Here is a 46,080-nt window from a genome sequence, read left to right on the forward strand (position 1 = left end):
CGGAGGCCGCGCCGAAGAGCGTGACGTTGCCGGGGTCGCCGCCGAACGCGGTGATGTTCTCCTGGATCCAGCGCAGCGCCGCGAGCTGGTCGCGCAGGCCGAGGTTGGTCGCACCGCCGTCGACCGGCAGGAACCCGTCGATGCCGAGCCGGTACTGCACCGTCACCAGCACCGCGCCGGCCCGGGCGAACGCGGTCCCGTCGTAGACCGCCGCCGAGCCGGTGCCGCCGAGGAACGCGCCGCCGTGCACGAACACCAGCACCGGCAGGCCGGCCGCGCCCAGCTGCGGGGTCCAGACGTCGACCGTCAGGTACTCCGGGCCCGGCCGCCAGCCGGCGCCGCTGATCGGCGAGAGGTCGATCCCGGGCACGTCGTGGCGGCGCTGCGGCGCGGTCGGCCCGGGTCTCTGCGTGTCGCGGACGTCTTCCCACGGCGGAGCCGGGACAGGTTCGGAGAAGCGGAGATCGCCGTCGGGTGCGGCGGCGTAGGGGATGCCGCGGAACCGCGCGACACCGGCGGGGGTGACCTGACCGCGGACCGCGCCGGACGTGGTGGGGACGACGGGGTCGGTCATGCGGGGGTCCCTTCGAGGATCAACAGCGGGCGGCTCGGCGCCGCGCCCGACAGCCTAGGACCGGGACCCGTCCGGCGTCATCGGCGAAGGTCGTCATCGTTGTCGCGGATGGGTAACGGCGCCGGGCACGATCCGCCAAGTGGCCGATCGCGGGAAAACCCGGAGCCCGGCACAGCCGAAGGGCGGGGCGCTCGCCGGCGCCCCGCCCTTCGGCCGGCATTTCTGCCGCTCTTGCCGGTCCGGTCAGTCTGCGAGCAGATCCTCGATGGTGATCGGGATGTGCCGGACCCGGGTGCCGGTGGCGTTGTACACCGCGTTGGCGACGGCCGCCGCCATGCCGACCGTGCCGATCTCGCCCAGGCCCCGCGCGCCGACCGCGTTGTGCAGCGTGTCCGGGTACTCGACGAAGTGGACGTCGACCTCCGGGATGTCGGCGTTCACCGGGAGCAGGTAGCTCGCGAAGTCGCCGTTGGCGAGCCGGCCGTTGGCCTCGATCTCCAGGCCCTCGTGCAAAGCGGCCGACACGCCCCAGATCATGCCGCCCATGATCTGGCTGCGGGCCGCCTTGTCGTTGATGATCCGGCCCGCGTCGAACACCCCGAGCATCCGTGACACCCGCGCCTCACGCGTCAACCGGTGCACGCGCACCTCGCAGAACTGCGCGCCCCACGAGCTGAACGAGTGCTTGGTGACCTCTTCGCCGGGGGCCGACGAACCGGTCACCTCGAGCGTCTCGCGGCCCACGGCGCGCAGCAGCTCGCCGAACGTCATGGACCGGCCGTCGGCGAAAACCCGGCCGTCGGCGTAGGTGACCTCGGCGCCCTCGAACGGCGCGCCGGGGTCGGCGGCGAGCGCCACCAGCTCGTCGATCGCCTTGGTGGCGGCGATCATGATGGCCGTGCCCGCGCTCGCCGTCGCCGTCGAGCCGCCGGACAGGCCGCCCGGCGGCAGCGCCGAGTCACCGAGCCGAGGCGTGATCCGCTCCGCCGGGATGTCCAGCGATTCGGCGCCCACCAGGGACAGCACGGTGAGCAGGCCGGTGCCCGGGTCCGCGCCGCTCGTCGCGACGTCGGCGGTGTCGTCCGCCCGCAGCGTGATGCCGACCGTGGCCGGGAACCGGAGGGCGGGGAACATCGCCGTGGCCACACCCGTGCCGACGAGCCAGTCGCCGTCGGTGCACGAGCCGGCCGGGCGGTGCGCCCAGCCGAACCGCTGCGCGCCGACGCGGAAGCACTCGTCGAGGTGCTTGCTCGACCACTGCAGGTCGTTGCCCGGCGGGGCGATCGAGCTGTTGCGGATGCGCAGCTCGATCGGGTCCATGTTCAGCGCGACGGCGAGTTCGTCGACCGCGCTCTCCAGCGCGAACGAGCCGGGCGCTTCACCCGGGGCCCGCATGAACGTCGTCGGCGGGATGTTCAGCGGCACCACCTTCTGGCTGATGGCCAGGTTCTTGGTGGCGTACCACTCGCGCGAGGTGCCGTGCGACGTCGGCTCGACGAACGAGCGGGCGGTGTCCGTGCTGCACCACGAGTCGTGGCTGACGGCGACCAGGCCGCCGTCCCGCTCCGCGCCGAGCTTGATGGTCTGGACCGTCGCGGCGCGGCCCGCGGTCGCGGTGAAGACCTGTTCGCGGGTGAGCGCGGCCTTCACCGGCCGGTTGAGCGCCCGGGCCGCCGCGGCGGCCAGGAACGCCGGCGCGGACGTGCGGCCCTTGCCGCCGAACGCGCCGCCGACGAACGGGTTCACCGCGTGCACGGCCGCCAGGTCCAGCTCCAGTGCGCTGGCCAGCTCCATCGCCTGCAGGTTCGACGCCTGGTTGCCGCTGTAGATCGTCAGCACGCCGTCGTCCCACACCGCGACGGCGGAGTGCGGCTCCATCGCGGCGTGGTTCTGGGTCGCGGTGGTGTAGGTCGCCTCGACGACCACCGGGCTCGCGGCGAACGCGTCCGCGATGGACTCGACGCCGTCTTCGAGGACCTCCAGGGTCGGCGGCGCGCCGTCCCGGGCCGGCGGCGCGTCTTCGGCCGTCGCGAGGCCCTCGGCCAGCGACGTCTTCGCCGGCAGCGCACGGTAGGCGACGTTCACGAGCGCCGCCGCGTCGCGGGCCTGCTCGAACGTCTCCGCGACGACGAAGCCGATCGGCTGGCCGTAGTAGGTGACTTCCTTGTCCTGCAACGGAACCCACGTGTCGCCGAACAGCGGCGAGGTGGCCGTGCGCATCTCCAGCGGGTCGAACGGCGAGTAGACGCCGAGCACGCCGGGGGCCTCCCGCGTCGCGGAGAAGTCCATGGCTTCGATCTCGCCGTGGGCGATCGTGCTGAGCACGACGTAGCCGTAGGCCATGCCGGAGAAGGAGTGGTCGGCGCCGTACTTGGCCCCGCCGGTGACCTTCAGCGGCGCGTCCAGCCGGGTGATCATCGGGTGCTCCCCTCGGTCAGTTCGAGCAGGGCGCGGACGATGGTGCGCTTGAGCAGCGGCACCTTGAACGCGTTCTCCGACAGCGGCCGGGCGCCGTCGGCCGCCACCGAGACGGCCTCCTCGAAGGCGGCCTCGGTCGCCGGGCGGCCCTTGAGGGCCTCTTCGACGGCGGGCAGGTGCCACGGCACCGTGCCGACCCCGCCGGCCGCGACCCGGGCGTCGGCGACCACGCCGTCCCGGACGTCCAGCGCGACGGCGGCGGAGCACAGCGCGAACTCGTAGGACTGCCGGTCGCGCACCTTGACGTAGGTGGAGTTCGCCGCCCAGTCCAGCCGCGGGACGATCACCTCGGTGATCAGCTCGCCGGGCCGCAGGTCGTTCTCCAGCGCCGGGGTGTCACCGGGCACCTGGTAGAAGTCGCGCAGGGCGACTTCGCGGGTTCCCTCGGCGTCGGCCAGCTTCACGCGGGCGTCGAGCGCGACCAGGGCGACGGCGACGTCACTGGCGTGCGTCGCGACGCAAGAGTCGCTGGTGCCGAGGATGGCGTGCATCCGGTTGGCGCCCTCGATCGCGGAGCAGCCGCTGCCGGGCTCACGCTTGTTGCACGGCGAGGCGACGTCCCGGAAGTACGAGCAGCGCGTGCGCTGCAGCAGGTTCCCGCCGATGCTGGCCATGTTCCGGATCTGCTGCGACGCGCTCAGCAGCAGGGCGCGCGAGATCGCCGGGTAGACGTCCGGGTGGGCGGCGATGGCGCTCATCCGCTCCAGCGCGCCGAACCGCAGCCCGTCACCGGAGCTGATGCCGCGCAACGGCACCTCGTTGATGTCGAGGACGTGCTGCGGCGTGAGGACGTCGAGCTTCATGAGGTCGACGAGCGTCGTCCCGCCGGCGAGGAACGTGCCGGGGGTGGCGAGCGCCGCTTCGACGGTGGTGGGGGCGGTCAGCTCAAAGGGACGCATCGGCCCGCCTTGCCTGCTCGACGGCCTTGACGATGTTCGGGTAGGCGGCGCACCGGCAGATGTTGCCGGACATGAACTCCCGCACGTCCGTGACCTCCTGCTCGACGGCGGCGACCGCCGACATGATCTGGCCGGAGGTGCAGAAGCCGCACTGCAGCGCGTCCTGGTCGACGAAGGCCTGCTGCACCGGGTGCAGGCTGTCCTCAGTGGACAGTCCTTCGACGGTGGTCACCGGCTGCTTGACGGTGGCGGCCAGGGTGAGGCACGAGAGCACGGGCCGGCCGCCGACGTGCACGGTGCAGGCGCCGCACTGGCCGCGGTCGCAGCCCTTCTTCGGGCCGGTGACGTCGAGGCGCTCGCGCAACGCGTCCAGGAGGGTGACGCCGGGATCGACGTCCAGGTGTTCGGTGGTGCCGTTGACTTCGAGTGAGATGTCCACTGGTCTCTTTCCGCAGCTCGTCCGGGTGGTGGACCTGACGGTGGTGGTGGCGGCGAACGGGTACCGGATATTCATCCGCTTGATGACCCGTTCGCGAGGCTAGCGGATTACAATCCGGTTCGCAACGAAGGGTGCCTGCTGGAGTTGGTCCAGCTCCGGCGGGTTCCTGCACTACATTCAGCGGGACGACGAGACTTCCGGGAGGGACGATGACGACGGGTTCGGTCAGCCCCCGGCGTGCGGACACCCGGCGCAACCACGAGCGCATCCTGGTCGCCGCGGCGGCGTCGCTGGCCAAGACGGGTGAGGTCTCGTTCAACGCGATCGCGAAGCAGGCCGAAGTCGGCGTCGGCACGGTGTACCGGCACTTCCCGACGCCGGAGTCGCTGATCCTGGCGGTGTACCAGCGCGAAGTCCGGCACATCGTGGACATCGTGCCGGTGCTGCTGGACAAGCACGCCCCGGACGAGGCGTTCCGGGTGTGGGTGACCGACCACCTGGCGCACTACATGATGACGAAGAAGGGCCTCGCCGACGCCCTGCGCACGGCGACGGCGTCGCGCGGCGAGCTCCCCGCGAGCGCCTACGACGCGATGGTCGGCGCGGTGTCGACGTTGCTGGAAGCCAATGTCGCGGCCGGAACCGTGCGGCCGGGCCTCAAGCCGGTCCAGGTGCTGCGCGGCCTGGCCGGTCTGCTGCTCCTGGACCCGAACGGGGAGTGGCAGCGCGAGGCGGAGGGGCTCGCCGACCTGCTCTGGCACGGGATGGCCCGCTAGACGCCGTTGTCGAGCCGGACGGTCACGGTGACCCGGCCTTTCTCGTCCCGCCGGGCTACCGCGTGCCCGCTGCGGTTCACTTCGTCGACCTCGAGCGAGAGCGGCGCGCCGTCGCCGGTGAAGTTGCGCCACCACGACTTCGCGTCGGGCATCCGGACGCCGATGGTGACGACGTCCCCGGCCCGCCGGTAGCCGACGGGCGTGCTGAAGGTGCGCCCCGACCGCCGTCCGGTGTAGGTGACCTGCGTGAGGTGGCGGCGCACCATCCGCCCCCAGCGCGGTGACGTCCGGAGCGTGCCGACGCAGGTGTTCACGCGGTCGACGGCCTTCTTCGGGAGCGGGCCTCGGTATCCCATTGGCGACCTCCTGGGTTCGTCCTGCCGCCACCGTACCGGAAAACCGGAGGTAGGTGTTCCGGTTAGGTGGAGGGGCGGGTGCGGAAGGTCGCGCCGGGCTGTCGGGCGATCCGCTCGGCCGCGTTCGCGTGGTCGCCTTGAGCAGGCCGAACCTGCCCGGCGTCGGCGGCGGTCAGCCGGGCGATCCCCGGTGGTGAGGGGTCGGCGTTCCGGTTCGCCGGGAACAGGGAGGAGTCCAGTGGCTGAGCGAGGGGTCGAAGCACCGGAAGCCGTCGGCCGGCAACGGCATCAGCTTGCGCCTGAGGTTGGCGTTGACGAGGTGGCCGTGGGCGAAGACGAGTACGGGCAGGACGCCGGAGGGCAGGTGCGCCTCGCCGGGGTCGCCGAGCCGGGTGCCGATGCCCGAGCCGGCAATGGTGCCAGGAACCGGTGCGCCGCAACACGGGCTAGGTGTACCGACCGCGGAGGTTGGGTACGGGCCGACACGTGCTCGGATGATCTTGGCGCGGGGAGGGCCTCCGGGTTCGGTGTGGATTGCGGCATCTGCACCGGCGACCTGGAGCCTCGTGGCCCACGCTAACTCACTCCGGACCCCGACCGGCAGGCTGCGCCTGGCCCGCTGCGTCGTCGAAGACCGGTGGCCGTTGCGGCGAGCCGCGGAACGGTTCCAGGTCTCGGTCACCACCGCCGCCCGATGGGCCGGCCGCTGCCGCGACCCCGGCGAAGCCGCGTCCCCAACCTCACGGGTCAATACAGCTAGGTCAGCGGGCCCGAGTCGAAGGAGGCGTCGCGGCGCACGGACTCCTGACCGGTAGTGGCTCAGGTCGAGGTGGGGAACGTGAAGGCGGCCTCCGTGTGTGGCCAGCGGGTGGTGACGACCTTCGCCCGGGTGTAGAAGCGGACGCCTTCCGGGCCGTGGATCGGGCTGTCGCCGATGAGGGAGTCCTTCCAGCCGCCGAAGGAGTAGTACGACATCGGGACCGGGACCGGGACGTTGACGCCGATCATGCCGACCTTCACCTCGCGCTGGAACTTGCGGGCGGCCTCGCCGCTCGCCGTGAAGATCGCGGTGCCGTTGCCGTACGGGTTGGCGTTGATGATCGCGATCGCGTCGTCGACCGTCTCGGCACGCACGATCACCAGCACCGGGCCGAAGATCTCCTCGCGGTAGGCGTCCATCTCCGGCGTCACGTTGTCCACAAGGGACGGCCCGATGAAGAAGCCCTCTTCGTGGCCCTCGACTTGCAGGCCCCGGCCGTCGACGACCACGGTGGCGCCCTGCGTGCCGCTGCCGGCGACGGCGGCGGCCACGCGCTCGCGGGCGGCCGGGCTGATGACCGGCCCCATGTCGCTCGCCGGGTCGCTGCCCGGGCCGACCTTCACCTCGCGGGCCTTGCGTTCGAGGATCTCGACCAGCTTGTCCCCAGCGGAGCCGACGGCCACGCCGACCGAGATCGCCATGCAGCGTTGCCCGGCCGAGCCGAACGCGGCCGCGGTGAGGTGGTCGGCGGCGTACTCCAGGTCGGCGTCCGGCAACACGACGGCGTGGTTCTTCGCTCCGCCCAGGGCCTGGACACGTTTGCCGGCCGCGGTGCCGCGCTGGTGCACGTACTTGGCGATCGGGGTCGAGCCGACGAAGGAGACCGCGGCGATGTCGGGGTGGTCGAGGATCGCGTCGACCGCGGTCTTGTCGCCGTGCACGACGTTGAACACACCCTCGGGCAGTCCGGCTTCGGCGTACAGCTCGGCGACCAGGTTCGACGCGGACGGATCACGCTCGCTCGGCTTGAGCAGGAAGGTGTTGCCGGTGGCGATCGCGATCGGGTGCATCCACAACGGCACCATGATCGGGAAGTTGAACGGCGTGATCCCGGCGACCACACCGAGGGGCTGGCGGAAGTTGTGCACGTCGACGTCGCGGGAGACCTGGTCGGAGAAGCTGCCCTTGAGGGCGTCGGCGATGCCGCAGGCGTATTCGACGACTTCGCGGCCACGCACCACTTCGCCGCGGGCGTCGTCCACGACCTTGCCGTGTTCGCCAGAGATGAGCCGGGCCAGTTCGTCCTCGTGCTGCACCAGCAGCTCGCGGAACGCGAACATCACCTTGGTCCGTTGGGACAGTGAGGAGTTGCCCCACGATTCGAAGGCCTTGCCCGCGGCGGCGACCGCGGTGTCCACATCGGACGCTTCGGCGAGCAGGACCTCCGCCCGCTGCCGCCCGGTGGCCGGGTTGTAGACCGGTGCGGTGCGGGTCGAGCCCGCCGGTGTCGCGACGCCGTTGATCCAGTGTTCGATGGTGTTCACGGTGCTCCCACGGGTAGTGCGCTGAATCCGGTCGTTCACAACAGCCCCACAGCGGTGTCGACAGCCTTGGCGACGTCACCGTCGTGGGGGTAGAGCAACGACCGCCCGACGACCAGGCCCTGCACGGTCGGTTGGGTGAGCGCGCGCTGCCACGCCGCGAAGGCCGCGTCCGGGTCGGTGACCTCGCCGCCGAGCAGGACGGCCGGCAGGGTCGAGGAGGCGAGCACCCGTTCCATGTCGTCCACCACCGGCAGCTTGAGCCAGGTGTAGGCCGACGAGCGGCCCAGTCCGGCGGCGATGGTGATCGACTTGATCACGGCGTCGGGGGAGAGGTCGTTCTTGAGGCGCCCGCCGGTCCACTGCGACAGGAACGGCTCGACCAGTGCAAGGAGCTTGCGGTCGGCCAGTTCGTCGACCGCCCTCGCGGTGTTCTGCAGGACGCTCGGTGTGGCGGGGTCGTCGAGGCAGATGCGGGTGAGGGTCTTGCCGCCGTCGAACCGCATCCGGTCGATCGCTTCGGCGTCGTAGCAAGCGAAGCGATCGTCGACCTCGAAGCTCGACCCGGCCAGCCCGGTCCGGTTCATCGACCCGATGACCGTCTTGCCGTCGAGCACGCCGAGCAGCAGCAGGTCGTCGAGGATGTCCGCGGTCGCCAGCACACCGGTGACCCCGGGCCGCTCCAAGGCGAGGCACAGCCGCTCCAGGAGTTCGCCCCGGTTCGCCATCGCCGTGGGGTCGCCGCCGACGGCGTTGGCGCCACGGGCCGGGTGGTCCGCGGCGATGATCATCGTGCGGCCCTTGCTGTTGAAGGGTGTCTTGGCTCGCACGCGGCTCGCGGCCGCCTCGGCGATCGTGCCCGGGTCGTGCACCCGCTTGGCGACGATGCGCCGCACCATGTCCGTCACGCGTTCGACGATGCCAGCGGCTCGGAGACTTTGTCAAGACATATGGACATGCAGTCATCCGGCCGGGTGACGGTAGGCTCCGGTGGTGAGCACCCCTCCGTCGTCGTCCGGTCCGGACGTCACGCACCCGGCCTGGGACCCCGGCCGGGAGATCGAGCTGGATCCCGGCAGTCCCGAGCCGCTGTACTTCCAGGTCTCCCGGCAGCTGCACGCCGCGATCGAGGACGGCAGGCTGCCGGCGGGCGCCCGGCTGGGCAACGAGATCGACCTGGCCGCGAACCTGCGGCTGTCCCGGCCGACCGTCCGCCAGGCCATCCAGACGCTGGTCAACCAGGGCCTGCTCGTGCGGCGGCGCGGGGTCGGCACCCAGGTCGTCCGGACCAAGGTCGCGCGGCCGCTGCGGCTGAGCAGCCTGTTCGACGACCTCGCCGGGCTGGGCGGCAAACCGGAGTCCGTGGTGCTGGCCAACCGCGTGGAGGACGCCGACGCCGAGGTGGCCGAGCTGCTGGAGGCGCCGGACCTGACGCGAGTGCGGCGGCTGGCGCGGATCCGGTCGACCGACGGCGAGCCGCTCGCGCTGATGAACAACTACCTGCCCGACGGCGTCATCAACCCGGCCGACGACGAGCTGCGCGACAAGGGCCTCTACCAGCTGCTGCGCTCGGCAGGAGTGCGCCTGCACGCGGCCGAGCAGCACATCGGCGCCCGGCTGGCGACCGAAGAAGACGCGGAGCTGCTCGACGAGGAGCCGGGCGCGGCGCTGCTCACCGTGCAGCGCACGACGTACGACGACACCGGCCGCGTCGTGGAGTACGGCTGGCACGTCTACCGGGCGTCCCGCTACACGTTCAACCTTTCGCTGACCAACGGCCCTCAGTAGCGGCAGCGGCGGAGGTAGTAGGCCCAGGTGACCGCGGCGAGCAGCGGCGCCCACAGCAGCAGCGGCAGGTAACAGGCGACGACCAGGACGTGCCGGGCCGGTTCGGCGAACCGCAGCCCCTCGATGTCGGGGAAGGCGCGGAAGGCGTAGGCCCAGATCAGCGCGAGGGCGACGGACCCGAGCGCGGCGGGCACGATGGCGGCGAACGGTGTGACCCGGCGGCCGCCCAGCAGAGGGAGCCACCGCGGGACACGCTCGCCCCAGGGCCGCACCAGGCCGAGCGTCAGCAGGGCGAGGCCTTCGCAGAGGACGCTGAGCGCGACGAAGCTGATCGCGTCGGCGACCGTGACCACGGGAACGGGCCGGATGCCGACGTCGACCCCGGCGGCGAGGGCCAGCCGCCAGAGCCCGGACGGCAAGGTGAGCAGCGGAACGGTGTGTGCGGCGGCGACGGCCCAGCGCGGCGGGCGCCGGCCGTCGTGGACGGAGAGCGGAACCATGCCCCGAGGCTGCCCGGGCTGCGGGGCCGGGAACTCCCTCCCAGGTATCGCTCGTCCCGCCGCGGGAGTGAACCGCCGCGGGACGAGCGACCGGGCTACCCGAGCGAGGCGACGAACTTCCGGATGTCGTCCACGTAGAGCTTCGGCTGCTCCAGGGCAGCGAAGTGGCCGCCCTGCTCGTATTCGCTCCAGCGGGTGATGGTGGGGTAGTCCCGCTCGGCGAACGCGCGGATCGGCAGCGCGGGGTCCTGGCCGAACACGGCGACCCCGATGGGCACGGTGACCTCGTCGGGTGCGACGCCGGGGGTGAAGATCGCGCCGAGGTGCGCGCCCGACTCGTAGTAGAACTGCGCCGACGACGTCGCGGTCCCGGTCAGCCAGTAGAGGCTGGCGTTGGTGAGCAGGCGGTCGCGGCCGACCTGCTCGTCGGCGGTCTTGACGCCGTTGTTCCAGTCGTGGAACTTCTCCACGATCCAGGCCAGCTGCCCCACCGGGGAGTCGGTCAGGCCGTAGCCGATGGTCAGCGGCCGGGTGGACTGGACCTTCATGTAGCCGGACAGCTCGGCGTCGAACCGGCCCAGGCCCGCCAGCCGGGCGCCGTCGGCCTCGGTGAGGTTCTCGAACTCGGCCGGGTCGCCGGAGGGCACGGTCAGCAGCATCGACACGTGCGCGGCCTTGACCTGGTCCGGGGCGTGGTGGGCCAGGGCGAGCGAGATGAGCGAACCCCAGTCGCCGCCGGCGGTGACGTAGTCGGTGTAGCCGAGCTGCTGCATCAGTGTCGCCCACGCGGCGGCGACGCGGTTGACGTCCCAGCCGGGCTCGGTGACCGGCCCGGAGAACCCGTGCCCCGGGATCGACGGGATGACCAGGTGGAACGCCTGCGCCGGGTCGAGGCCGTGGGCCGCCGGGTCCGACAGCGGGCCGATGACGTCGAGGAACTCGACGATCGAGCCGGGCCAGCCGTGGGTCAGCAGCAGCGGCTTCGCACCCGGTTCGGGGCTGGTGACGTGCAGGAAGTGCACCTCGACGCCGTCGAGCGCGGTGATGAACTGCGGGTACTGGTTGAGTTCCGCTTCGGCGGCGCGCCAGTCGTAGGTGCTTTGCCAGTACGTGGCGAGTTCGCGGAGGTAGTCGGCGGGCACGCCGCGTTCCCAGCCGGGTACCGACACCGCGGCCGGCCAGCGGGTCGAGGCGATCCGCGTCCGCAGGTCCTCGAGTTCGGAATCGGGGATGTCGATCCGATAGGGACGCATCGAGGTCACCTTTCGCCGGATGTGGGGTCCGACTAAGGGTGCTCACCGCGGGAGCGTGCGGCGTCTTCCTCGTTGCTCGACCGGCGAGCCGCTCAGTGACGCGCGTTCAGGGTGCCGAGCACCTGCTTCCACCCTTCCCGGGTGGCGGGGTGCCTGCTCGAGTTTTCGGCGAACTTCCCGCGCAGCTGCGCGTTCCGGGTCAACGTCAGTTCGGCTTCACGCCGGTCGCTGACGGTCAACGTCATTTCGCAGTAGCCCCATTTCCGGTTCTGGAACTTCCACAGGTATCCCGGCGTGAGAATCTCGTCGCCGAGGGTGCCGCCCATCCCGTGGTCCACCGGATCCAGGTCTTCGACCACGAGGTAGGACCCGCCGGGCATCGTGCGCACCATCCCGCCCTCCTGGGCGAAACCGACCGGCTGGACCTTCCGGCGGAGCTTCTTCAGGTCGCGCTCGAGGGCCTCCTTGGCCGTGGCGAGGATGGCTCGGACCTCTTTGCGCAGCGCCGGATCGTCGCTCATGGTCCGGCCAGTGTGGCACGCTCGGCGGTTGCGGCCCAGGGCGTCAGCGAATCGGGTGCAGCAGCGGCCGCGGGCCGGCGAGGGCCGTGGTCACCTGGTCGTCGTCCGGGGTCCGCGGGGCCAAGCCCGGCCCGGGGGTGATCAGGGTGTCGGCAACCGGCACGTTTTCGCCGCAGCGGAGGCAAACACCGGACGGCGTCACCTCGCCGGTGCAGGACGCGTGCACGAACACGCGCCGCCGGCCGGCCGGTGCGTAGTACTCGTCGCCCCAGGCCGCCAGGCTGCGGACGACCGGCCAGAGCGCCAGCCCCTTCGGGGTCAGCTCGTACTCGCTGCGCTTGCCCGGACCGGGGACGCGGGTCAGCACCTCTTCGCCGACCAGGAACTCGAGCCGTTCGGTCAGCACCGCGCGCGGGATGCCCAGGTGCTCGAGGAAGTCGCTGAACCGGCGGACGCCGAACACCGCGTCCCGGACGATCAGCAGGGTCCAGCGCTCACCGACGACCTCCAGCGCGCGGACCATCGAACAGGCCTGGTTGGTGTACTCGCGCGGCAGTGCCATGCATCCCAGTGTGCCACAGAAGAGTTCGCTCACCGAACCAAACGTGCTAGCCTCCGGAAAAGAGTTCGGTCACCGAATCAACTGGAGCATGCATGGAGCGTCGTCCCGGAGCCGTTCTCGTCGCCTCCGGCGGCGGGACCCTGCTGGCTCTGTTCGTCTTCACCGCGCCGCTGTCGATCGTCCCGGCGGTGACCGGCGGCCTCGGCGCCGGCGCGGTCGCGACGACGTGGATCCTCAGCTCGATGAGCCTCGGGCTGGCGGTCGCGCTGCTGCCGGTCGGCGCGATCGGCGACGACTTCGGCCGGCGACGCGTCTTCGTCGCCGGCGCGGCCGTGCTGGCCGCCGGGTCGCTGATCTGCGCGGTCGCCCCCGAGCCGGTCACGTTCATCGCCGGCCGGATCGTGGAAGGGCTCGGCGCCGCCGCGATGATCGCGTGCGGGCTCGCGGTGCTCGGGCCGGCCTTCCCGGACCCCGCCGGGCGCGGCCGGGCGACCGGCGTGTGGGGCGCGTGCCTCGGCGCCGGGATCGCCCTCGGTCCGCTGGCCGGCGCCGGGTTCGGCAGCTGGCGCACGCTCTACGTCGTCGCCACGGTGCTGGCCCTCGGCGTCGCCGTGCTGGGGCGGGTGCTGCTCGAAGAGTCGGTGTCCGGGCGGAAGCGGGCGATCGACGTCACCGGGTCGCTGCTGCTGGCGGGCGGGCTCGCGGCGCTGCTGGCCGCGCTCACCGAAGGGCGGCAGAGCTGGACAAGCCCGCTCGAGCTGGCGCTGATCGTGGCCGAGGTGGTGCTGCTCGGCGCGTTCGTCGCGCACCAGGCCCGGGCCGAGGGCGGGATGCTCGACCTGACGCTGTTCCGCCGCCCGGCACTGCTGTCCGCGACGATCGGCGCGTTCGTGGCGGGTGCCGGTGTCACGGCGCTGATGGTGTTCGTGTGCACGGTGCTCGAGAAGGGCCTGGCGCTGAGCCCGCTGGTGGCGGCGCTGACGGTCTTGGTCTGGTCGGCGACCAGCGTGGTCTCGGCGCTGCTGACCCGCCGGCTGCCCGCGACGTTGTCGGGCGGTGCGCGGATGAGCGCCGGGCTGCTGGTCGTCAGCGCCGGGCTGGTGCCGCTGGCGTTCCTCACGCCGGATTCGGGTCTGGGCGGGTTGTTCGCCGGCTTGACGGTGGCCGGGCTCGGCACCGGCGTGGTCAATGCTTCCCTGGGGCGCGAAGCGGTGGCGAGTGTGCCGCCGCACCGGGCCGGCATGGGCAGCGGGATCAACAACACGAGCCGCTACGTCGGCGCGGCGCTCGGCGTCACGGTGGTGACCCTGGTGGCCGTTCATCCGCCGTCAACACCGGCGAACCTGGTTGCGGGCTGGAACGTCGCCGTTGTCGTGTGCACCGCGGTGTCCCTGGTGGGTGCGGCCGCGATCGCGGCGCTGACCGTGGCGGGCAGGCGGACCGCGGTCGCCGTCGCGGGATAACGTTCGGCCATGGACTTGAATCTCCGTGGCAGGCGCGCACTGGTGACCGGCGCCTCGAAGGGCATCGGCGCGGCGATCGCGGAGGCACTCGCCGCCGAGGGCTGTGACCTGCACCTGGCGGCGCGCAGTGAAGACGCACTGGAGAGCCTGGCGCGGAAGCTGCGCGAGACCCACGGCGTCGAGGTGACGGTGCACGTCGCGGACCTGCGCGAGCCGGCCGCCCTCGAGCAGCTCGCGACGGCCGAAGTGGACATCCTCGTGAACAACGCGGGTGACATCCCGGCCGGCACGCTCGACCAGGTGAGCCGCGACCGCTGGCGGCACGCGTGGGACCTCAAGGTGTACGGCTACGTCGACCTCACCCGGGAGTTCTACCCGCGCTTCTGCGAACGCGGCCACGGTGTGATCGTCAACGTCATCGGCACCGGCGGCGAGCGTCCCACGGCGAGCTACATCGCGGGCGGCGCGGGCAATGCCGCGCTGATGGCCTTCACCCGCGCGCTCGGCGGCGAAGGCCCGCGGCACGGCGTCCGCGTGGTGGGCGTCAACCCGGGTCCGGTCGCCACCGAACGCATCACGGCCATGCGTGCGGCCAATTCCGATGTGGACGCGAGCTTCGCCGCGCTGCCGTCGGGCCGGACGGCCGAACCCGGGGAGGTCGCGGACCTGGTGACGTTCCTGGCCTCGAGTCGCGCGGCCTACATCAGTGGAACGATCGTGACGATCGACGGCGGGTTGACCGCGGCGCAGTAGGTCGCCGGCTCAGGACGGGGAGCTCGCCAGGTCCGCCGCGCCGAAGGACACGTTGAACCGGTCGCACCAGATGCTCACGCTGGTGTACGCGGCCAGGTCGAGGTCTGCGGGGAGCGCGTAGTTCTGGTTTCCCTTGTTGCCCTTGAGCTTGCCGGCGTCGTGGTGCCGGCCGTCGTCGAACACGTCCCAGCCGTCCTTGCCCGGCTTGACCGGGGCGTCGGTGAGCCACACGTGGACGTCGGGGCCGCTGCTCGTGTCGAGGTTCTCCAGGCGCAGCACGAGCGAGCCGTCGGCCGTCCGTAGGATCCGGACGGTCCCGCTCGTGCGGTGCTCGTGGCTGATCAGCGTCCCGGCCGCCAGTTCCCGTGGTTCGGCGGCCGGTGCGGGCTGCGGTGCCGAGGGTTGTGCTGTCGAGGGTGGTGACGTTGCCGGCACGGCTTCCTGGACCGTTTCGTTCGTCCAGAGCTGCCACGGCTGGAACCAATACAGGCCGACGGCCAGGACCACGCCCAGGGCACCCGAAAGCCATAGCCACAGCCTGCGGTTCATCTTGTTCTCCTCGTCCTCGTTGCTGCCTCATTCAACGGGACAAATCGCCCAGCCGGTCCGGATTGGCGGTTACCGATCCCTTACGGACGCGAGTGCGTAAGGAATCCATAAGCACGGCATCGATTCCGGCGCCGTGGTGACGCGGCTACGTTGGCCCGATGCCGCACAGCCGATGGCCGCAGGTCCTCTTCGCCGCCGCTCCCGGCGTTCTGCTGGCAGGATTCGGATCGGCGCATCCGGGGCAGCTCGACGTGACGACCGCCGGCTGGTGGACCCACCTGCACGTCTTCCTCCTGCCGGTCTTCCCGCTGCTCGCCGCGGCCGTGTGGTTCCAGCTGTCCCCGGCACCGCCGTGGTTGCGCTGGCCGGGCCGGCTGGCGGCGTTCGGCTTCGCGGCGTTCTACGGCGGTCTCGACGCGGTTGCCGGCATCGCGGCGGGCACGGTCGTCACGGCCCAGGGTGGCGTGACTCCGGTTGTCGGTGCCGTGTTCGAGATCGGTGACCTGCTGGGTTACCTCGGCGCCGGGTGTTTCCTCGTGGCGGCCGTGATCCTGGCCGTCGACGTCGTGCTGCGGGCGCGTCTGCGGGCGGCGCCGGGAGCCGTGGTGCTGATCGTTTCCGCAGTGTCCTTCCTGGACAGTCACATCTTCTGGCCGCGCGGGGTGTTCACGATGCTGGGTGTCGCCGTGGGGATGGCTCTGCTGGCGGCAGTGGACACCGAGTAGGGCTACCGGCTGACGCTCGTCGAGAACTTGAGCGAGCGGCCGGCTTCGGCGCGGAAGGTCGAGGCGTTGTCGTTGCTGTACGCCTCGCCGCCGCCGGGGTAGGGGCTGGAGTCGTTGTACGCCAAGCCGTAGCAGCCCGTGGTGGTCGCCGAGCGGACCAGCAGGCCGTACCGTTGCCCGGCCACGACGGAGATGTCCGGCGCCACCGTGACGTTGCGCGGTGACCAGCCGATCTGTGCGGCCGGCACCACCGTCGAACTCAGCGCGTCACCGGTCGGCTGGAACTCCTCGTTCGCCCGGTAGACGCTGATTTCGAGGCCCGCGCCGGGGTTGCCGGCCTGGAAGCTCGTGTACGAGACGGCGGACAGCCGGCCGGTCCGGCCGGGCACGAAGGTCTGGAACCGGGCCACGCCGGAGCCGACGTCGCAATAGGAACGGAATCCGCTCACACCGTCCGCCTGGTCGACGTCCCGCGGCGGGATCTGGTGCCCGGCGGCGCCGGTCGACAGGGTGAGGGAGAACGAGCTCCGACAGCTGATCGGCTCGATCGCCCCGGTGGTGGTGAAGGTCAGCGGGGCCCAGAAGTAGTTCGCCAGGGCTTCGTTGCGCTGCGCGTTGTTCCAGAGGTCGCTGGCGTAGAGGTACGTCGTGCCCGACGTCGTCGGGATCGCCGAGACGAACGCCGGTTGCCCGCCGCACGAGTCCGGGCTGATCTTCACCGGCGCCGACCACGGGCCCAGCGGGTTCGCGGCCGTCCGGTACGACGTCCCGGTGCCCGCGCAGTAACCGCAGTTCGGGTCGGAGTAGGTCAGATAATAAACGTTGCCACGCTTGAACAGCGCCGGTGCTTCGGTCTGCTGCTGACCGAGCCGGGTGTACTGGCCCGTCCCGGTGCGGTAGTCGCCGGAAAGCCGCTCCACGACGAGGTCGCCGTTGCTGCGCCAGTCGGTGTACGCGAGGTACGCGGTGCCGTCGGTGTCGACGAAGACGTCGTGGTCACCGTTGTTCACCCCGCCCGCCGGGGCGTTGTTGTTCACCGCGAGCGTCGGCACCGGTGCTTCGGTGAACGGCCCGGCCGGCGACGCACTGGTGAGCACCCGGAAGCCGACCTGGTTGTCGTAGACGTTCACCCAGAGCACGTACCGACGGGTCCGCGCGTTGTAGCCGACATGCGGCCGGAAGCAACCGTAGGTGGCCCCGTTGCAGCGCGTCTGCCAGACGCCGGTGGGTTCGAAGAGCCGGCCCCGGTCGGTCCAATGGACCAGGTCGGGGGAGGTGTAGACCTTGAACCCGCAGAACGGTGAACTGGTGGCCTGCCAGGCGAATCCGCAGTCGTAGCTGGTGCCGTAGAGGTAGTACGTCCCGGTGAAGAAGGCGATCTCGCCGTCGTGGGCGTCCACCGAATCGCCGTTCGTGTCGAACCGGACGACCTGGTGGCCCTGCGTGTCGAAGTTGGTCACGGTTGTGGTGAACGGGGCCGCGCTCGCGGGGAGCGCCAGGGCCAGCATCGTGACGAATGCGAGGAGGAGCGGGCGAAGAATCCTCATGGTGGTCTCCTGCCTCGCTCATCTTCAGTGCATGAAACGATTCAACGACGGAACCTACGTGACGGGGGTCACGGTCGTCAAGGTTCGTGGCAGACTTCGCGCATGGACGAGCGTGCCGCGACGGAGCTGATCGCCCGGGCCCGTGCCGAGACCGCGCGGCTGGCCGGCGCGCTCGCCCGGCAGCGGGACGGGATCGTGGCGGCGTCGGAGTTCACCAGCAACGACGACGAGCACGATCCGGAAGGCGCCACGATCGCGTTCGAACGGGCGCAGGTCCAAGCCCTGCTGCGGCAGGCGCAGGACGACCTCGCGGACCTCGACCGCGCCACCGAGCGGGTGCGCGCCGGCGTCTACGAAACCTGCGAACGCTGCGGGGGACCGATCGCGGAAGGCCGGCTTGCCGCCCTCCCGGCGACGCGGATCTGCATCACCTGCGCGAACAAGGTGCGCTGAGCTGATCGAGTGTCTTCTTCGGCTTCTTCCGGACAGGATCAACGCCGTTCCTTGTTTCCCCGCGACGGAGGTTGTAAGAAGTCTTTCGGCTGATTGAAACGTTTTATGGCGTCAGGAGACGTTCATGCGCCGGTCGGGAACCTCGATGAAGAGGCGAACCGTTGTTGTCGCGCTCGCGCTCGCCGCGGCGTTCACACCCTCGACCGCGACGGCGGAGCCCGCGCACGGCGGCCCGCTGCCGCCGACGTCGCTGCGGGCCGACGGCCAGGTGTCGAACGTCCTGGCCGCCGGTCCACAACCGACGTTCGCGTGGACGGTGAACGACTCCGGACGCGCGGAAACCCAGACGGCGTACGAAATCCGTGTCGACGGGCCGCGGTCCCACTGGGACTCCGGGCGCGTGCCGTCGGGGAACTCGGTCGACGTCGCCTACACCGGGCCGGCGCTGGACAGCGACCGCACCTACCAGTGGTCGGTGCGGACCTGGAACAGCCAGGGCCGGCCGTCACCGTGGTCGGCGCCCGCGAAGTTCGACACCGGCCTGCTCCGGCCCGCCGACTGGTCCGCCTGGTGGCTGCAGGTCGACGACGGCGCGCTGGTCCGGGGCAGCTTCGACGTCACCAAGCCGGTCGCCCGCGCCCGGCTGTACCTCGGCGCGCAGGGTGTTGCCGAGCCGCACCTCAACGGCGCCCGCGTCCAGCCCGACCGGGTGCTCGACTCCGCGGTGACCGACTACGCCGCCCGCGTGCTCTACCGCGACCTCGACGTCACGAGCCTGGTCAAGCCCGGCCGCAACGCGCTCGCGTTCATGGCCGGGAAGGGCCAGTACACCGGCCGCCCGGCGCTCGTCGCCCAGCTGAACGTCACCTACACCGACGGCTCGACCGCGCGCTTCGGCACCGGCCCGGACTGGAAGGCCCACGCGGGCCCGGTGACCGTCGACGACTTCTACTACGGCGAAACCTACGACGCCCGCAAGGAGATCGCGGGCTGGGACACCGCCGGGTTCGACGCCGGCGCCTGGCCCGCCGCACACGCCGTGGCCCCGGCGTCCCATCGCCAGAGCCTGGCGCAGGGCAAACCGGTGACGGCATCGGACACGACCACCTGCTGCGGCTGGTCCCCGGCGGCCGCGACCGACGGCATCGACGGCTCGATCGACGCGTCCGAGGGCTACCACTCGGCCATCGAGTCGAGTGCCGACCGCCCGAAGTGGGCGCAGGTCGACCTCGGCTCGGCGCAGAAGATCGGCTCGCTGGCGCTGTTCCCGGCGCGGCCGACCAACGACCCCGCAGGGGACTTCACCGGCGCCGGCTTCCCGGTGCGCTACCGGGTCGAGGTCAGTGACGACCCGGCGTTCACCACCGCGACGACCGTCGCCGACCGCACGGACGCCGACCAGGCCAACCCGGGCACCGCGGCCGTCACCCTGCCCGCGAACGTCATCGGCCGGTACGTGCGGGTGACCGCGACGAAGCTCGCCTGCGTGGGTACCAGCTGCACCTTCCGGCTGGCCGAGATCGGCGTCCACGGGCCGAATCCGGCGGTGGTCGACAGCGGTGTCACGCAGCTGCAGCCCGACACCACCCCGCCCTCCAGGATCGTCGCGAACTTCAAGCCGGTGAAGGAAACCCGGCCCGCGCCGGGGGTGCGTGTCTACGACTTCGGCCAGAACCGCACCGGCCAGGCGACGTTGCGGGCCGCCCAGCCCGCCGGGACGACGGCGTCGCTGAAGAAGGGCGAGATCCTCGACGCGAACGGTCGGGTGACGACCGCGAACATCAGCTTCAACGGCTCCGAACCGCCGCGGCAGACCGACCACTACGTCTTCAGTGGCGTCGGGACGGAGACCTACCTGCCGCACTTCAACTACGCCGGCTTCCGCTACGCCGAGCTGACCGGCGTGCCCGACGACGCCGTCGTCACCGTGACCGCGCAGGAGATCCACACCGATGTCGCCTCGACGGGCGGGTTCGACACCTCGGACCCGGGGCTCGACCGGATCCAGGCCGCCGTCACGCAGACGCAGCTGAACAACCTCGAGTCGATCCAGATGGACTGCCCGACCCGGGAACGGCACGGCTGGCTCGGCGACGCCGCCGACTCCGACCAGGAGGCGATGGCCAACTTCGACATGCAGGCGTTCTACACGAAGTGGCTCGGCGACATGGTGACCAGCCGGAACGCCGACGGCAGCCTGCCGTCGGTCGCGCCGGTCAACGGCCGCACCGACTGGCTCACCGACCCCGCGTGGGGCACCGCGTACCCGCAGATCATCTGGGACTCCTATACGCAGTACGGGAACACGCAGCTGCTCGCCACGCACTACGACGACGTCAAGGCGTGGGTCGACTACCTCGGCACCATCAGCGACGCCGACCACGTCGTTGTCAACCCGCCGACGTCCTGGGGTGACGACTGGCTCTCGACGGTCAGCACCCCGCACGACTACTTCCAGACCGGCTTCTCCTACTTCGACGCGACACTGCTCGCGAAGATGGCCGGAGTCCTGGGAAAGCAGGCCGACGCCACGAAGTACCACGCCCTCGCCGGGCAGATTGCCACCGGCTTCCTCAAGCGCTTCTACTCTGCCGAGACCGGCGTTTTCGGCACCGGGACGCAGCTGGCCTACGCCCTGCCGCTCGTGTTCGGGCTCGTCCCGGCCGGGCGTGAACAGTCCACAGTGGACCGGCTGGTCGCCGACATTGCGGCGCACCAGAACCACGTCACGACCGGGTTCGTCGGCACCACCCTGGTGTTCCAGGCGCTCGGCAAGTACCAGCGCAACGACGTCGCCCTCGCGATCGCGCAGCGCACCGACTACCCGAGCTTCGGCTACATGGTGAACCAGGGACCGGGGACGATCTGGGAGAAGTGGGACAACTCCTCGGCGCCGGACGGCACGTCGTCGAAGGACCACATCGGCCTCGGCGGCGCGATCGGGCAGTGGTTCCAGCAGCAGCTCGCCGGGATCCAGCCCGGCACGCCCGGATGGCGTGAGTTCACGCTCGCGCCCGCCGTCGCCGGGAACCTCACGCACGTGACGGCGCAGCAGCAGACCGTGCGGGGGACCGTGGTGAGTTCGTGGCGGCGCGACGGCAGCACGCTCACCTACCACGCGACGGTTCCGGTCGGGGCGAAGGCGACGATCCGACTGCCGCTGCTGGGGGGCAAGCAGTCGTCGGTGCGCGAGAACGGCCGGACGATCTTCGTGGACGGCCACGCGGCCCAGTCCGACCCCGGGCTGACGGTCGGCCGGGCCGACGACGAAACGCTCACCCTGACCGCCGGTTCGGGCGACTACACGTTCACCGTGACGCCGCCGCGCACGCCGTTCACCCGGCTCTCGCTCACCACGGGCACACCCGCCGCGATCACCGCGGGCGGCAGTGGTGACATCCCGGTGGTCGTCGAAGGCCGGTCCACAGTGGACACGCAGGCGACGCTCGGCGCGCAGGTTCCTTCGGGGTGGACGGCGACGGCGACCCAGATCCCGTTGAGTCCGGCCACGTCCGAGACGCCGGGAAGTGTGCGGATCACCGTGCCTGCGGGGGTGAAGAGCGGCCTGTACCCGGTGACGCTGACCGTGAAGGCGCCTCGCGGCGGGGAGGCGAAGACGACCGTGAACGTGCCCGTGTTCGGCAGCTGGGCGAGCGGGACGACGGCTTCGGCGTCGAGCGAGCACGCACCGAACGTCGTCAACGGCGCGACCCGCACGTATCTGGCGTCGAACGCGATCGACCACGACCTGGCGACGTTCTGGAACGACGACACCGACAGCCAGTACCCGGACACCCTGACCGTCACGGCTCCCGCGGCGACGGCGCTGACCGGCGTCGGCTTCGCGTCCCATCCGGACGGTGTGCCGACCGACTTCACCGTCCAGACCTGGGACGGCGCGCAGTGGGCCGACCAGGTCCACGTGACCGGCAATGCGGCGGTGTACCGGTGGATCCCGTTCCCGGCGCCGGTGACCACCACCCAGGTGCGGATCGTTGTCGCGGCTGCGCAGAACAGCTTTTCGCGGATCGCGGAGGTCACGCCGTGACACGGGTATGGACCCGAGCGCCCCAATGTGGCCTTCGGTGCGTCTGACGCACCCAAGGCGGCCTTCGGTGCGTGAGACGCACCCAAGGCCGCCTTGGGGCGCTCGGGTCCGCCGTGAACGAACCTCAGGCGCGCGACACTAACCGGCCCGGAACTCGTAGGTTCCGGAGCCGACCTGGTACCTCGCATAGCCGTTCCGCGTGTCTTCCCACCTCGCACCGGCCGGAGCGGCGACCTTGTCACCCTGGCGGACCGGCACGAAGATCTCACCCGTCGCACCGACCGGCACGCTTACCCGCAACGTGAAGCGGTTCCGGTCCCGGGTCCAAGCCGAGCGCACCTGGCCGAGCGGAGACTCGACCTCGGCGGAGGCATTCCGCAGATCACCGACGGGGGAGGGCTGGATCCTGACCTTCGTATAGCCCGGCGCCGCAGGCTCGATACCGGCGACGTCCTGATACAGCCAGTCGTCGACGGTGCCCATGAACGCGTGCTGATGAGACCGTGACCCGGCGGGCCACTCCTCCCACATCGTCGTGGCGCCCAGGGTCTGGAACCAGTAACCCCAGCCGGGATACGACGGGTTGGTCGCGACGCTGTACGCGAGCTCAGAATTCCCCGTGTCCGTCAGCACCGGCAGGATGAGCTTCGTGCCCAGCGCACCGGTGTTCAGGTGGACGCCCCGCCCCTTGATGTCGCCGACGAGGTTCGCGACGACGCCGGCGCGGGCCGCTTCCGGCACGATGCCGAGGCTCAACGGCAGCAGGTTGCTGGTCTGGCGGTACCCCGCCGCGGGATCGTCGTAGTACGCCCCCTTCGCCTTGTCGAAGAAGGTGGTGTTGAAGGCGCCGGCGATCGTGCCCGCGAGGCTGTCGAAGCGCGCCGCGTCGTCGTTGTGTCCGAGGGCGCGGGCGATCGCCGCCATCGTTGTGGTGGTCTTGTGGATGTAGGCGGTGCCCGCGAGCCGCGCGCCCTCGGGCGGCTGGGCATAACCGGGCGCGAGCCAGTCGGCATAGCTGCCGCCCGTGTAGATGTAGCCGGTCTGCGCGATGTTCTTCTCGAAGAACCCGAGCCACGCCTTCATCGCCGCGTAGTTGTCCGCGAGCGGCTGGACGTCACCGTAGTACCAGTAGAGGTCCCAGTTGACGAGCACGAAGCTCGCGGACCAGACCGGGTCGATCACCTCCTTGGCGCCGACGGTTCCCGGCACGGTCTGGCCGATGTTCCCGGCCGGGGTCTGGTCGTCCCGGTGGGCGCGCATCCAGTTCTCGTAGAAGTTCCGCATATCGAAGCTCGCGATGGCGGAGTCGGCGGCCAGGAAGGCGTCCGCGGTGTAGGGCCGCTTCTCGTACATCGGGGTGTCGGTCGGCACCGAGTGCAGGTTGTTGAGGATCGTGTTCGCCTGTGCGTCGTGGTAGCGGTTGAGCAGGTCGCTCGAGCTGGTGAAGTCCCCGGTCTTGGTGACCGCCGTGTGGACACGCTGCCCGGTCACCGACTCGACGGTGACTCCTTCGGGTGCGGTGACCTGGACGTACCGGAACCCGGCGTAGGAGTAGCTCGGTGTGAACGTCTCCAGCCCGCCGCCCTTGAGGACGTAGGTGTACTTCTGCAGCTGCATCCCGAAACCGCCGATGTTGTCGACGGTGCCGTCGGCCTTCAGCTTCTCGCCGTAGGTGATCGTCACGGCGGCGCCGGCCGGTCCGCGCACGGCGACCCCGGCCCAGCCCGCGGTCGGCGTGCCGTAGTCGCGGACCGTCGTTCCGGGGGCAGGGGTGGTCGCCTTCCCGGCCGGGAGCGTCCCGGTCACCTTGATCGGCGGGAACGACTGCGCCCGGAGCGCTCCCGCGGGCGCCGGGACGACGCGTGCCGGGCGCCAGCCGGAGTCGTCGAACCCGGTGGTGTTCCAGCCCGGCTGCTCGAGCCGGGCGTCGTAGGTTTCACCGAACCACAGTGATTCGGACGTGGTGGGACCGTCGGCGAGCGTCCAGCTCCCGTCGCTGACGACGCGCCCGCTCGTGCCGTCCGCGTAGGTGATGTCGAGCTCGAGCTTCAGCTTCGGCTCACTGTGCCAGGGCGAGCTGTTCCACTCGTCGGGGTTCGTCATCGCGTAGTAGCCGCGCCCCAGGCTCACGCCGATCGTGTTGTCGCCGGACCGCAGGGCCTGGGTCACGTCGTACGTCGTGTAGAGGTCCGTCTTGTCGTAGACCGTGAATCCCGGGTCGAGCTCGTGGTCGCCGACCCGCCGGCCGTTGAGGTAGAGCTTGTAGTAGCCGAGACCGGCGATGTAGGCCCGCGCGGACTTGATCGGCTTCTTCGCCGCGAAGTCCTTGCGCAGCAGCGGTTCCGGCGACGGCGCCGTCGTGACCGAGTTTCCCCAAGGGCCCGATCCGTACGCGGCGGCCACCAGCGCCGCCGGCCACGCCGAGTCGTCGAAGTCCGACTGCTGCCACCCCGACGTGTCCGTGTCGGACGACTTCCAGGCGGCGTCGGTGACGACGTCGACCGGGTTCGTGTTCGACGTCTCGACGTGCAGCTTGCCGACGAGCCCCGACGGCCCGGGCTGGGCGTTGGCGGCCTGGATCGCGAGGACGTTCCGTCCGGGGTGCAGCTCGGCCGTGAGGTCGACGTCGACGGCGGTCCGCCACGAGTCGGTCACCTGGGGCGAGCCGGCGACCTGCTTTCCGTTGACGTGGAGGACGAAGTTGTCGTCGGCGGTGAGCTGGAAGTGGGCTGCCGTCACCTGCGCGTCGGCGGGGAGGTCGATCGTCCGCCGGAAGTACCGGGTGCCGACCGGCGCGGAGTCCGCCGGATTGCCCTGGGGGTACCAGATCCAGCTTGCGCCTTGCAGCGAGGTGGCGGCCGGCGTCGCGTGCGCCCCGATCCAGTCGCCCTGCAAGTCGTTGCCGCTCAGGAATGCGGTCTCGAACCACGCGGGCTCACTCCACGCCGATGTGCGCCTCTCGGCGTCCCAGACGCGGACGCGCCAGTAGTACCGGGTGCGCGGACGCAGGCCGGCTCCGGCGTACTCGACGTCGAACGACTTGGCCGACGACACCCGGCCGCTGTCCCACACATCGCCTGCCCGGCCCGGCGCCGTCGACACCTGCACCTGGTACGCCGACTGCCCGGCACCCGGCCGGTCCGAACTCAGCACCCAGCCGAGCCGGGGCTTGGTGACGTCGACGCCGAGCGGGTCCGCTTGGTGCTCGACCGTCAGCGTCCCGGCCTGCAGACCTCTCGCCCCGGCCGGGTCGGCCAGCACCGGAGCCGATCCCACGACAGGCATGGCCAGCACGACCACCAGCGCGGCCGAGATTCCCGCCATCCGCGATCTCATCGCACTTTCCTCCGTCGTTGCAGGGAGTGGTCTTGAATCGTTTCAATTCATCGCGATGGAGAAACGATATAGCGCTTCTTCAAGAGTGACAACGGCCGGCGGTCAGGGGTGCGGCTGCCCGGACGAGAGGATGCCGCGGACGAGGACGTCCATCGACCAGGCGAACCGCTCCTCGCCCGTGCCGGACATGATCTCCTCGCGGGCCGCGTGCACGCGGGGGTACTCGCTCGCCGACACGCGGTTGATCGCCTGCGTGACCGGGCTGTCCGGCGCGGCAGGGTCCAGGCCGTAGGCGTGTCCCGCGGCGACCGCCGCCATCGACATCGTCAGCATGTCGATCGCCCATGCCGCGGCGGTCGGCTGGACGCCGGCTTCGGCCAGGATCTCGAGGAGGGCTTCGGCGATGCGCAGCGCGTTGGGTCCGACGGCGACCGTCTGGAAGGCCAGCTGGGCGAGGGTGGGGCTCTTCGACAGGACTTCCGCGTAGGAGTGGAGGAGTCGTTCGAGACGGTCGCGCCAGGGTTCGCCGGCCTCGCCGACGGTGACCTCATCCAGCGCGTGGTCGAGGACCAGTGCCTGCAGCTCGCTCAGATCGTCGACGTAGGCGTAGAGCGAAGCCGGACCCGTGTCGAGCGCGGTGGCGATCTTGCGCAGGCTCATCCCGCCGCCGTCTTGCGAGATCTGGCGCAGCGCCTCCGCGACGATCGCGTCGCGGCTCAGCGGGGCCTTCGCCGGCCGGTTGCGGCGGCTCGCCACGTGGGATTCGCGGAAAGGGTCGCGAGACGGCATCGGCCGACGGTATTCGTCACGAACGCCGTTCGTCAAATCAGCGGCTCCTTGACGAACGGCGTTCTTCACGAATACCGTTCGTTAACGACCTTCCGGACGAGGAGAGGCTGAAACGACCATGCCGACACCGAGCATCGCGATCGTGGGAGCAGGCCTGAGCGGCCTGGTCTGCGCGCGCATCCTCCAGCGGAACGGGAGGGCCGTCACCGTCTACGAAGCGGACGCGACGGCGGCCGCCCGCCAGCAGGGCGGCTCTCTCGACATCCACACCGACACCGGGCAGGTCGCCCTCGAAGAGGCCGGTCTGCTCGAGGCGTTCCGGGCACGGACGCACGACGGCGGTGAAGCCGTCCGCGTGCTCGACAAGAACGCGCGAGTCCACATCGACCACAAGGAGCCACCGGGTGGCCGCGGCCGGCCGGAGATCGACCGGAAAGCCTTGCGGCAGCTGCTCATCAACTCCCTCGAGCCGGGCACCATCGCCTGGGGACACAAGGTTGTCGCCGCGCGGCCCGCGGAACTGGAGTTCGCCGACGGCAGCAAGGTCAGCGCCGACCTGGTTGTCGGAGCCGACGGCGCGTGGTCGAAGATCCGGCCCCTGCTGACTCCGGCCAAGCCCGCCTACACCGGGATCACCATCGTCGAGATCCGGCTGTCCGACGCGGCCAGAGAACACCCGGACGCGCTCGCCCTGACCGGCCGGGGAAGCCTCTTCGCGCTCTCGGACAACAAGTACATCGGCGGGCACGGCGGCGACACCATCGCCCTCGGCTGCGGCTTCCGTGTCCCCGAAGACTGGGTCTCCGCCGGCGGTGTCGACTGGGAATCCCCGCCCGCGGCGCGCCAGGCGCTGCTGAGCCGGTTCGAGGACTGGTCCCCGTCCCTGACCGGCTTGATCCGCGACTGCGACAACACCATCTGGCCGCGCCCGATCTACGCCCTGCCGATCGGGCTCACCTGGGACCGGGTCCCCGGGGTGACGGTGGTCGGCGACGCCGCGCACCTGATGTCGCCGTTCGCCGGTGAAGGAGCCAACCTCGCGCTGATCGACGGCGCCGATCTCGCCCGCGCGATCCTGGCCCACGACGACCTCGGCACCGCGCTCGCGGTCTACGAGAAGACGATGTTCCCCCGGGCGGCCAAGTCGGCGGCCGCGTCACAAAAGGGCCTCGACACGATGTTCGTCGACGGTCCGCCCCGGAAGATCGTCCGGTTCTTCCGGACGATGGGCGTCGTTTCGCGCCTGACCCGGCCGTTCGAGCGCGTGTTCGCGGTGGGGAGCCGGACAAAATGACGGAGAACGTGGCCCTGGGCGCCGTCGAACTGACCGTCGCCGACCTCGACCGCAGCGTGGCGTACTACACGCGGGACATCGGCCTTCGGCTGCACGACCGCGACAAAAGTGGTGCCCGGCTGGGAGTTCCCGAGCGCGCGTTCGTCTCGTTGCGACAGTGCCCCGGCGCGGTGCCGCCGCCGTCGTCGAGCGCCGGGCTCAGCCACTTCGCGCCGCAAGTGCCGACCCCGGCGGATCTGGCCCGGTTCGTCCGGCACTACACGGCCCGGCACCCCGAGTTCCAGCTGACCGATCACGTTGTCGCGCGCTCGATCTACGTCGTGGACCCGGACGGCCACTGCGTCGAAGTCACCTGTGCCCGGCCGCGAGAGGAGTGGCGCTGGCAGGACGGCCGGCCGGTGCTCGTCGCCGATCCGTTGGAAATGCGGGACTTCTCCGGCGAGCCTGGCTGGGACCTGCCGTTCGACGGCCTTCCGGCGGGCACCGAGCTGGGACACGTCCAGCTCAAGGTGACCGACCCGGAGCTGGCGGCCACCGAACCCTTCTATTGCGACCTGCTCGGCTTCGGAGTCGAAGGCCGGCTGGGCACCATGTTCCTCGCGGTCGGAGTGGCCGAGCATCGCGCGTTGCTGGTGTTCACCAACCGGTTCAGCCTGGACGGCGGTGCGCCCGCACCCGAGGACAGCGCCCGGCTCGTCGGCGTCGATCTGGTGCTCCCCAACGAAGATCGCGTGCACGAGCTTTCCGCGCGGCTCACCGCGGCGAGCTACCCGCACGAGCTTTCGGCGGACGTGCTGCACGTCCGGGACCCGTCGGGAAACCTGCTGCGCTTCTCCGTGAGTCCCTAGTCGTCAGCTCCCGGTCGGTGGCGCGCTCATCGCCGCCGCCAGGAACGTGATCGCCCAGCCCCGGGCCGCCTCACCCGCCGGCGGGGACACGTTCGCCGGGAGGCGCCGGTTGTAGACCTCGACGCGGTCCACCGCCGCCACGGCGAGGATCCCGCGGATCCGGAACCACAGCTCTTCCGGGGAAAGCCCGGGCAGGGCGCGCTCGAAGGCCGCCAGGTAGCGGTCGCGGACCGTGTCCTCGGCCGAGCCGGTCCAGGTGCGCATCTCCTCGGGCGGGTCGCCGATGATCCGCATGATCAGCCGGGACGTCCGGGCGCCGCGTTCGTCGCCGGCGAGCATCTCGTCGAACAACGGCCCGGCGAAGGCCTCGACCAGTTCGATGACCGGCGGGTCCGGGGTCCGGGCGAGCAGCCGGTCGAGCGCGGCGGTCTGCGCGGCGTTGATGGGCTCGACCACGCGGCGGACGACCGCGGCCAGGAGCTCCGCCTTCGAGCCGAAGTGATACCCGACGGCGGCCAGGTTGGCGCCCGCGAGCTCGGTGATCGCGCGGACCGAGGCGCCCTGGAAACCGTGCTCGGCGAAGAGGCGTTCGGCCGCGTCGAGGAGCTGGGAGCGGGTGTCGGGCGGCGCCATGTGTGCCTACTATACGTACGTATGATTCAAACGAACGTATGAATGAGGGTTACCATGAAGCTGCTCGTGTACGGCGCCGGAGTCGCCGGCAGCGTGTTCGCCGTCCAGATGCATGAAGCCGGGCACGACGTCTCGCTCCTCGCCCGGGGCGAGCGCCTGGCCGCCCTGCGCCGCCACGGCGTTCAGCTCGCCGAGCGGGACAACCCGGTCAGGCGGGTGCCGGTACCGGTGGTCGAGGAGCCCGCCGGCGAGTACGACCTGATCGCCGTCCTGGTCCGCGCCCACCAGGTGGAGGCGGTGCTGGAGGCACTCGCCGATGTCCGCGGTGACGTGCTGTTCCTGCTCAACTGGGCGGCCGGTGCGGAGCCGCTGGGCGCGGTGCTCGGCCACGATCGGGTGCTGCTCGGCTTTCCCGTGGCCGGCGGCACGGTGGACGGAGACGTGATCCGCCACCGCGGGGCCACCCTGCTGTCCCGGCTGGTCACGATGTCGATCGGGGAACCTGGCGGCGGGACCACGCCGCGAACGGACCGGATCCTGCGGGCGCTGCGCACCGCCGGGATCAAGGCCAAGGTCGAGCCGCGGATGGCGGCCTGGCTCACGACGCACGCCGCGTTCGAGGTGCCGCTCGGGCAGGCGGTGGCCGCGGCCGGCGGTCCGGTGGCGCTGGCCGGGGATCCGGCCGCGGTCCGCGACATGCTCCGCCTGATGCGGCGGAACCTGGCCGCCCTGCCGGCGCCGCCGGTCCCGCGCGCGTTCCGTGCGTTGCAGACACTGCCGGAATGGCTGCTCATAGTCGTGCTGCGGCGCTTCTTGCGGAGTGCGACGGCCGTGCACAGCGGCCTCAGCAGCACCTCACCCGCGGCGGCGGCCGAACTCGAGCGGCTGGCCGAACAGCTGCGCGCCGGTGCAAAGGCCCGGTAGGCGGGCCTGTTACACCTGGACCAGCCGGATGTTACGGACGTAACCTGACGGGATGAGTGCCGAGGCCTGGCTGGTGATCAGCGTGTCGACCGCCGGCGGGCCCGACTCGCTGCGGGTGCAGGTCTGGCGCAAGCTCCGCTCTCTCGGTGCGCTCTACCTGCAGCAGTCGGTGTGCCTGCTGCCCGCCCGGCCGGAGGTGGTGCGGGAGGTCCGCCGGCTGGCCGACCGGGTTCGCCACCAGGGCGGCACCGCGCGGGTGCTGACGATGACCTTCACCGATCCGGCCGAGGAGGAAGCCGTGATCGCCGAGCTCAATGCGTCTCGCGACGTCGAGTACCACGAAGTCCTCGAGCGGCTTCCCGCGCTGCGCCGGGAACTCGCCGAAGAACGGGCCAAGGGCAACACGACGTATGCCGAAGTCGAGGAGTCCGAGGCCGACCTGCAGCGGTTCCGGAGCTGGCTGGCCAAGATCGCCGCTCGCGACTACTTCACCGCGCCGGCCGGCCAGGACGCCCGGGACGCCGTCGACGAGGCCGCCACCGAACTCGCCGACTTCGAAGCAGCCGCCCTCCACGCCGAAGCCCCCGACCGCCCGGCACCGCGGCTCCGCGCCGTCGACCGGCCATGACCGGCTCGTTCTGGTGGGACCTGCTGATCGGCGTCGCCGTCACGCTCGTGCTGGCCTGGCTCGCGCTGATCGTCGCGCTCGTCCTCGTCCGGCCGCGGGGCGGGCTCCTGCGCGAAGCCCTGCGGCTGCTGCCTGACGTGCTGCGGCTCATCCGGCGCCTGGCCGCGGACCCGGCCATGCCCCGTGGTGTCCGGATCCGGCTCGGTCTCCTGCTGGTCTACCTCGCCATGCCCATCGACCTGATTCCCGACTTCATCCCCGTGCTCGGCCACGCCGACGACGCCATCATCGCCACCGCCGTCCTGCGCGGCGTCGTCCGCCGCGCGGGACTCGATGCCGTGCGCGCCCACTGGCCCGGCACCGACGACGGTTTCGCCGCGGCGGCCCGCCTGGCCGGAATCCGGCTCAAGGCGAACTGATCGACCGGGTCCGCTGGTGCGGGGACGGTCGCCGTTCGTCCGTGATCCGGTGCCGGTCGTTCGTGATCGGTAGCCAGGCCCGGCGCGGGGCGCAGAAGGTGGTCGGAGGAAAGCGTTGTCACCCCTGCAGCCGCCCCGGAGGTGGACGGATGAACGCCTGGTCCGCGGAAGAGTTCGAAGCGCGGCTGCGGTCGATCGGGGAAAAGCGGTACCACCACCTGCATCCCTTCAACGAACGGATGCACGCGGGCTCGCTGACCGAAGAGGAATTCCGGGGCTGGGTGCGGAATCGCTTCTACTACCAGGTGAACCTGCCGGTGAAGGACGCGTTCATCCTGACCAAGCTCCCCGGCCGCGACGACCGGCGCCGGTGGATCCAGCGCATCATCGACCACGACGGGCGCACGGGCGACGAGGGCGGCATCGAGAAGTGGGTACGTCTCGGCGAAGCCGTCGGATTGACCCGCGAGCAATTGTTCGACAACGACACTGTCCTGCCCGGAGCGCGGTTCGCCGTCGACGCCTACGTGGACTTCTGCCGCCGGCGGCCGTGGCTGGAATCCGTGGCGTCGGCGCTGACCGAGCTGTTCGCGCCGGATCTGCTCAGCCGCCGGATCACCGACGTCGAGCACCACTACCCGTGGATCGCGCCGGAAGGCCTGGACTACTTCCGGGCCCGGCTGACCCAGCAGCCGAAGGACATCGCGCATCTGCTCGAGCTGGTGCTGAACCACGCGACGTCCCGGGAGCAGCAGGACGCCTGCGCACGAGCCCTGGAGTTCAAGTGCGACGTCCTCTGGAGCCTGCTCGACGCCGTGCAGCTCGAGTACAGCAAGAGCTCGTGATGGACAGCGACGATCTGACCGCCACGCCCCGGCTGGCGACCAAGGCGATGCTCAAGCACGACAGCGTCCGGGACGTCGAGCTGCTCCTGCTGCCGGAACGCGTGGTGCTCCTGAACAAGTCCGGCGCGGCGATCCTGGGACTCTGCGACGGCAGCCGGACCGTGCAGCAGCTGGTCGAGAGGCTCGAACACGACTTCGAGGCGACCGACCTCACGAACGACGTCATGGCGTTCCTCCAGGACGCCAGCGGACGCGGCTGGGTGGTGGTCAAGTGACCGGGACACCGCCGCCCTACGGCCTGCTCGCCGAGCTCACCCACCGATGCCCGTTGCACTGCGTCTACTGCTCGAACCCCCTGGACCTGCTCGACAGGCAGGACGAGCTCACCACCGACCACTGGCTGCGGGTGCTCGGCGAGGCAGCCGGGCTCGGTGTCCTGCAGGTCCACTTTTCGGGCGGGGAACCGCTCGTCCGCGGCGACCTGGAGACGCTGGTCGCGGAGTGCCGGCGCCTCGGCCTGTACACGAACCTGATCACCAGCGGCCTCGGGCTCACCGAGCGCCGCGCGGAATCACTCGTCGCGGCGGGACTCAACAGCGCCCAGCTGAGCATCCAGGGCGACGCCGCCGAAGCGACGGACCTGATCGCGGCGAGCAAGCGCTTCGACCGTAAGGAGGCGGCCGCGCGCATCATCCGCGACGCCGGGCTGCCGTTGAACATGAACGTGGTCCTGCACCGGCTGAACCTCGACCGGCTGGACACGATCATCGACGTCTGCGTGAAGTGGGGTGCCGAACGGCTGGAGCTCGCCAACGCCCAGTACTACGGCTGGGCGCTGCGCAACCGCGAACTGCTGATGCCGAGCAAAGCCCAGCTGGACGACGCGGTCGGCGTCTACGAACGCCGGAAGGCCGAGCTCGGAGAACAGCTGGAGCTGCTCTGGATCCTCCCGGACTACTACGAGTCCTACCCCAAGCCGTGCATGGGCGGCTGGGCGCGGACGGCGCTGACCGTCGCCCCGGACGGCGTCGTCTACCCCTGCCCGGTGGCCGCCGAGATCACGACGATGGAGTTCGCTTCGGTGCGCGACCACGACCTCGCGTGGATCTGGACGGAGTCCGCCGCATTCGAGGCGTTCCGCGGCACGGACTGGATGCCCGACCCGTGCCGCAGCTGCCCGCGCAAGGAAGTGGACTTCGGCGGCTGCCGGTGCCAGGCCTTCGCGTTGACCGGCGACGCGGGACGCACCGACCCGGTGTGCCGGCACTCGCCGGACCACCACCTGGTGCAGGACGCCGTGGTCCGGGCCAACCAGAAGGACCCCAGCGGGCAGCTCGTCCACCGCAGGCCGACGGTTTCGGCGCGCGAGCGGTAGTCCCACTCGTGGGTGCCGGGGCGCCGTTCGGCACCGGTTGCCGACCGCTGGTTCAAGATCGGTTGTAGCGGCTCGCCCGAATCCAAGAAGCTCTTTGTGTCCGCGAAATTCCGCCCAGGCGCCGGGCGCAGGTCGACAGGAGGATCAGGACATGGAATGGGAAACTCCGGAGTACACGATCGTCGAGGTGTGCGCTGAGGTCACCGGCTACTTCTACCGGGGCTGACAGCCGGGTCCCCGCGTCGGCGTAAGGCTCCCGGAATCCGACGGGGGCCTTCCGCCGGCCTGGTCCTTCTCCCGAGGTGGTTCAAGTGACGCTTGAATTTCTTCCGCTGATCGCACTCGCCTTCGGCCTCAGTCTCGACAACTTCCGCTCGTCGATCGCCATCGGGACGATCCCGTTCGGCTGGCGGCGCGCCCTGCAGGTGGCCCTCGTGTTCGGGGTGTGGGATGCGGTGGGGCCGCTGCTGGGCGGGTTCCTCGGGCACTACCTGGGTGACTTCCTCGGTGACTCGGCGGAGTACATCGGGGCGGCCGCGCTGGGGTTGTACGGCGTGTACTTCATCGTCGGGGCGATCCGCCACCCGGAGCCGGAAGACATGGACCACCCCTGGGTGACGCTCTTCGGGATGCCGCTTTCGCTGAGCATCGACAACTTCGTCGCCGGCGCCGGCCTGGGGATCGCCGGGGTCTCCCTCGTGGTCCCGATGCTGGCGTTCGGCGCCATGACCGTGGTCATGTCGTTCGCCGGCCTGTACGTGGGGCGGCTGGCCGCCAAGGTCGTCCGGGTCCGGTCCGACCTGTTCAGCGGGATCGCCCTGCTCGCCGCGGCGATCCTGCTGCCCGTGGCCTTCGGCTGAAGCGTGGGTGACGAGGACACCGGATGCCCGAGAATCCCGATACCCACGTCTACCGCACCTACGACAAGGTCCTGGGCGCGACCCGGCCGTCCCGGCGGCGGAACCCGCCGGCGGCGAGCGGCGACGCCAACGACTGGTGGCCGCACCGGATCGACCTGACGCCCTTGCGCCGACGCCGGCCCGCGGACTTCGACTACGCGGCGGAATTCGCGACGCTGGATCTCGACGAGCTGGCGCGTGACCTCGACGAAGTGCTGACGACGTCCCAGGACTGGTGGCCCGCCGAGTTCGGGCACTACGGCCCCCTCGTGCTGCGCATGGCCTGGCACGCCGCGGGTACTTACCGCGTCAGTGACGGCCGCGGTGGTGCGGCCGCCGGGATGCAACGCTTCGCCCCGCTGAACAGCTGGCCGGACAACCGGAACCTGGACAAGGCGCGCCGGTTGCTGTGGCCGGTGAAGAAGAAATACGGGCGCCGGATCTCCTGGGCGGACCTGATGGTCTTCGCCGGCAACCGGGCACTGGAGTCCATGGGCTTCCGGACCTTCGGGTTCGGCGGCGGCCGGGCCGAGGTGTGGGAGCCCGACGAGACGTATTGGGGTCCGGAACGCAAGTGGCTGGCAGAGGAGCGGTACAGCGGCCTGCGCGAGCTCGACGAGCCCCTGGCCGCCACCGAGATGGGGCTGATCTACGTCGATCCGCAGGGCCCGGCCACCAATCCCGACCCGCGGCTCGCGGCCCGCGACATCCGGGAGACCTTCAAACGGATGGGGCTGAACGACGAGGAAACGGTGGCGCTCATCGCCGGCGGGCACACCTTCGGCAAGACCCACGGCCCGGCGGACCCGGTGACCTGCGGGCCCGAACCCGAGGCCGCGCCGCTCACCGCGCAGGGCCTGGGCTGGGCCGGCGAGCACGGCAGCGGCATCGCGGCGGACACGGTCACCAGCGGACTGGAAGGGATGTGGACACGCACGCCCGTCGAGTGGGACCACACGTTCTTCGAGACGCTGTTCGACTACAAGTGGGACGTCGAGCTCAGCCCGGCGGGGCTGTGGCAGTGGATCCCGGCCGACGGCCAGGGTGAGGGCACCGTGCCGGACCCCTTCGACCCGGACGTGAAACACCACCCGGTCATGCTCACCACGGACCTCTCGTTGCAGGAGGATCCGGTCTACGCGGCGATTTCGCGGCGGTTCCTGGAGCACCCGGATGAGTTCGAGGACGCGTTCGCGCGGGCCTGGTTCAAGCTCACGCACGTCGACCTGGGCCCGAGCCGGCGGTACCTGGGGCCGCTCGTCCCGGCCGAACGGCTGATCTGGCAGGACCCGGTGCCGGTGGTGGACCACGAACTGGTGGACGCCGGCGATGTCGCCACCCTCAAACAGGAGATCCTCGGCTCCGGCCTGACGGTGGCGCAGCTCGTGGCGACGGCGTGGGCGTCGGCTTCGACGTACCGCGACAGCGACAAACGCGGCGGGGCGAACGGCGCGCGGATCCGGCTCGAACCGCAGCGCGGCTGGCCGGTCAACGAGCCCGGGCAGCTGGACGTCGTCCTGCCGGTGCTCGAGGCGATCCAGGAGCGGTTCAACACCGCCCAGCCGGGGGACAAGCGGATCTCGATGGCCGACCTGATCGTGCTCGGCGGGTGTGCCGCGGTGGAGCACGCCGCCGCGGCCGGTGGCCACGAGGCCGACGTCCCGTTCCGGCCCGGGCGCACCGACGCGACCCAGGAGTGGACCGACGTCGAATGGTTCGGCGCACTGCAACCCTGGGCGGACGGCTTCCGGAACTACCTGCGCGACGGTTTCCGGCTGCCACCGGAGCACCTGCTGGTCGACCGGGCGAACCTGCTGACCTTGAGCGCGCCCGAGATGACCGTGCTGATCGGCGGGCTGCGGGCGCTCGGCGCCACCCACCGGCGTTCTCCGGTGGGGGTGCTGACCTCGGCGCCGGGGTCGCTGACGAACGACTTCTTCGTCAACCTGCTGGACATGGCGACGGTGTGGGCGCCGAAGCGGGACGGGGACGGCTGGGCGGCGACCTACGAAGGCCGCGACCGGGACACCGGCGAGCTTAAGTGGGCCGCGAGCCGGGTCGACCTCCTCTTCGGTTCGAACTCCGAACTGAGAGCGCTTTCGGAGGTCTACGCGAGTGACGACGCGGGCGGGAAGTTCGTCCGGGACTTCGTCGGGGCGTGGGTGAAGGTCATGGAACTCGATCGGTTCGACCTGCGCTGAACGGTACCTCTCGCCGGGCGAACGGTGGACCCGGGCTGTTCTGTGGCAACGGATATCGTGCCGGTGTCCCCAGCGGTAGAGTCCGAACTCGTTGCAGGACAACAAGAGTGCGAACCAGCACCTGGAGGCGAGGTCCGATGACGACTACCCAGGAACGAGAAGACCTCCTGGCCGAACTGCGCGGACAGAACAAGGCGACCATCGGTGCCGTGCTCGGGTCCGGCACGATCGCCAAGGCGACCGAGCGTGCCGACGGGACGATGGAAGCGACCATCCGGATCCGTGAGGACGCGATGGCGTGGGAGCCGGGAGTGCTGATCATGCCGCACTCCGGCGTCCTCGAGCTGACGATCATCAACGACGACAAGAACACCCACGCCTGCCTGCTGCCCAGCAACGGGGACAAGCAGTTCATCGGCCTGCTGAACCACTCGAAGGGCAGCGCGACCATCGAACTGGACGGTCCCGGCTGCTACTGGTACGGCTCGCCGGCGGGCAACGACGAGGGCCGGGGCCTGACCGCCGCCATCGTCGTGACCGGCGAGGTGCCGCCGGAGGCCAAGCTCGACCGACCCGCCCAGCCGCGGCCGTAGAAAGGCAGGAGACACGATGACACTCGAATACCTCGACGCCGGCAAGGCGTTCGACCACGGAAAGCTGTCCAACCTGCCGCACAGCGCGCCGGACGTGACGCGCGGCCTCGGCTACGAGCGCATCCTCCAGGCGCGCAGCGAATCCCAGAACTGGATCACCTACTACGGCGACTACGACGGCAAGCGGCACAGCCTGCTCGACCAGGTCAACGCCGGGAACGCCAAGGACCTGAAGGTCGCCTGGATCTTCCAGGCGGGCGCGAGCGGGATGATCGCCTCCGCCTCGACCTACGCGTTCGAGGCCTGCCCGCTGGTCGTCGACGGCGTCATGTTCGTCACCGGCTGGGACGGCTGGCTCTGGGCGCTCGACGCGAAGAGCGGCGAACAGCTGTGGCGCTACAAGCACGCGATCCCGATCGACGTGACCCTGTGCTGCGCCAACGTCAACCGTGGCTGCGCGGTGGCCAACGGCAAGGTCTACATGGTGACCCAGAACGCCCAGCTGGTCGCGCTCGACGCCACCTCCGGGCGGAAGATCTGGCAGAAGCCCATCGGCGACGTGCGGGCGGGCGAGAGCGCCACGATCGCCCCGCTGGTCGTCAAGGACACCCTCATCACCGGTTCCTCCGGTGGCGAGTACGGCGTCCGCGGCCACATCGACTGCTGGGACCTCGAGACCGGGGAGCGGCGCTGGCGCACCTACACCGTGCCGAAGCCGGGGGAGCCCGGCTCGGAGACCTGGCCCGCCGACGGCGAGGCCTGGCAGCGCGGCGGCGCGAACCACTGGGTCACCGGATCCTTCGACCCGGAGCTGAACCTCTACTACGCCGGCACCGGGAACCCGGCTCCCGACTTCGACGGCGAGGTCCGTGAAGGGGACAACCTCTACACCGACAGCGTGGTCGCGCTGGACGTCGACACGGGTGAGATCAAGTGGCACTACCAGTTCACCCCGCACGACCTGTGGGACTACGACTCCACGATGGAGATGACCCTGTTCGAGCGGGACGGCAAGAAGCTGCTGGCCCACTTCGACAAGAACGGGTACATGTTCGTCATCGACCGCACCAACGGCGAGCTGCAGCACGTCACGCCGTTCGTCGACCGGATCGACTGGGGTGTCATCACCCGCGACGGCAAGGTCACCGCGCGGAAGTACCCGGACAAGGAAGGCGAACCCTGCCACTTCTTCCCCGGCCCGGCCGGTGCGAAGGAATGGACGCACGTGTCGTACAACCCGGACCACGACCTGTTCTACGTCCCGGTGGCCGACGTGGGCGCCACCGCCACCCGGCGTCGTCGCGAGTTCAAGGAAGGCATGCCCTACTGGGGCGCCGCCGTCGAAGTCGACATCGACAACATGGCCGGCTCGGTCAGCGCGTTCGACTCCCACGGTGAAGAGAAGTGGCGTTACCGGCTCGACGGCATGCCGATGGCCGCGTCGACCCTCAGCACCGCGGGGAACGTCGTGTTCGCCGGCACACCCGCGGGGGACTTCCTGGCGCTGCACGCGGAAACGGGTGAGAAGCTCTGGAGCTTCCAGTGCGGCTGCGGTCACCACAGCAGCCCGAGCACCTACACCGTCGACGGCAAGCAGTACATCGCGGTGGCGGTCGGCTGGGGTGGCTGGCTGGAGGGCATCGTCCCCGGCCTGTCCGGTCAGGGACACGGGGCCGCGCTGATCGTGTTCTCCCTGTGACGGGAAGCCGCCGCTGACCCGGGGCCGGTGGTCGAGTCGTCTCGGCCACCGGCCCGCCGGGTCAGATCTCCAGCGCCCGGCGCACGGTCGGGGCGTTGCGCCGGGAAACCGGCACCATGGTCTGGGCGTCGTCGTCCATGACCAGGAACAGCTCGCCCTTGTGCCGGCGCTCGACCTCCCGGATCCGGCTGAGGTTCACCACGTACTGGCGGTGCACCCGGAGGAACCCGGAATCGGTCAGCTCGGCCTCGAGCCGGTCGAGGCCCGGCGAGGCGGAGCGCAGCAGTCCCTGGTCGGTGGACAGCCACACGTCGTTGCCGTCCGACTGCGCGAAGGAGACCTCGGGCAGCCACAGCAGGACCATGCGGTTCTCGCGCGTCGCGACCATCCGGTGCGGCTGCACGTGCGGCGGCACGTCCTCTTTCGCCCGGGGCAACGGATCCCCTTCGGCCACGCCGAACGAAACGACGTTGCCGACCAGATGCCCGGACAGAAAGACCGGCTGGAAGCTGATCGACGTCGGTTCGTCGGCGAGCCGGGTGGAGATCTGCGTAGAGCCGGCCCAATCGGGGTTGCGCCCTGCCTGCTCGGCGGCGTACTTGGCGGCCCGGATGAATTCCGGCAGTTCCGGTTTCCACCGCACCGCGGGATCGGGTGCCGGGGTGGAGCCCGGGATGCCGAGGAGCACACCCGCCGTGTCGTCGGCGAGCACGACCCGGCCCGCGGCGTCCACGGCCGCGAGCGCCGCGCTCGAGCCCGCCCGGACGTGGCTGAAGGCGGCCATCAGCTCGGCGCCGTCGTCCTTCGCACGCCGGCGCAGGATGCGCTGGGTCATCGTGGCGGCGTTGCCGAGCCAGGCCCCCACCGTGCCGGGGAGATCACCGCGCCAGCACGAGATGTTGAGCACCGCGACCGGTTCCCGGGTCACCACGTCCCGGACCGCCACCCCGGCGCAGGTCCAGTCGTGGAACGCCCGGCACCAGTGCTCGGCGCCGCGGATCAGCACCGGGGCGTAGGACATCAGCGCGGTGCCCATGCCGTTCGTCCCGGTGGCGCCCTCGGACCAGCAGAACCACCGGGCCAGGTTGGCTTCGGCGGCCACGTCCTGCGTGGCCTGGTCACCCCATTGGGCCAGCACCCGGCCGGTGCCGTCGGTGATGGTCACCATGCCGCCCAGGGTGCCGACCTCGTGGGCCAGCGAGGCGGCGCGGAAGCCGAGTTCGGCGAACACGACGTCGTGCTCCAACGCGTGGCCGACGTCCGCGACGGCCGCCGGGGCTTCGGTCAGGCCCGGGTCGACCCGGTACTGGTCACGGCACCGGTGCCAGGAGATTGCGATCTCGGGCCGGACCCCGCTGAGGTCGTCCCCGCCGCGCGCGAACCGTTCCCACGCCTGGTACACCGTCGCGCCACCACGGCCGCGGGGGCTCGGGTCGAGCTGGCGTACCTGTGCCATGGGGAGACCGCCTTTGGTCTGTCGGGCCCGGGCGCGGCGTTTGGCCTTCGTAGCAAGCTAAACCGGGCATCGGAGCGAGGGCAAGGAGTGCGTGACGACCGCGGGCGAACGTCCCACGAACGGTGGTGCGTCGATGACGGGCGGCGGCCATTCACCCACCAGCGGTCGGGACGGCGTTTCGCCACCAGGCGGGCATATCCTCGAAGTCTGCCCGGATTTCTGCGCTCAGCCTACCCGTCCGATCGGGTAGTTCTACAGCGAAGTGGCCGAACGGCGTGAACTTGTCGTGAGCCACTTCGCCCGGCGACAAGGAGGTCGCGATGACCGGGAGAGTGCCGCCACTGGTGATCGCCCCGCGCCGCTCCGGGTCCGCCGGCTCCCTGATGGCCACCTCGTCGGCGAAGGAAGTGGCCCGCGCGTGGGAGAACTTCGCCGCGGGCGAAATCGTCGAATCGGGTGTGCGGCCAGAGATCCTGGCTTCGTGGTACCGGTGCCGGGATCGCTACGACGTGGACCGCACCCTGGACGTCGCACCGGGGGCCGAGGGTGACGAGGCCCAGCGGATCGACAACGGCGTGATCTTCACCGCGCTCGGCGGCCTCGGCGCACTGGCCGGCCAGGAAGTCGAGCACGACGGCGCCGTCGTCACGGTGACGGACGGGGACGGCCGAGTCCTCGGCGCCTGGGGCGACCCCTCCGCCCAGCGGCGCGCCGAACTGCACAACCTCGCGCCGTGGTCGTCGTGGTCGGAGGAATGCGCCGGCACGAACGGGATGGGCACGTCGCTCGAGGTGTCCGGCCCGGTGACGGTGACGGGGCCGGAACACTGGTGCGAAGCGTTCCACCAGTGGGCGTGCGCGGGCACCTCCGTCCGCGACGTGGTGACCGGCGCACCGGTCGCGTCGATCAACATTTCGCGCTGGAACGCATCACTGTCCGAGCGCGTGCCACCGTGGCTGACCAAAGCGGCCGCGTGCGTGGAACAGGAGATCTACCGGCGCGCCATCTACGAAGCCGACAAGGTCATCGCCGAGTTCACCAGGAAGTGTGCCCAAGCCGGCGGTTCGTTCATGGCGATGGATCGCGGGGGAAACGTCCTCGCCGCGAACGAATCGGCTGTCGCGATGCTCGGCCTGACCGCCAAAGCCCGCATAACCGCGGGCGCGACCGAACCGGCGGAGCGCTGGACCCCGGACATCACGGGGTTGCCGGAAGTGCTGCGGTGGGCGAAGGATCGAGCGCAGGGAAGCGCCGAGTGGAGCGGCTATGCGCGGTTGCCCGTGTGTCCTGGTGAAGAGCCGACGCCGTTGACCATGCGGCCGGTCGTCGACGCGAGCCACGTGGTGGGGATGCTGTGCGCGTTCGGGGTTCAGGAGGGTGAGGCATACGAGGGCGGCGCCGACGACGTGGTCGGGCCGCTGCCGCGGTGCGTCATCGGGATGCGCAATGATCGGCTGGTGCTGCTGGCTCCGTCGGAGATTCGCTACGCCGAGGCTGACCGGAACATCGTTTGGCTGGTCACGGAGCGGGGTCGAATCCAGGCGGCTACCCGCGGCTTGGACAACGTGGAGCGTTCTCTGGCTTCCTATGGATTCCGGCGGGTGCATCGGCGGTTTCTGGTCAACTTGCGTCGGGTGGCGGAGATCGAGCGGGGGATCAAGGGAGAGCTGTTCCTGATCATGGACTCCCGGAGTCATGAGTTCGTGCCCGTTTCGCGGCGCCATGCGCCGGATCTGCGGCGCATGCTCGGCGTGTGATCATCGGAGCATGTGGAAAACGCTTCGATTCGGTTGTGCGGCCTTGACCGACGAGACAACGAGGTGTCGTCCCATGATTGATCCAGTCAGTGCCCCGAGGCTGTCGGAGTTCCGGCGGCCGACCTTGCTGGAATGGCTGCGCGGCCGCTTGACGGACCTCCGCCGATCGGAGGCATCCCGCAACGCCCTGTGTGAGCACGACGAGAGGACTGCGCCGTGCGCGGTCTGTTCGGTGCGGTACTGGTAGGATCGGTCACCCCGGTTCACGGACGAAGCGTCCACAATGGAGCAATCGCCGACCGTGCTGCCGCGGAGCGCCACCGGGGGTTGGTGGACGGATCGGGTTCGGCAAAAGGAGGCTCGCGTCGGATGCCGCCGACAGGATCGCGCGGACTCGGAGCCTGGCAGTGGTCGTCGCGGCAACCCATGAGCTGACGTTTGCAGCCGTCGACGCAGCACACGCTGCGCACATGGCCGCCGAAAACGCAGCCATCACCGACCTCGCGGCGCGACGGGCGGGGACCCGGGCCCAAGCGGAGGAGAACCGGCTGGCACAAGGTCAACGGCCGGCCCCCGGACCGCGGGGAGCCGGACTCTCCTTCACCGAGACACACGACGGTGCCTACGAGCCGCCATCCCCACTTTGCAACCTTTTTCAGTCACGCCTACATCTACGGCGACGCGACCGGATTCAGGTTTCTCAGTTATGTCAACCCGCACGGCAAGAAGCCAACGCAGCAGCTGCTCGCCGGCGCGTCCGTAAAAATCCGGGCGTGCAGGAGGGCCGGCCTGACCCCGCCATTCACTTTGACAGCACCATCTACGTCTACGAGATCAAGGCGCCATCGAAGAAGTACGGCCTGGTCGAGCGGACGAAGGGGCAGATATCCGGGTACGTCAACGCTTTCCGGGAACTGTTCAGGCGGCAGGGGGTGCGGACCGAATTCGGCCCGTCGGTCCCCGTCACCATCGGGATGGATCCGAGCACTGGCTTGGTATCGCTTGTGGTCGCGACCCGACTACCCAGGAGTCATCTTCTACGCGATCGTTTGACCAGGACCGGCTGGGCGACTGTCGTGAGCGATTGCCGGGGGCGGTCCTGGCGGTCGGGCTGGGAATGCTGTCGGCGGCTGCCGCAGCGCAGGCGGAAGCCGCGCCGCGGGCAGCGGGTGCGTCATCCCGTCGCCAACGGCCTTCCTGTCGATCAGCTGATCGACCGTGAGGTGCTGCGCCGCTGGCGCGGCGGAGAGCAGTGGCCGGCCGGCGGCGAGCATCCGCATCCACCAGTGCCCCGGCCGGAACCTGGCCCGGATGGAGCTGCGGATCGTCTTCGACACGCTGCTTGACCAACGGAACGGTCGTCCGTCAGTCGTCCTGATCCCCGTGCAGGCTGGTTCGCAGCAGATCGGCGAGCTCGTCGGCGGAACGCAGGTTCTCACCGGTGATCTTGACCCGGACGCCGTCCGGCTTGACGACCTGGACGGTCACGGTCGACCTGCGCGGTTGGCTCAACCAGGTTTTCAGCGAATTCGCCAGGACCGTCAACATTCCGCCCGCGCCGACGGCGACCGTCAGAAGATCGAGCGCGGATCCCATGTGCTCCGGGCCGGGTGGTGGTGTAGTCACCTTCACCCGGCCCCGCAACTCGTCCGAATGACTCAGCCAGTCGTCCAGCGAAGCCAGTTCGACCAGGAACAGACCATCCTGGTCTTCGACCTCGGTGGCGGCACGTTCGACGTCTCGCTGCTGGAGATCGGCGAAGGCGTCGTCGAGGTCCGCGCGACCTCCGGTGACAACCACCTCGGTGGTGACGACTGGGACGAGCGCATCGTCAAGTGGCTGGTCGACAAGTTCAAGGCCACGAACGGCATCGACCTCACCAAGGACAAGATGGCGCTCCAGCGCATCCGTGAGGCGGCGGAGAAGGCGAAGATCGAGCTGTCCAGCTCGAACTCGACCGGCATCAACCTGCCCTACATCACGGTCGACGCGGACAAGAACCCGCTATTCCTCGACGAGACGCTCACGCGCGCCGAGTTCGTGCGGATGACGTCGGACCTGATCAACCGGCTCAGGCAGCCCTTCAAGGACGTCGTCCGGGACGCGGGCATCGCGGTCGCCGACATCGACCAGGTCGTGCTCGTCGGTGGTTCCACCCGCATGCCGGCCGTGTCGGACCTGGTCAAGGAGCTGACCGGCGGCCGCGAGCCGAACAAGGGCGTGAACCCGGACGAGGTCGTCGCGGTCGGCGCGGCGCTGCAGGCCGGTGTGCTGAAGGGCGAGGTCAAGGACGTCCTGCTGCTGGACGTCACGCCGCTGTCGCTGGGCATCGAGACCAAGGGTGGTGTGTTCACCAAGCTCATCGAGCGCAACACCACGATCCCGACCAAGCGCTCGGAGATCTTCTCCACCGTGGACGACAACCAGCCGTCGGTGCAGATCCAGGTGTTCCAGGGTGAGCGCGAGATCGCCGCGCACAACAAGAAGCTCGGCGTCTTCGACCTGACGGGCCTTCCCGCGGCTCCTCGTGGTGTGCCGCAGATCGAGGTCACGTTCGACATCGACGCGAACGGCATCGTGCATGTCCTGGCGAAGGACCTGGGCACGGACAAGGAGCAGTCGATGACGATCACCGGTGGCTCCGCGCTGCCGAAGGACGACATCGAGCGCATGATCCTGGACGCCGAGTCGTATGCCGAGGAGGACAGGACCCGTCGCGAAGAGGCCGAGACGCGCAACCAGGCGGAGACGCTGGTCTTCCAGACGGAGAAGTTCCTCAAGGACAACGACGACAAGCTGCCGGAGGGCCTCAAGGGCAAGGTCAGGTCCGCGGTCGCCGAGTTGGACCGGGCGCTGAAGGGTACTGACTCGGCGAAGATCCGCGAGTCGATCGAGAAGCTGAGTAGCGCTTCGCAGGAGTTGGGCACGGTGTTGTACCAAACACGGTTCGGCGACTGATCGACTGGACGGAGGTCGGTGCCGGCTTGCGGCAGGTGACCGGTGGTGGTCGAGCGCGCCGGCTCGTCAGGATCGTCGAGGTATCCGTGCAGTTCAGGCAGTTGGTGACGCCGGCGTTGAACGTCGCGGACTCAGGTGGTGCGGGGGAAGCAGTAGGACCGGCGGCATCGTCAGCTGGTGCGGAGGCTGACTTTCTCGTCATCGGGCTGTCGAACGGGCCGCGACAGGTCGCGCCGAGGTCGAGTCACGTGGTATAGATCATGGCCGGACGAGGCCTTTTCTGGCCGCCAGGGGAGGAATCCGGTCGTGCAAAAATCTCAGTTGATCTCGGTTTTGTCGTGTCTGGTCGGTGTTTCGCTGCTGGCGAGCGCCTGCAGTGATGATGATCCAGGAAGCGCTCGAAACGGATCGCCGACCGACGTCAAGGCGTTGGCTGTCGGCAAGGCTGAGAGCGGTGACTTGTTCAAGCTCGCGGACACCCCGGGGTACGACGGCACGGTCACGATCGGTATCGACGACGGGTACTCGGCCTACAACAACCAGACCGCCGATGCCGGCACCCTCGCGAACAGCTACACGCTTGCCCCCGTCCTCGCGGCTCCGTTGAAGCTCGACGGCAACGACAGGGTGCTGCTGAACAGCGACGTCTTCGACTCGTGGGATGTCACGTCGAAGGAGCCGCAGCAGGTCACCTACAAGATCAAGCCGAACGTCAAGTGGTCGGACGGTCAGCCGTACGACTGCAAGGACATGTACCTGGCGTGGCTGTCGCAGAGCGGCCTGGCCAAGGGCCCGGACGGCAAGAACCCGTTCAACTCGGCTTCGACCACCGGCTACTCGCTGATCAAGCAGGCGACCTGCAAGGACAACCTGACCTTCGTCACCGACTACAGCGAGCCGTACCTCGACTTCAAGGGCCTGTTCAACGCTCCGGCGATCATGCCCGCGCACATCCTCGAGGCCAAGACCGGCATCGCCGACATCACCAAGCTGGCCCCGACCGGCGACCCGGCCCAGGTCAAGGCCGCCGGTGACTTCTGGACGAACGAGTGGAAGGGCTTCAAGGCGGACATCATGCCGTCGTCGGGCCCGTACAAGATCACCGCGTTCGACGCCAACCAGAAGGCCGTCACCCTCGAGAAGAACCCGATGTGGGTCGGCGGCAAGGGTGGCCCGTCGAAGATCGTCGTCCGCGCCATGGAAGACACCAAGGCCATGGCGACCGCGCTGCAGAACGGTGAGATCGACGTTGCGGCGTCGACCCAGCCGGACGCCACCGCGGCCCAGACGATGAAGGGCCTCGCGGCGCAGGGCGTGACCTACGGTTCCGCTCCGCAGCGCGGTTTCGAGCACCTCGACCTGAACTTCAAGCGCATGTTCGCGGACAAGGACCTGCGCAAGGCGTTCTTCGAGTCGGTGAACCGCAAGGAGATCACCGACA

The 46,080-nt window shown here is 70.1% G+C and carries 41 protein-coding genes and 2 pseudogenes (1 of these 43 running past the window's edge); 25 read left to right on the forward strand and 18 right to left on the reverse strand.

What is annotated here, in order from left to right:
* The 4 genes from ACIA5G_RS27030 to ACIA5G_RS27045 form a co-directional block, all read right to left on the reverse strand.
* Window positions 1-574: the 5' portion of a carboxylesterase/lipase family protein gene (locus tag ACIA5G_RS27030; protein WP_395927899.1), read on the reverse strand. 857 nt of this gene lie to the left of the window's left edge; the window shows 574 of its 1,431 coding nt (coding positions 1-574); its start codon is at window positions 572-574; the stop codon falls past the left edge of the window.
* Between the two features lie 243 nt (window positions 575-817).
* Window positions 818-2,992 (reverse strand): xanthine dehydrogenase family protein molybdopterin-binding subunit, encoded by a 2,175-nt coding sequence (locus ACIA5G_RS27035; protein ID WP_395927901.1) that lies wholly within the window; start codon window positions 2,990-2,992, stop codon window positions 818-820.
* Window positions 2,989-3,951 (reverse strand): FAD binding domain-containing protein, encoded by a 963-nt coding sequence (locus tag ACIA5G_RS27040; RefSeq protein WP_395927903.1) that lies wholly within the window; start codon window positions 3,949-3,951, stop codon window positions 2,989-2,991. The genes ACIA5G_RS27035 and ACIA5G_RS27040 overlap by 4 nt, the downstream gene beginning before the upstream one ends.
* The gene (locus tag ACIA5G_RS27045) at window positions 3,938-4,390 is read right to left on the reverse strand and encodes a (2Fe-2S)-binding protein (RefSeq protein ID WP_395927905.1); all 453 of its coding nucleotides are present in this window, start codon (window positions 4,388-4,390) and stop codon (window positions 3,938-3,940) included. The genes ACIA5G_RS27040 and ACIA5G_RS27045 overlap by 14 nt, the downstream gene beginning before the upstream one ends.
* Window positions 4,391-4,599: 209 nt before the next feature.
* Here ACIA5G_RS27045 and ACIA5G_RS27050 point away from each other — a divergent pair, with 209 nt between their 5' ends.
* Window positions 4,600-5,166 (forward strand): TetR/AcrR family transcriptional regulator, encoded by a 567-nt coding sequence (locus ACIA5G_RS27050; protein WP_395927907.1) that lies wholly within the window; start codon window positions 4,600-4,602, stop codon window positions 5,164-5,166.
* Here the strand turns inward: ACIA5G_RS27050 and ACIA5G_RS27055 are convergent.
* Entirely contained in the window at window positions 5,163-5,522 is a 360-nt protein-coding gene (locus tag ACIA5G_RS27055) for a hypothetical protein (RefSeq protein WP_395927909.1), read from the reverse strand. The genes ACIA5G_RS27050 and ACIA5G_RS27055 overlap by 4 nt on opposite strands.
* A gap of 566 nt (window positions 5,523-6,088) precedes the next feature.
* Between ACIA5G_RS27055 and ACIA5G_RS27060 the strand changes: the two are divergent.
* A pseudogene (locus ACIA5G_RS27060) lies at window positions 6,089-6,254 on the forward strand (IS481 family transposase); the annotation flags it as partial.
* A gap of 87 nt (window positions 6,255-6,341) precedes the next feature.
* Here the strand turns inward: ACIA5G_RS27060 and ACIA5G_RS27065 are convergent.
* Window positions 6,342-7,826, reverse strand: a complete 1,485-nt coding sequence (locus ACIA5G_RS27065) for a CoA-acylating methylmalonate-semialdehyde dehydrogenase (RefSeq protein ID WP_395927911.1) — start codon at window positions 7,824-7,826, stop codon at window positions 6,342-6,344.
* Window positions 7,827-7,861: 35 nt separating this feature from the next.
* Complete coding sequence (locus ACIA5G_RS27070; RefSeq protein WP_395927913.1) at window positions 7,862-8,731, reverse strand: aldolase; 870 nt, start codon at window positions 8,729-8,731, stop codon at window positions 7,862-7,864.
* Window positions 8,732-8,816: 85 nt separating this feature from the next.
* On the opposite strand from ACIA5G_RS27070, the gene ACIA5G_RS27075 reads away from it, so the two are divergent.
* Window positions 8,817-9,611, forward strand: coding sequence for a GntR family transcriptional regulator (locus ACIA5G_RS27075; protein ID WP_395927915.1), 795 nt, complete (start codon window positions 8,817-8,819; stop codon window positions 9,609-9,611).
* Here the strand turns inward: ACIA5G_RS27075 and ACIA5G_RS27080 are convergent.
* The 4 genes from ACIA5G_RS27080 to ACIA5G_RS27095 form a co-directional block, all read right to left on the reverse strand.
* The gene (locus ACIA5G_RS27080) at window positions 9,605-10,111 is read right to left on the reverse strand and encodes a hypothetical protein (RefSeq protein WP_395927917.1); all 507 of its coding nucleotides are present in this window, start codon (window positions 10,109-10,111) and stop codon (window positions 9,605-9,607) included. The genes ACIA5G_RS27075 and ACIA5G_RS27080 overlap by 7 nt on opposite strands.
* A 95-nt stretch (window positions 10,112-10,206) precedes the next feature.
* Window positions 10,207-11,364: an epoxide hydrolase family protein gene (locus ACIA5G_RS27085; protein WP_395927919.1), complete on the reverse strand. Its 1,158-nt coding sequence runs from the start codon at window positions 11,362-11,364 to the stop codon at window positions 10,207-10,209.
* Between the two features lie 92 nt (window positions 11,365-11,456).
* Complete coding sequence (locus tag ACIA5G_RS27090) at window positions 11,457-11,885, reverse strand: hypothetical protein (RefSeq protein WP_395927921.1); 429 nt, start codon at window positions 11,883-11,885, stop codon at window positions 11,457-11,459.
* A gap of 43 nt (window positions 11,886-11,928) precedes the next feature.
* Entirely contained in the window at window positions 11,929-12,447 is a 519-nt protein-coding gene (locus ACIA5G_RS27095; RefSeq protein WP_395927923.1) for a winged helix-turn-helix transcriptional regulator, read from the reverse strand.
* A gap of 92 nt (window positions 12,448-12,539) precedes the next feature.
* Between ACIA5G_RS27095 and ACIA5G_RS27100 the strand changes: the two genes are divergently transcribed.
* Both ACIA5G_RS27100 and ACIA5G_RS27105 read left to right on the forward strand, forming a co-directional pair.
* A complete protein-coding gene (locus tag ACIA5G_RS27100) occupies window positions 12,540-13,910 on the forward strand; it encodes an MFS transporter (RefSeq protein ID WP_395927925.1) in 1,371 nt (456 codons plus the stop codon).
* A 9-nt stretch (window positions 13,911-13,919) separates the two neighbouring features.
* Window positions 13,920-14,663, forward strand: a complete 744-nt coding sequence (locus tag ACIA5G_RS27105) for a short-chain dehydrogenase/reductase (RefSeq protein ID WP_395927927.1) — start codon at window positions 13,920-13,922, stop codon at window positions 14,661-14,663.
* A 9-nt stretch (window positions 14,664-14,672) separates the two neighbouring features.
* On the opposite strand, the gene ACIA5G_RS27110 is transcribed toward ACIA5G_RS27105, so the two are convergent.
* On the reverse strand, window positions 14,673-15,212 hold the full coding sequence (locus ACIA5G_RS27110; protein ID WP_395927929.1) for a DM13 domain-containing protein: 540 nt from the start codon (window positions 15,210-15,212) through the stop codon (window positions 14,673-14,675).
* A gap of 158 nt (window positions 15,213-15,370) precedes the next feature.
* Between ACIA5G_RS27110 and ACIA5G_RS27115 the strand changes: the two genes are divergently transcribed.
* On the forward strand, window positions 15,371-15,937 hold the full coding sequence (locus tag ACIA5G_RS27115) for a hypothetical protein (protein WP_395927931.1): 567 nt from the start codon (window positions 15,371-15,373) through the stop codon (window positions 15,935-15,937).
* A 2-nt stretch (window positions 15,938-15,939) separates the two neighbouring features.
* Here ACIA5G_RS27115 and ACIA5G_RS27120 read toward each other — a convergent pair whose 3' ends face one another.
* Window positions 15,940-17,484 (reverse strand): family 43 glycosylhydrolase, encoded by a 1,545-nt coding sequence (locus tag ACIA5G_RS27120; RefSeq protein WP_395927933.1) that lies wholly within the window; start codon window positions 17,482-17,484, stop codon window positions 15,940-15,942.
* Between the two features lie 102 nt (window positions 17,485-17,586).
* Here ACIA5G_RS27120 and ACIA5G_RS27125 point away from each other — a divergent pair, with 102 nt between their 5' ends.
* Together ACIA5G_RS27125 and ACIA5G_RS27130 are read left to right on the forward strand one after the other, a co-directional pair.
* Entirely contained in the window at window positions 17,587-17,937 is a 351-nt protein-coding gene (locus tag ACIA5G_RS27125) for a TraR/DksA family transcriptional regulator (RefSeq protein ID WP_395927935.1), read from the forward strand.
* Between the two features lie 145 nt (window positions 17,938-18,082).
* Entirely contained in the window at window positions 18,083-21,985 is a 3,903-nt protein-coding gene (locus tag ACIA5G_RS27130; protein WP_395927937.1) for a family 78 glycoside hydrolase catalytic domain, read from the forward strand.
* A 138-nt stretch (window positions 21,986-22,123) separates the two neighbouring features.
* Here the strand turns inward: ACIA5G_RS27130 and ACIA5G_RS27135 are convergent, their stop codons facing one another.
* Complete coding sequence (locus tag ACIA5G_RS27135) at window positions 22,124-25,321, reverse strand: family 78 glycoside hydrolase catalytic domain (RefSeq protein WP_395927939.1); 3,198 nt, start codon at window positions 25,319-25,321, stop codon at window positions 22,124-22,126.
* 102 nt (window positions 25,322-25,423) lie between these two features.
* Window positions 25,424-26,110: a TetR/AcrR family transcriptional regulator C-terminal domain-containing protein gene (locus ACIA5G_RS27140; protein ID WP_395927941.1), complete on the reverse strand. Its 687-nt coding sequence runs from the start codon at window positions 26,108-26,110 to the stop codon at window positions 25,424-25,426.
* A 118-nt stretch (window positions 26,111-26,228) separates the two neighbouring features.
* Here ACIA5G_RS27140 and ACIA5G_RS27145 point away from each other — a divergent pair, with 118 nt between their 5' ends.
* Together ACIA5G_RS27145 and ACIA5G_RS27150 are read left to right on the forward strand one after the other, a co-directional pair.
* Entirely contained in the window at window positions 26,229-27,404 is a 1,176-nt protein-coding gene (locus ACIA5G_RS27145) for an FAD-dependent oxidoreductase (protein ID WP_395927943.1), read from the forward strand.
* Complete coding sequence (locus ACIA5G_RS27150; protein WP_395927945.1) at window positions 27,401-28,252, forward strand: VOC family protein; 852 nt, start codon at window positions 27,401-27,403, stop codon at window positions 28,250-28,252. Before ACIA5G_RS27145 ends, ACIA5G_RS27150 begins: the two co-directional genes overlap by 4 nt.
* 3 nt (window positions 28,253-28,255) lie before the next feature.
* On the opposite strand, the gene ACIA5G_RS27155 is transcribed toward ACIA5G_RS27150, so the two are convergent.
* Window positions 28,256-28,885 carry a TetR/AcrR family transcriptional regulator gene (locus ACIA5G_RS27155; RefSeq protein WP_395927947.1) on the reverse strand — a complete coding sequence of 210 codons (630 nt, stop codon included), beginning with the start codon at window positions 28,883-28,885 and terminating at the stop codon, window positions 28,256-28,258.
* A gap of 54 nt (window positions 28,886-28,939) precedes the next feature.
* Here ACIA5G_RS27155 and ACIA5G_RS27160 point away from each other — a divergent pair, with 54 nt between their 5' ends.
* The 11 genes from ACIA5G_RS27160 to ACIA5G_RS27210 all read left to right on the forward strand — a co-directional run bounded on the left by ACIA5G_RS27160 (window position 28,940) and on the right by ACIA5G_RS27210 (window position 38,468).
* Window positions 28,940-29,809 (forward strand): ketopantoate reductase family protein, encoded by an 870-nt coding sequence (locus tag ACIA5G_RS27160; RefSeq protein WP_395927949.1) that lies wholly within the window; start codon window positions 28,940-28,942, stop codon window positions 29,807-29,809.
* Window positions 29,810-29,861: 52 nt separating this feature from the next.
* Window positions 29,862-30,437 (forward strand): Chromate resistance protein ChrB, encoded by a 576-nt coding sequence (locus ACIA5G_RS27165; protein ID WP_395927951.1) that lies wholly within the window; start codon window positions 29,862-29,864, stop codon window positions 30,435-30,437.
* Window positions 30,434-30,856 (forward strand): YkvA family protein, encoded by a 423-nt coding sequence (locus ACIA5G_RS27170; protein ID WP_395927953.1) that lies wholly within the window; start codon window positions 30,434-30,436, stop codon window positions 30,854-30,856. Before ACIA5G_RS27165 ends, ACIA5G_RS27170 begins: the two co-directional genes overlap by 4 nt.
* Before the next feature lie 149 nt (window positions 30,857-31,005).
* Entirely contained in the window at window positions 31,006-31,701 is a 696-nt protein-coding gene (gene pqqC / locus ACIA5G_RS27175) for a pyrroloquinoline-quinone synthase PqqC (RefSeq protein ID WP_395927955.1), read from the forward strand.
* Window positions 31,701-31,976, forward strand: coding sequence for a pyrroloquinoline quinone biosynthesis peptide chaperone PqqD (gene pqqD, locus ACIA5G_RS27180; protein WP_395927957.1), 276 nt, complete (start codon window positions 31,701-31,703; stop codon window positions 31,974-31,976). Before pqqC ends, pqqD begins: the two co-directional genes overlap by 1 nt.
* Window positions 31,973-33,076 carry a pyrroloquinoline quinone biosynthesis protein PqqE gene (pqqE, locus tag ACIA5G_RS27185; protein ID WP_395927959.1) on the forward strand — a complete coding sequence of 368 codons (1,104 nt, stop codon included), beginning with the start codon at window positions 31,973-31,975 and terminating at the stop codon, window positions 33,074-33,076. The genes pqqD and pqqE overlap by 4 nt, the downstream gene beginning before the upstream one ends.
* A gap of 151 nt (window positions 33,077-33,227) precedes the next feature.
* Window positions 33,228-33,302, forward strand: coding sequence for a pyrroloquinoline quinone precursor peptide PqqA (pqqA, locus tag ACIA5G_RS27190; RefSeq protein ID WP_395928041.1), 75 nt, complete (start codon window positions 33,228-33,230; stop codon window positions 33,300-33,302).
* A gap of 85 nt (window positions 33,303-33,387) precedes the next feature.
* Window positions 33,388-33,936, forward strand: coding sequence for a manganese efflux pump MntP family protein (locus ACIA5G_RS27195; protein ID WP_395927961.1), 549 nt, complete (start codon window positions 33,388-33,390; stop codon window positions 33,934-33,936).
* A 23-nt stretch (window positions 33,937-33,959) separates the two neighbouring features.
* Complete coding sequence (gene katG / locus ACIA5G_RS27200; protein ID WP_395927963.1) at window positions 33,960-36,176, forward strand: catalase/peroxidase HPI; 2,217 nt, start codon at window positions 33,960-33,962, stop codon at window positions 36,174-36,176.
* A gap of 137 nt (window positions 36,177-36,313) precedes the next feature.
* Window positions 36,314-36,769, forward strand: a complete 456-nt coding sequence (locus ACIA5G_RS27205; RefSeq protein WP_395927965.1) for an MSMEG_3727 family PQQ-associated protein — start codon at window positions 36,314-36,316, stop codon at window positions 36,767-36,769.
* A 16-nt stretch (window positions 36,770-36,785) separates the two neighbouring features.
* Window positions 36,786-38,468 (forward strand): PQQ-dependent dehydrogenase, methanol/ethanol family, encoded by a 1,683-nt coding sequence (locus tag ACIA5G_RS27210; protein ID WP_395927967.1) that lies wholly within the window; start codon window positions 36,786-36,788, stop codon window positions 38,466-38,468.
* 61 nt (window positions 38,469-38,529) lie between these two features.
* Here the strand turns inward: ACIA5G_RS27210 and ACIA5G_RS27215 are convergent, their stop codons facing one another.
* Window positions 38,530-39,924 (reverse strand): LytTR family transcriptional regulator DNA-binding domain-containing protein, encoded by a 1,395-nt coding sequence (locus tag ACIA5G_RS27215; RefSeq protein ID WP_395927969.1) that lies wholly within the window; start codon window positions 39,922-39,924, stop codon window positions 38,530-38,532.
* Between the two features lie 344 nt (window positions 39,925-40,268).
* On the opposite strand from ACIA5G_RS27215, the gene ACIA5G_RS27220 reads away from it, so the two are divergent.
* Both ACIA5G_RS27220 and ACIA5G_RS27225 read left to right on the forward strand, forming a co-directional pair.
* The gene (locus ACIA5G_RS27220; RefSeq protein WP_395927971.1) at window positions 40,269-41,681 is read left to right on the forward strand and encodes a LytTR family transcriptional regulator DNA-binding domain-containing protein; all 1,413 of its coding nucleotides are present in this window, start codon (window positions 40,269-40,271) and stop codon (window positions 41,679-41,681) included.
* Between the two features lie 773 nt (window positions 41,682-42,454).
* Window positions 42,455-43,027 carry a hypothetical protein gene (locus tag ACIA5G_RS27225; RefSeq protein WP_395927973.1) on the forward strand — a complete coding sequence of 191 codons (573 nt, stop codon included), beginning with the start codon at window positions 42,455-42,457 and terminating at the stop codon, window positions 43,025-43,027.
* 19 nt (window positions 43,028-43,046) lie between these two features.
* Here the strand turns inward: ACIA5G_RS27225 and ACIA5G_RS27230 are convergent, their stop codons facing one another.
* Window positions 43,047-43,481, reverse strand: a complete 435-nt coding sequence (locus ACIA5G_RS27230; protein ID WP_395927975.1) for a hypothetical protein — start codon at window positions 43,479-43,481, stop codon at window positions 43,047-43,049.
* Between ACIA5G_RS27230 and dnaK the strand changes: the two are divergent.
* Together dnaK and ACIA5G_RS27240 are read left to right on the forward strand one after the other, a co-directional pair.
* Window positions 43,368-44,618: pseudogene (dnaK, locus tag ACIA5G_RS27235) on the forward strand (molecular chaperone DnaK); the annotation flags it as partial. The gene ACIA5G_RS27230 and the pseudogene dnaK sit on opposite strands and share 114 nt — an antisense overlap.
* Window positions 44,619-44,945: 327 nt before the next feature.
* Window positions 44,946-46,080 (forward strand): ABC transporter substrate-binding protein (locus tag ACIA5G_RS27240; RefSeq protein WP_395927977.1); only part of this gene is annotated, 1,135 nt, incomplete at its 3' end.

Origin of the sequence: Amycolatopsis sp. NPDC051758 (assembly GCF_044453095.1) — a bacterium.
Taxonomy (GTDB): Bacteria; Actinomycetota; Actinomycetes; order Mycobacteriales; family Pseudonocardiaceae; genus Amycolatopsis.

Excerpts from the sequence above, each read along its gene's own strand:
- ACIA5G_RS27205 (WP_395927965.1), top strand. The coding sequence starts at position 36,314 with ATGACGACTACCCAGGAACGAGAAGACCTCCTGGCCGAACTGCGCGGA.
- pqqC (WP_395927955.1), top strand. The coding sequence starts at position 31,006 with ATGAACGCCTGGTCCGCGGAAGAGTTCGAAGCGCGGCTGCGGTCGATC.
- ACIA5G_RS27035 (WP_395927901.1), bottom strand. The coding sequence starts at position 2,992 with ATGATCACCCGGCTGGACGCGCCGCTGAAGGTCACCGGCGGGGCCAAG.
- ACIA5G_RS27135 (WP_395927939.1), bottom strand. The coding sequence starts at position 25,321 with ATGAGATCGCGGATGGCGGGAATCTCGGCCGCGCTGGTGGTCGTGCTG.
- ACIA5G_RS27100 (WP_395927925.1), top strand. The coding sequence starts at position 12,540 with ATGGAGCGTCGTCCCGGAGCCGTTCTCGTCGCCTCCGGCGGCGGGACC.
- ACIA5G_RS27120 (WP_395927933.1), bottom strand. The coding sequence starts at position 17,484 with ATGAGGATTCTTCGCCCGCTCCTCCTCGCATTCGTCACGATGCTGGCC.
- ACIA5G_RS27090 (WP_395927921.1), bottom strand. The coding sequence starts at position 11,885 with ATGAGCGACGATCCGGCGCTGCGCAAAGAGGTCCGAGCCATCCTCGCC.
- ACIA5G_RS27165 (WP_395927951.1), top strand. The coding sequence starts at position 29,862 with ATGAGTGCCGAGGCCTGGCTGGTGATCAGCGTGTCGACCGCCGGCGGG.
- ACIA5G_RS27145 (WP_395927943.1), top strand. The coding sequence starts at position 26,229 with ATGCCGACACCGAGCATCGCGATCGTGGGAGCAGGCCTGAGCGGCCTG.
- ACIA5G_RS27215 (WP_395927969.1), bottom strand. The coding sequence starts at position 39,924 with ATGGCACAGGTACGCCAGCTCGACCCGAGCCCCCGCGGCCGTGGTGGC.
- ACIA5G_RS27055 (WP_395927909.1), bottom strand. The coding sequence starts at position 5,522 with ATGGGATACCGAGGCCCGCTCCCGAAGAAGGCCGTCGACCGCGTGAAC.
- ACIA5G_RS27140 (WP_395927941.1), bottom strand. The coding sequence starts at position 26,110 with ATGCCGTCTCGCGACCCTTTCCGCGAATCCCACGTGGCGAGCCGCCGC.
- ACIA5G_RS27115 (WP_395927931.1), top strand. The coding sequence starts at position 15,371 with ATGCCGCACAGCCGATGGCCGCAGGTCCTCTTCGCCGCCGCTCCCGGC.
- ACIA5G_RS27170 (WP_395927953.1), top strand. The coding sequence starts at position 30,434 with ATGACCGGCTCGTTCTGGTGGGACCTGCTGATCGGCGTCGCCGTCACG.
- ACIA5G_RS27085 (WP_395927919.1), bottom strand. The coding sequence starts at position 11,364 with ATGCGTCCCTATCGGATCGACATCCCCGATTCCGAACTCGAGGACCTG.
- ACIA5G_RS27050 (WP_395927907.1), top strand. The coding sequence starts at position 4,600 with ATGACGACGGGTTCGGTCAGCCCCCGGCGTGCGGACACCCGGCGCAAC.
- ACIA5G_RS27160 (WP_395927949.1), top strand. The coding sequence starts at position 28,940 with ATGAAGCTGCTCGTGTACGGCGCCGGAGTCGCCGGCAGCGTGTTCGCC.
- ACIA5G_RS27130 (WP_395927937.1), top strand. The coding sequence starts at position 18,083 with ATGAAGAGGCGAACCGTTGTTGTCGCGCTCGCGCTCGCCGCGGCGTTC.
- ACIA5G_RS27210 (WP_395927967.1), top strand. The coding sequence starts at position 36,786 with ATGACACTCGAATACCTCGACGCCGGCAAGGCGTTCGACCACGGAAAG.
- ACIA5G_RS27110 (WP_395927929.1), bottom strand. The coding sequence starts at position 15,212 with ATGAACCGCAGGCTGTGGCTATGGCTTTCGGGTGCCCTGGGCGTGGTC.
- ACIA5G_RS27040 (WP_395927903.1), bottom strand. The coding sequence starts at position 3,951 with ATGCGTCCCTTTGAGCTGACCGCCCCCACCACCGTCGAAGCGGCGCTC.
- ACIA5G_RS27125 (WP_395927935.1), top strand. The coding sequence starts at position 17,587 with ATGGACGAGCGTGCCGCGACGGAGCTGATCGCCCGGGCCCGTGCCGAG.
- pqqD (WP_395927957.1), top strand. The coding sequence starts at position 31,701 with ATGGACAGCGACGATCTGACCGCCACGCCCCGGCTGGCGACCAAGGCG.
- ACIA5G_RS27080 (WP_395927917.1), bottom strand. The coding sequence starts at position 10,111 with ATGGTTCCGCTCTCCGTCCACGACGGCCGGCGCCCGCCGCGCTGGGCC.
- ACIA5G_RS27095 (WP_395927923.1), bottom strand. The coding sequence starts at position 12,447 with ATGGCACTGCCGCGCGAGTACACCAACCAGGCCTGTTCGATGGTCCGC.
- ACIA5G_RS27155 (WP_395927947.1), bottom strand. The coding sequence starts at position 28,885 with ATGGCGCCGCCCGACACCCGCTCCCAGCTCCTCGACGCGGCCGAACGC.
- ACIA5G_RS27105 (WP_395927927.1), top strand. The coding sequence starts at position 13,920 with ATGGACTTGAATCTCCGTGGCAGGCGCGCACTGGTGACCGGCGCCTCG.
- katG (WP_395927963.1), top strand. The coding sequence starts at position 33,960 with ATGCCCGAGAATCCCGATACCCACGTCTACCGCACCTACGACAAGGTC.
- ACIA5G_RS27150 (WP_395927945.1), top strand. The coding sequence starts at position 27,401 with ATGACGGAGAACGTGGCCCTGGGCGCCGTCGAACTGACCGTCGCCGAC.